Origin of the sequence: Glutamicibacter soli (assembly GCF_003309065.1) — a bacterium.
GTDB classification, from domain to species: domain Bacteria; phylum Actinomycetota; class Actinomycetes; order Actinomycetales; family Micrococcaceae; genus Glutamicibacter; species Glutamicibacter soli.
Genome location: NZ_POAF01000002.1, coordinates 230,687 through 287,192, shown reverse-complemented (window position 1 = coordinate 287,192; position 56,506 = coordinate 230,687). Strand labels below are relative to the sequence as shown.

The following is a 56,506-nucleotide window of genomic DNA, read 5'->3' as shown; positions in this document are numbered from 1 at the left end:
ACCTGGCCCGAGTTCCGCAAGCTCGAGGCCGAGGGCCTGATGATGTACGGCCAGATGACCGCCGGTTCCTGGATCTACATCGGCACCCAGGGCATCCTGCAAGGCACCTACGAGACCTTCGCCGCCATCGGTGTCAAGCGATTCAACGGCACCCTGGCCGGCACCTTGACCCTGACCGGCGGCTGCGGCGGCATGGGCGGCGCCCAGCCGCTGGCCGTCACCCTCAACGGCGGCGCCTGCCTGATCGTTGACGTCTCCGAGGACCGCCTGCGCCGCCGCATGGGCAAGCGCTACCTGGACGACGTGGAGCTGGACCTGGACGCGGCCGTCACCAAGGTCACCGCAGCCAAGAACGAAGGCCGCGCACTGTCCGTGGGCTACGTCGGCAACGCCGCCGAGGTCTTCCCTGAACTGCTGCGCCGCCAGAAGGCCGGCGAGATCTCCATCGACATCGTCACCGACCAGACCTCGGCCCACGACCCGCTGTCCTACCTTCCGGTGGAATACACCGTGGAGCAGTGGGACGCCGAGGCGAAGGCCGACGAAATCGGCTTCACCAAGAAGGCCCAGGCCGCCATGGCCGCCCACGTCGAAGCCATGGTCGGCTTCCAGGACATCGGCGCCGAGGTCTTCGACTACGGCAACTCGATCCGCGACGAGGCACGCAAGGGCGGCTACATGCGGGCCTTCGAATTCCCGGGCTTCGTTCCGGCTTACATCCGCCCGCTGTTCTGCGAGGGCCTTGGCCCGTTCCGCTGGGTGGCCCTGTCCGGCGATCCGGAGGATATCCGCGTCACCGACGAGGCGCTCAAGGAGCTCTTCCCCCAGAACGAGCACCTGCGCCGCTGGCTCGATGCGGCCGCCGAGCACGTTGAATTCGAGGGTCTTCCCGCCCGCATCTGCTGGCTGGGCTACGGCGAGCGCCACAAGGCCGGCCTGCTGTTCAACAAGCTGGTCGCCGAGGGCAAAATCTCCGCACCGATCGTGATCGGCCGCGACCATCTGGATTCCGGTTCGGTAGCCTCCCCGTACCGCGAAACCGAAGCCATGAAGGACGGCTCAGACGCGATTGCCGACTGGCCGCTGCTCAACGCCATGACCGCGGTGTCCTCCGGCGCCAGCTGGGTTTCGCTGCACCACGGCGGCGGAGTCGGCATTGGCCGCTCCATCCACGCCGGCCAGGTCTCGGTGGCCGATGGCACCGAGCTGGCAGCGGCCAAGCTCGAAGCGCTGCTGACCAACGACCCGGGCATGGGCGTCATCCGCCACGTGGATGCCGGCTATGAGCGCGCGGTAGAAGTTGCCAACGAGCGCGGCGTGCGCATCCCGATGGCGGAGTAGCGACATGTCGAACGACGGCGCCATTGGACGGCTTGTAGAACGCGAACGCGAGGACGGGGGCCCGCGCGGAGTCTGGCGATTCTTCGTCTACTCCCTGATCGGGATCTTCATGTTCTTCATCCCCGTGAATATCGGGGGCAAGGAGACCATTCCGCTGGACCACCTGGTGGGCTGGATTACCGGCCTGCTGGGTCCGGCCGTGAAGTACCTGATCCTGGGAGTGATCCTCGCAGGGACCATCTATCCCTTCGCGACCGGACGGTGGAAGGAATCACGGCTCAAGACGCTGTTCGCGTTCCTGAACGTGCTGGGACTGGCCACGGGCATCGCGTTGGTGTTCAACGTGGGCCCGGCCTGGCTCTTCGACCCGGACATGGGACCCTTCCTGTTCAACAAGCTGGTGATCCCGGTAGGGATGATCGTTCCAATCGGCGCCGTCTTCTTGGCCCTCTTGGTCGGCTACGGATTGATGGAGTTCGTCGGCGTGCTGGTGCAGCCGGTGATGCGCCCGGTGTGGCGCACCCCAGGCCGCTCGGCCATCGATGCGGTGGCCTCCTTCGTGGGCAGCTACTCGCTGGGTCTTTTGATCACCGACCGCATGTACCAGGCCGGCCGGTACACCGGGCGCGAGGCGGCCATCATCGCCACGGGCTTCTCCACCGTCTCGGTGACATTCATGGTGATCGTGGCCAAGACCCTGGACATCATGCACCTGTGGCTGCCGTACTTCTTCCTGGCCTTCGGAGTCACCTTCCTGGTGACCGCGATTGCCGTGCGCATCCCGCCGCTCAGCCGCATCCCGGATGAGTACTTCCCGGTATCCACGCCGCAGCCGGAAGCCAAGGTCACCAGCCGGCGCTTCGCCACGGCGTGGAAGGAAGCGATGGGCATGCTGGGCAACGCCCCGAAACTCGGGGCGAACGTCCGCGAGAATTTCAAGGACGGGTTGCTGATGGCCATGGCCATCCTTCCCTCCATCCTTTCGGTCGGGCTGATCGGCCTGGTGCTGGCCCGCTTCACCCCGCTGTTCGACTGGCTGGGCTACCTGTTCCTGCCGATCACCTGGGCGCTGGGCCTGCCCGACCCGCTGCTGGCGGCCAAGGCCTCCTCGGTGGGCATCGCGGAGATGTTCCTTCCGGCGACCATCGTCGCCGGACATGAGTCCGACGCGCTGCGCCTAGTCATTGCGGTAGTCTGCGTGTCGGCGATCATTTTCTTCTCCGCCCTGGTGCCCTGCATCCTCGCAACCCGCATTCCCATCAAGGTATGGCATCTGCTGGTCATCTGGGCGCAGCGTGTCGCTCTGACCCTGCTGATCACCACCCCGCTCGCCTACCTGATAGTGGGCAGATAGGACCATGACGATGCCTACACACGGCGTAAATTCCCTGCTAGCCGCGATCAGCGGCGAGGGCCGCGACGCCAAGCGCGGCGGCTACTCGCGCCCGGTCTACTCGGACGCTGAGATCACGCTGCGCGAGTGGTTCATTGCCGAAGCCTCCGTGCGCGGGCTGGAGGTGTCCACGGATGCCAACGGCATCATCTGGGCCTGGTGGGATCTTCCGGGGTCGCCCGGGGACGACGCCTCCCGCAAGGGTTCGCTGGTCACAGGCTCCCACCTGGACTCCGTGCCCGGCGGCGGCGCCTTCGACGGCCCGCTGGGCGTGGCCAGCGCGCTGGCCGCCTATGACGTGCTGGCCGCCCGGGAAGCCTCCGGCGAACTGGCGCGAAACCGCGCCCTGGCGCTGGCCGTCTTCCCGGAGGAGGAAGGCTCGCGCTTCGGGGTGGCCTGCCTGGGCTCCCGGCTGCTCAGCGGCGCCATCGACCCGGTGAAGGCGCTGAACTTGCGCGACGCGGAGGGCAACACCTTCGCTGACATCGCCGCCGCCAACGGGCTGGACCCGGCGCGCATGGGCCGCGACGAGAAGGCCCTGGCCCGGATCGGCGACTTCATCGAGCTGCATGTGGAGCAGGGCCGCGGGCTGAACACCGAACAATACACCGACGCCGCCGGCCGCGGGCCGGCCGTCGCGGTGGGCAGCTCCATCCTTGGCCACGGCCGCTGGCGGCTGAGCTTCAGCGGCCAGGGCAACCACGCCGGCACCACCTTGATGATCGACCGCGCCGATCCGATGGTGGCCGCAGCCCAGCTGGTGCTGAAGGTCCGTGAGATCGCCACGGCGCAGCCCGACGCCCGCGCCACGGTGGGCCGGCTGGAGCCGGTGCCCGGCGGCACCAACGTGATCGCCTCCCGCGTGGACATCTGGCTGGACGTGCGCCACCCGGAGGACGCGGTCACCGCCCTGCTGGTGGAGAAGATCCACGGCCAGGCGCAGAAGATCGCCGCCTTCGAGGGCTGCTCCGTGGTGCTGACCGAGGAATCGCTCTCCGGCACCGTGCACTTCGACGCCGCGCTGAGCGCCTCGCTGGAACGCTCCGTGCACCGACTGGTTCCCGACGCCCCGGCGCTGCCCACCGGCGCCGGCCACGACGCCGGCGTGCTGGCCGCCTACCTGCCCACCGGCATGCTGTACGTGCGCAACCCTTCGGGCATCAGCCACTCGCCGGAAGAATACGTGGAAGACGCCGATGCCGAGGCCGGCGTGCTGGCCCTGGCCGACGCCCTGGAGGACCTGCTGTGAGCGGAAAAACCACTACCGTTCCGGCGCCGGTCAACGCGCACTCGCACGCCTTCCACCGGATCCTGCGCGGCCGCACCCACCAGGGGGAAAACGGCGGAGCCGGGAACTTCTGGACCTGGCGCGAACAGATGTACGACGCCGCCGCCGGGCTCACCCCGGCCGGCTACGAGCAGCTGGCCACCGCGGTCTTCGCGGAAATGGTCGTCAACGGCTACAGCGCGGTGGGGGAGTTCCACTACCTGCACCACGACGCGACCGGTGCGCCTTACGCCGGGACAGATGAGCACGGCATGGAGCTCGCGCTGGGCCGCGCGGCGAAGGCCGCGGGCATCCGCCTGGTCCTGCTGGACACCTGCTACCTGCAGGGCGGGCTGGACGCCCTGGGCAACGCCATCGAGCTGAACGAAACCCAGCGGCGCTTCACCGACGGGGACGCCGCCGGCTGGCTGGCCCGCCACGCGCGGCTGCGCGAGGCCCTGGCCGAGCTGGACGCACGGGAAGGGCTGCTGAGCCTGGGAGCCGCCATCCACTCGGTGCGCGCGGTGCCGCCGGCGCAGCTGGAAGCCATCGCCGCCGGGCTGGACCCTGCCTTGCCGCTGCATGTGCACCTGTCCGAGCAGCTGGCCGAGAACGCGTCCTGCCAGGCGGCCTTCGGGCTGAGCCCGACCGGGCTGCTTGAACGCCACGGCCTGCTGGCCCCGCGGCTCTCGGCAGTGCACGCCACCCACCTGAGCGATGCGGACATCGCCGCGCTGGGCGCCGCCGGCGCGGGCATCGTCATGTGCCCCACCACCGAGGCGGACCTGGGCGACGGGATCGGACCGGCCCGGGAGCTGGCGGATGCCGGAGCGGTGATTTCGCTGGGCAGCGACCAGCACGCGGTCCTCGACCCCTACCTGGAGCAGCGCGCCCTTGAACACGGCGAACGGCTGCGCAGCGGGGAACGCGGACGCTTCTCCCCGGCGGAAATCTCCGCCGCCGCCCGCGAGGGCGGTCTGCGCTCGCTGGGCCTGGCGGAGAACGAGGACCACCTCGTGGTGCGCACCGACACCATGCGCACCTCCGGGTCGCGCACCGCCCAGCTGCCGCTGAGCGCCACCGCCGCAGATATCGCGCAGGTCCACGTCAATGGCAAGCTGGTAGCCAGCAATGGCCTGCACACCACGCTGGGAGACCCGGCGGATTTGTACGCAGCATTCTTCGACAAGTATCCGGAGTTTTCATGAGCAGCACACTGATCACCAACATCTCCGAGGCCTTCATCTCGGACGCGGCGCACACCCTGGTCGAGAACGCCGCCATCCTCATCGAGGGCCAAGACATCGCCTGGATTGGCGAAGCCGGGCAGGCCCCGGAAGCCGACACCGTCATCAACGCCGGTCAGCGCGCAGCGCTGCCGGGCTGGGTGGATTCGCACAGCCACCTGGTGTTCGCCGGGGACCGCAGCCGCGAGTTCGTGGCCCGCATGGCGGGGCAGGACTACGCCGCCGGCGGCATCGCGGTGACCACCAAGGCAACCCGCGCCACCACTGACTACGACCTGACCCGGCTGGTCATGGGACGGACCGCCGAAGCCCTGGCCGGAGGCACCACCTACCTGGAAACCAAAACCGGCTACGGGTTGAACGTCGAGGAGGAAGCGCGCCATGCGCGTATCGCCTCCACGGTGGTCGACCAGGTGACATTCCTTGGCGCCCACCTGGTTCCCGCGGACATGGATGCCCAGGAATATACGGACCTGGTCTGCGGAGAGATGCTGGAACGCGTGCTGCCCTTTGTGCAGTTCGCTGACGTGTTCTGCGAACGCGGCGCGTTCAACGAGGCCCAGTCGCGCCAGGTGCTCGCCGCCGGGAAGGACGCCGGGCTCGGCCTGCGCGTGCACGGCAACCAGCTGGGCCCGGGCCCCGGTACCAAGCTGGCCGTTGAATTCGGCGCGGCCAGCGTCGACCACGTGAACTTCCTGGACGAACAGGACGTCGCGGCGCTCGCCGGATCCTGGGCGGACTGGGATGCCCAGTCCCGTGCCGGTACCGCGGGAACCGTGGCCACCTGCCTGCCAGCCTGCGACCTGTCCACGCGTATGCCCTTCGCCCCGGGCCGCGAGTTGATCGACGCCGGGGTGCAGATCGCCTTGGCGTCGAACTGCAACCCGGGAACCTCCTACACCTCATCCATGGCCTTCTGCGTCAGCACCGCGGTGCTACAGATGCACCTGAGCATCGAGGAAGCCATCGTGGCAGCCACCTACGGCGGTGCGCTGGCGCTGGGCGTGCAGGACCGGGTGGGAAGCCTGGAGGTGGGCAAGCGGGCTGACATCCAGCTGCTGAACGCCCCGTCCGTGGCGCACCTGGCCTACCGCCCCGGCATGAACCTCTCCGGTCCGGTTTTCCGCGCCGGCGAGCTTGCCTCGGGCAGGTTCTAGCGCGCCAGCTAGTGATGCCGGGCACCTTCGTGGTAAACAAGGTGTATGGCTAACACTGCATTCAAAGGTACCCCTGTCCAGACCATTGGCGACCTGCCGGCCGTAGGCTCGCAGGCTCCCGCCTTCACCCTGACCGACACCGGCCTGGCCGACGTCACCAGCGAGTCGCTGGCCGGCCGCCGCGTGGTGCTGAACATCTTCCCATCGGTTGACACCGGTGTGTGCGCAGCCAGCGTCCGCCGCTTCAACGAACTGGCCGCCGGCCTGGAGAACACCACCGTGGTGTGCGTCTCCGCCGACCTGCCATTCGCCATGGCCCGCTTCTGCGGTGCCGAAGGCATCGAGAACGTCGTATCCGGCTCCGTGTTCCGCTCGGACTTCGGCTCCGACTACGGTGTCACCCAGATCGACGGCCCGCTGGCCGGCCTGCTGGCACGCTCGGTTGTCGTGCTGGACGAGTCGGGCAAGGTCATCTACACCCAGGTGGTCCCGGAGATCACCACCGAACCTGACTACGATGCAGCTATCGCAGTCCTGAACTAGCAATCAGCTGGCGGCCGTGCGCCGCTGAGGTGATTGCCCAATGGCGTCTTTGCCGACCTGTGGTCGGCGAAGACGCCATTTTTGTATGCGCCCGGCCCCGCTGTCCAAGATTCCCCAACGACTTTGCCCCGGGGGATTCTCAAGACGCACTTCTACCCCTATACTCTTTGTAGATTGCTTATGATTGTTATGAGCGAAAAAGAATCACAAAACATCAGGCACGTTTCACTGAGTAGTCAAACGGTTTCGCTGTGAATGAGCAAGGGAGATTATCGATGAGCGAGCAGTCAGTCCTGGGTGCGCACATGGAGCGGGAGCTGGTTTCCCAGCCAGAGATGTGGCGCCGCGCCATCGCCCAGCAGCAGTCCGAAGACCTGCTTCCGGCCAAGGGCGCCAAGGTCGCGGTCGTCGGCTGCGGCACTTCCTGGTTTATGGCCGAAGCCTACGCCGCCGCCCGCGAAGCCGCCGGCCACGGCATCACCGACTCCTTCGCCGCCTCCGAGGCGCGCATCGCCACCCGCGACTACGACGTGCTGGTGGCCATCACCCGCTCCGGCACCACCTCCGAGGTGCTGCAACTGCTGACCGAGCTGGACGGCAGCCTCCGCACCGTCGCCGTAATCGGCGACACCAGCTCGCCGATCGTGCAGCAGGTCGACGCAGTGGTGGAGCTGCCCTACGCGGACGAGCAGTCGGTGGTGCAGACCCGCTTCGCCACCACCGCGCTGGCCTACCTGCTTTCAAGCGTCGGCGAGGACCTGGAGCCGGCCATCGCGCAGGCGCAACAGCTGGTGAACTCCGCCACCCCGCAGGAACTGCTGGACGCCGAGCAGTTCACCTTCCTGGGCCGCGGGCTGTCCGTGGGACTGGCCCACGAGGCCGCGCTGAAGATGCGCGAAGCCGTGCAGGGCTGGACCGAGGCCTACCCGGCCATGGACTACCGCCACGGCCCGATCTCCATCGCCGCGCCAAACCGGGTAACGTGGATGCTTGGCGCCCAGCCCGAAGGCCTGGACGCCGACGTGACCCGCACCGGCGCGATCTACGTGAACGAGGACCGCCATCCGCTGGCCGACCTCGCATACATCCACCGGGTGACCCTGGACCGGGCTCGCGCGCGCAATCTCGATCCGGATAGCCCACGCAACCTGACCCGATCGGTCATCCTGGAAGGCTAAAGGCCATGAGTGAACATTTCCTGCTCTTTGACGTCGGAGGCACCGACATCAAGGCGGGGCTGGCCAACACCAACGGCGAAATCCTCCAGGTGCTGCGCGAACCAACCCGCAAAACAGCACCGGAGGAATCCGCCGCCGAACTGGTCACCCAGCTCGGCGAAATCTCGCGCCGCCTGACGGCCGACTCCGGCACCACCCCGGTTTCCGCGGGCCTGGCCGTCTGCGGCCTGGTCGACCCGGAGACCGGCACCGGCATCTTCTCCGCCAACCTGGGCTGGCGCGACGCGCCGCTGCAGGCGATGGCCTCCAAGGCGCTTGGCATCCCGGTCGGCTTTGGGCACGACGTGGCCATGGCCGCGCGCGCCGAGCTGGAACTGGGCAGCGGGGCCAAGGACGCGGCGCTGCGCCGCAACGCCGTGGTCATGGTCATCGGCACCGGCATCGCCACCGCGCTGATGGTCGACGGACGGCTGGTCAGCGCCGGGGGATACGCCGGGGAACTGGGCCACGCCCAGGTGCCCGGCGGGCTGCCGTGCGCCTGCGGCGCCACCGGCTGCCTGGAAACCCTGGGCTCCGCCGGCGCCATCGCCAAGCGCTACCTCGCCGCCACCGGCAAGCGCGGGGGAGCAAGGGAAGTGTTCGCCGCCCGGGCCGCCGGGGACGAGATCGCCGCCGGCATCATCCACGACGCCACCGAGGCGCTGACCTTCACCATGGCGCAGCTGTGCTCCTCGGTCGCCCCGGAGGGCATCGTGCTGGGCGGAGGCCTGGCCCAGGCCGGGCCGTCGTTCTTCGCCGAACTGCGCGAATCCCTGCACCGCAGGCTGTCCTTCCACCGCGAACCGCGGCTGATCCCCGCGCACCTGGGCGCCGACGCCGGCCTGCAGGGCGCGATGATCCTCGCCCGGGACGCGGCCGGACGCTCGACCCGCATCGCCCTATGATCCTCACGCTGACGCCGAACCCGGCCATCGATGAAACCTACAGCGCCCCCGGGGTCGCGGTGGACTCCAGCCACAAGGTGGTGCGCAGCCACAGCCAGGCCGGAGGCAAGGGCCTGAACGTCGCCAGGGTGCTGCACTCGCAGGACTTCGCCGTCCACGCGCTGTTCCCCGCCGGAGGCGCCTCGGGCCGGGAGCTCACCGCCGAGCTGTCCGCCGCCGGCATCGTATTCACCGCGGTCCCCGTGGCTGGGGCGACCCGGCGCTCCATGGCCTTCGTGGACCCGGAGGCCGACACCACCACCATCTTCAACGAGGCCGGATCCGCCCTGGATGCCGCCGAATGGGAGTCGCTGACGCAGGCCTACCAGGGGCTGCTGGAGCGCGCCCGGGCGGTGGCGATCTGCGGATCCTGGCCTCCGGGGACCGAACGCGAAACCATGCGCGCGCTGATCAAGGCCGCCGTGCAGCGGGAGGTCTACACCGTGGTGGACACCAGCGGCCCGCTGCTGCTGGACGCCGCGGCCTGCGGCGCGGTGCTCAAACCCAACCACCACGAACTGCTCGCCGCCACCGGCGCGAACTCGCTGGCCGAAGGGGCCGCGGACCTGCTGGAGCGGGGCGCGGCGGAAATCTATCTCAGCGCCGGCGAAAACGGGCTGTACCACTTCACCGGGGAGACCCCGCTGGTGGCCCATGCCAAGCTGCCGCGCAAGCTGACCGGCAACCCCACCGGAGCCGGGGACTCGGCAGTGGCCGCGTTGCTGTCCAGCAGCGTGGCGTCGCTGGATCGCGAGTCCACCTTGCGCCGGGCCGTGGCCTGGTCCGCCTCCACGGTGCTCATGCCCACCGCCGGCGCGCTGTCCCCGAAGCACGAAGCGCTGCTCGCCGACGTTACCTACCGCATCCTGCCCGAGGGCGAGGACATCTAAAGGAGAAAACTCCCATGCCGTTGGTTCCAACAAGTCAGATCATGCAGGCCGCCGTAGCCGGGGGCTACGGCCAGGGGGCGTTCAACGTCATCCACCTGGAGACCGCCCAGGCGCTGGTGTCCGGCGCCGAGCAAGCCGGATTGCCGGTGATCCTGCAGATCAGCGAGAACTGCGTGAAGTACCACGGGGGACTGCGCCCCCTCGCCGCCGCCTCGCTCGCGCTGGCCGAGGAAGCCAGCGTGCCGGTCTCGCTGCACCTGGACCACGCCGAGGACGAGGAACTGGTGTACCGGGCCCTCGACCTGGGTTTCGGCTCGGTCATGTACGACGGGGCCAAGCTGCCCTTCGGAGAGAACGTGGCCGCCACGCAGCGTGTGGTCGCCGCGGCACGGGCCGCATCAGCCACGGTGGAAGCCGAGCTGGGCGAAATCGGCGGCAAGGACGGAGCCCACGCCCCTGGCGTGCGCACGGACCCGGACGAGGCCGTGCAGTTCGTCGAGTCGACCGGCGTCGATTCGCTGGCCGTGGCAGTGGGCTCCTCGCATGCGATGCTGGAACGCGGCGCATCGCTGGACCTGGACCTGATTTCCCGGCTGCACCGGGCACTGGAGGTCCCGCTGGTGCTGCACGGCTCCTCGGGCGTTCCGGATGCGACCCTGGTCGCGGGCATCGAGGCGGGCATGCGCAAGATCAACGTCTCCACCCACCTGAACGGGTTCTTCACCCGCGCCGTGCGCCAGTGGCTGGCGGCCAACGAGCAGGCGGTGGACTCCCGCAAGTACCTGGGGGCGGGGCGCACGGCCATGGCCGCAGAGGCCGCCCGGATGCTTGAGTTGTTCGCCTCCGCCGGGCGGAGCCGCGCCTAGCAGGCCACGTGTGAGCGTTTCTGATTTCTTGGATTGTTTCCTGGTCGAAAAATATCAGTCACACCCTTGACGCTTGGTGTGGCGCACTTCATACTTGAGGTGAACATGATTTTTCTTGATTGAATGTTCCCGAAAAAATCATAAAAGAATCACTCGCTTTGGTGCTGCGGCATCCCGAACCCTGAGGAACACCATGAAACGAACCAAGCGCTCCGCGGTACTGGCTCTCTCGGCCGCAGCGGCACTGCTCCTGACCAGCTGCGGGTTCTCCGGCGGCAATGACAGCGGCGGATCGGCCGAGTCCGAAGGCGCACAGACGACCTTGGAAATGCTCGTCCCGACCTACTCCACCGGCACCAAGGCGCTGTGGGAAGGCGTCATCGACGACTTCGAGACCGAGCACCCGAACATCAAGGTGAACCTCGAAGTCCAGTCGTGGGAGAACATCGAGAACGTCCTGAAGACCAAGCTGCAGGGCAACCAGGCGCCGGACATCTACAATGGCGGCGCCTTCGCGGAATTCGCCGCGGAAGACCTGCTGGCCCCTGCCAGCGACGTCGCCTCGGCCGAGACCCTGGCCGACTTCCAGACCGCCTTCGCCGACGCGGAGAAGTACCAGGACACCCAGTACGGCCTGCCGCTGATCGCCTCCGCCCGCGCCCTGTTCTACAACAAGGACCTGATGGAGGAAGCCGGGGTCAAGAACGTCCCGACCACCTGGGACCAGCTGCATGACGCCTCCAAGGCCATCAGCGACAAGACCAAGGCCGACGGCTACGGCATGCCGCTGGGCAGCGAGGAAGCCCAGGGCGAGTCCCTGATCTGGTTCGCCGGCAACGGCGGCAACTTCGGCGATGCGCAGAAGATCGCGGTGAACACCCCGGCCAACCTCGAAGCCGCCGAATTCATGAAGAAGATGATCGACGACGGCGTCACCCAGAACGACCCGGGAGCCACCCAGCGCACCCCGATGCTGAACACCTTCATCCAGGGCAAGCTCGGCTTCGCCTACGCGCTGCCGCAGACCGTGGGCCAGATCAAGAAGGAAAACCCGGACCTGAACTACGGCATCGCCGCCGTGGCCACCAAGACCGGCTCGCCGGCCACGCTGGGTGTCGCCGACCGCCTGATGTCCTTCAAGAACGACGGCAGCAAGTCGGCCGCGGTCAAGGAGTTCTTCGACTACTTCTTCTCCGCCGACGTCTACACCGACTGGGTGTCCACCGAGGGCTTCCTGCCGACCACCAAGTCGGGTTCCGAGAAGCTGGCCGGGGACGAAACCCTCAAGCCGTTCCTGGACCTGCTGCCCAACGCGGTGTTCTACCCGACCACCAACCCGGCCTGGAACGCCACCGACGGCGCGTTCAAGTCGCTGATGGGTGAAATCGCCACCGGCAAGTCCGCCCAGGAAGTGCTGGACGCAATCCAGGCGAAGGCCGACGCCGCCAAGTAAACGGCAGGCGACCTAGTTCGCAGGGGAGGCCCGACGTCGCCACGCCGGGCCTTTCCTGCTGGATCGGCACATGATTTTCCGGTCCCCTCCCGAACAGCATGCAATGAAAGCGAGCCTTCCATGAGCTCCCCAGTGCCAGTCAAAGCACCGGCCGGACGCAAGCTCCGGCGCAGCACCGATACCCAGTCATTCATCTCCTCGCTGCCGTGGATCGGCCCGGCGCTGCTGCTGATCTTGGCCATCGTGGTGTTCCCCGCCGGCTACATGATCTACAACTCCACCCGGAAGATCTCCTCGGTCGGCACCGACCTGCACTCGGCGGGCCTGGCCAACTTCTCCACGATCTTCGCCGATCCGGCGCTGCCGCGGATCCTGGCCAACACCTTCTTCTGGGTGGTCTCGGTCGTGCTGATCACCGTCGTCATCTCCCTGGCGCTGGCGCAGTTCCTCTCCAAGCCATTCCCCGGACGCACCATCGTGCGCATGGCGGTGATCGTCCCCTGGGCCGCCTCCGTCGTCATGACCACCACCGTGTTCTACTATGGCCTGGACCCGAACTACGGCATCTTCAACCACTTCTTCGTGCAGATCGGCTTCATGGACGAAGGCTTCGGCTGGACCAAGAACGCGATCCCGGCCATGGCGGTCTCGGTGGTCGTGGCAATCTTCGTCTCGATCCCGTTCACGACCTACACGCTGCTCGCAGGCCTGCAGGCCGTGCCGGGCGACACCCTGGAAGCCGCCCGCATGGACGGGGCCGGCCGCTGGAAGACCTACCTGTTCGTGGTGCTGCCGCAGCTGCGCTCCGCGCTGGCGGTGGCGGTGCTGATCAACATCATCAACGTCTTCAACAACCTGCCGATCCTGAAGGTCATGACCGGATCCATCCCGGGCAACAGCGCCGACACGCTGATGACCTACATCTTCAAGGTCCTGCAGTTCGACCGCCGGCTGGATTTGTCCTCGGCCCTGTCGGTCGTGAACTTCGCGATTGTGCTGGTCATCGTCGCCATCTACGTCAAAACCGTCAAGCCGATGCAGGAGGTGTGATCGTGGCTTTCCTCGATACCGAAGACCGCGCCAGCCGCAAGACAGTAATCGGCCGCATGATCATCGGCCTGGTGGTCGTTATCGTCTTCCTGATCCCGTACGGCACCATGATGATCGGCTCGCTGAAGACCCAAGCCGAAATCCTGCAGATCCCGCCGAGCTTCATGCCGCAGGACGGGCTGCAGTGGTCCAACTACGTCAGCATGTGGGACACCCCGGAAACCCCGGTGCCCTACAACCTCATCTCCACCATCGTGATCTCCGTGTTCGCAACCCTGCTGGTGCTGCTGGTGGCCACCCCGGCCGCCTACTTCACCGCGCGCTTCAAGTTCCCGGGCAAGATGGTGTTCATGTTCCTGGTGATCGTCACCCAGATGCTGCAGCCGGCGGTGCTCACCGCCGGCCTGTTCAAGCAGATGCTGGCCTGGGACCTGAACGACACCTGGCTGGCCATGATTCTGATCAACGCGGCCTTCAACCTGGCCTTCGCGGTGTGGATCATGCACTCCTTCTTCGCCGGGGTGCCGCGCAGCATCGACGAGGCGGCGCAGATCGACGGCGCCGGCAAGCTGCGTGTGCTGTTCACCATCAACCTGCCGCTGGTCTGGCCGGGCATCGTCACCGCGGTGATCTTCACCTTCGTGTCCTGCTGGAATGAATTCGCCGCCTCGCTGGTGATCCTGTCCACCGCCGAGAACCAGCCGCTGAGCGTGGCGCTGACCAAGTTCGTCGGCCAGTACGCCACCGCCTGGCAGTACGTCTTCGGCGTCTCCATCGTGGCCATCGTCCCGGTCATCGTCCTCTTCGCGCTCATCGAGAAGCGCCTGATCGGCGGCCTGGCCGCCGGAGCGGTGAAGTAATGGAACCGAGCACGGCCCTGGAAATCGTCGCCACCAGCGGGCGGTGCTCCCGGACGGCCACGGCCGCCGGGGCTGACCGCATCGAGGCCTGCGAAGCCCTGGAACTGGGCGGCATCACCCCGGGACCCGAAGTCCTGGACGACATCCTGGAACACCGCCCGGCGCTGGGGGTGCACGCGCTGCTGCGCAGCCGGCCCGGCGACTTCCACTACGAGGACGCGGAGTTGCGGGTCATGGAACGGCAGGCGAGGCGGCTGGCCCGCTCCGGCGTGGACGGGCTGGTGCTCGGGGCGCTGGACGCCGGAGGCGCGGTGGACCTGGAAGCCGTGGCACGGATGGCCGCGGCCGGCCTGGAGGTGAATCCGGAGCTTGAAATCACCATGCACCGGGCCATCGACGCCAGCGCGGATCCGGTGGCCTCCGTGACACAGCTTTTGGCACTTGGCATCCACCGAGTGTTGACTAGTGGAGGGCGAGACGCCGCCGGCGAGGGCTTGGAGGTCATTGCCCGGATGGCGCAGGCGGCCGCCGGCAGGATCCAGATCATGGCCGGCGGCGGCATGAGGGCGCAGGACATCGGCCCGGCGCGCGGCGCCGGTGCGGCTGCCGTGCATTTCTCCGCCAAGACACACTATGCCGGCACCATCAGGGTGTCGGAGCAACAGGTGCGCCAGCTGCGCAGCACGCTGAACGCACTGACCAAGTAAGGGGCAGGATCCATGAAACGCGAGGAGCGGCTTAACCACATCCTCGACCTGCTGGCCAGCCGCGGCCAGATCGACGTCGATGAGATCGTGCAGCAGCTGGACACCAGCCCGGCAACCGCCCGCCGGGACCTGGATTCACTGGCCGCGGCCTCGCTGCTGACCCGCACCCACGGCGGAGCGGTCTCCAACTCCGTGGCCTACGAGCTGCCCTCGCGCTACCAGCGCGAGGAGCACGACGAAGAGAAGGCCCAGGTGGCCAAGGCCGCCGCCGCGCTGGTGCGCAAGGACATGGTGGTCGGCTTGTCCGGAGGCACCACCACCAAGGCCATCGCCACCGAGCTGGGCTTGCGCCAGGAACTGGTGGGGGAGCCGGGGCGGGTCACCCTGACAGTGGTCACCAACGCCGTGAACATCGCCTCGCTGCTGGCGGTGCGCCCGCACATCCGGGTCATGGTCACCGGCGGGGTGCTCAACGACCGCTCCTACGAGCTGGTCGGCCCCATGGCGCAGTCCTCGCTCGCGAAGATCACCCTCGACCTGTCCTTCGTGGGGGTCAATGGGCTGGATGCGGACACCGGCCCGATGGTCGGCGACGAGATGGAAGCGGCGGTCAACGAACAGCTGATCCGGCAGTCCGCGCGCAGCTTCGTGGTGGTGGATTCATCCAAGATCGGCCAACGCTCGTTCGTCATCCTGGATACCGAACACCTCACCGGGATCATCACCGACGCCAAAATCACCGCGGCCCAACGCAAGGCCCTGGCCGCCGGGGGCATGCCTGTCCTCGGCTAGCCGCACCCGCATGGCAGGACCCGACCGGAAGCCCGGCAGACTAACGCGGGCGGGAGCCCGCCGCCTCGGCCGCGGACAGGATGCGCGGGCCGATCTTGCGCATGAGCTTGTCCAGCCGGGGACTGTCGCTGCGCGTGAGCGTGTCGGAGAGCCGTTCAAGGCTCATCAGGCCCAGCCAGATCCTGGCTCTGCGGGCCTGCTCGGCATCCGGGGCAATCTGCTCGATCAGGTCCTGCCCATGCCACAAGGACAGGTAGGCCGTATTCAACGCAGGGTCCCAGGCGCAGGCAAGATCCCAGTCCAGGATTCCGACCAGCTTCCCGTCCACCCAGTGCATGTTGTGGCCAGCGAGATCGCCGTGGACCAAGCTGGTTGGGCTTTGCGCCAGGTAATCCAACTGATCCCACAGGAGCGCGGACGCCGAGCGGAGCTCTTCCGGAAGCGCATCGAAGCATTTCTGCTGGCGCGCCGGCGTCCACGGACCTCGAAATGCAAAGGGCTCGGCCAGTTCATCTTCCAGCGGCTGCAGGTGCACCTCGGCCAGCTCCCGAACCAAGCGGCGAAGTGGCGCAGGGTCTCCGCTATGCGGTTCGTGGGCGCTCCCCGGTACGAATACGGTGGCCACCGAAGATAGCCCGTCGATGGTCAGGATGTCGCTGCAGTCAGTGGGAAGCAGGTAATCCAGCTGCTCGGCAAGGAGCCGGTGGAGCCGGACGCTGCGCGGCATCTGGGCACTGGCTTGGGGTGTACGGGCCATGCGGATGACAGCTTGCTCGTTGGCCAGCAGCACGGTGTGGAACTGTCCGCCCTCGTTGACGACCCCTCCTTCCCAGGGCAGGTCCGGGCGCAGCATCGTGCCCAGGTTCATCTCGGCTTCGGTGGCGGGACGGGACACAGGCAACTCGCTTCGCGGATCAGGGAAAACAGCTTCTTCAGGCTATCGCATGGCGTCCCGATCGCTGGGTGTCCGCACAGCGTGCGCGGTCTATGATCAAAGACGTGAATGCACAGACCAGCACCCAAACCGTGGACCGGCGCACGCTGAAGATCGAGATCGCGCTGGTGATGGCCCTGTGCCTGGGACAGAGCGCGGTGTACTCGATCATCAGCTTCGCCGACAAGGTCACCAAGGCGCCGCTGTCCGAGCAGACGACCTCGATGAACAACCCGCTGAGCACCCGCGAGTACTTCGACCTGGCCTACCAGCTGCTGGACATCGTTTTCGCCCTGGTTCCCGTGCTGCTGGCGCTTTATCTCATGAAGCGCAGCACCGGCACCACCGTGTCGATGATCGGCTTCGACCTGCGCAAACCCGGGCGGGATACGCTGCTGGGCGCCGGCCTGTTCCTGGCCATGGGCCTGGGAACCCTCGGAGTCTACGCTGCGGGCAGGGCTTTGGGCATCACCACGGCGCTGTCCACCGCGAACCTCGGGGACTACTGGTGGAGCGTCCCGGTGCTCATGCTCTCGGCCGCACGCCACGCGGTGCTGGAGGAAGTGATCATGCTCGGCTTCCTGTTCACCTACGTCCGCAAGCTCAAGCTGGGACTGTGGACCACGATCCTAGCCTCGGCGCTGATCCGCGGCAGCTACCACCTCTACCAAGGCATCGGGCCGATGATCGGCAACGTGGTCATGGGTGTGGTGTTCGGCTGGGTCTACCACCGCTACGGCCGGGTCATGCCCTTGGTGATCGCGCACTTCCTGCTCGATGCCATCGGCTTCGTCGGCTACCTGCTGCTCGGACCGGCGATTGGCATCGGCGCGTAGCCTTCCCATAGCCTTCTGACATGGAATTAATCGAACTTTCCGAGGCCTGGGTCGAGCGGGCTGTCGCGCTGTGGGAACACACCGGGCTGACCCGACCGTGGAACGATCCGCACGCCGACGCCCGCAAGGCCCTCGCGGGCCCTGAGTCCACCATCCTGGCGCTCGTCCAGGGGGAGCGGCTGGCCGCCACCGCCATGGCCGGAGATGACGGGCATCGCGGCTGGCTTTACTACGTCGCCGTCGACCCCGACTTGCAGGACCAGGGCTGCGGGTGGCGCATCGTCGAAGCGGCAGCAGAATGGCTGCGCGCCCGGGGAACCGTCAAGGTCCAGCTGATGGTCCGCGCCGGCAATGACTCGGTTACGCAGTTCTACGAAAAACTCGGTTTCGAACGCCTGAACGTCGCAGTGCTGGGCAAACGGCTGGTTCCCTAACCAGCAGGGTATTTGAAGCGGACGTCCAGAAAAAGCGGATAAAGTTACTCCGGTACAAAATATCCGCCAATCTGATGAAAGACTTCCTGATGAGAGAGCATCCGTCAGGAACTCGAAGGGAAGACATGCAGTTCGCCGAACTCTGGAGCAAGTCGCGGGCCTGCCTCGCGCTGATGGCGATGCTGATCTTCACCGAGCTCTTGGCGCTGCTGGTTCCGGTGGAGACCGAACATACCAGCAGGGAAGGCCTGAGCGTCGCCTCCTCCTTCGGCATGCTCTTCTGCGGCGTCGTGCTGGGCACCTACGCCGCATGGGTGGGCGGCCGCTTCGGCATCGCGGCCCTGCGCCGGGTACGCGGACCGCACCGCATCGCGGCAACCGCCCTGCAGCTGCTGGCGCCCCCGCTGGTTGTCGGCGCCAGCGCCTACCTGCTGGGCTACGCGACGGTGATGTACCGGATGGGCGAAGTGTTCGTCCCCGACCCCGGACTATTCCTGCTCTCCATGCTCATGATGCTGGGCCTGTGCCTGGGCGGTTTGGGGCTGGGACTGCTGTTCGCCCCGAAGCTGGCCATCGGGCTGAGCATCGTGTTGTTCTCCGGACTGCAACTGCTTTCCCTGGTGGCCCCTGGCCCCATGCTGAGCAACATGGCAGGGCTTTCAGAGTGCTGCACCCGGGATTCGGCACCGAATCCCATAGTCATCCAGGCAGTCGCCCTGTGCTATCTGGGCTGGTCGATGTTGGGCGTGTTGGCCATCTGCGTCAAGGCGCAGAACATGAACCGAATGGCGCGTCGCGCGCTGGCCGTGGCCGGAGCATTGTCGCTGACAGTGCTCTGGGGCGGCGGGGCGCTGGCGGCGCAGGATGCGGGCGAAGAGCAGCAGCTCAGCCGCACCTCCGAGCTACGCTGCGAAGAACCCGGCGACGGGCACGAGTACTGTTTCTGGCCCGGGGAAGCGGAGCACTGGAACGACTGGAGGTCTAACATCACCGCGGGTGTCGGCCAGTTGGAACAGGCCACAGGAATCCAGCAGCCGCGCATCATCACCAGCAGCAAGGCCCATGCCGAGGCAACCGGCGGTCTGCTGCTGGGCTTCGAGGACCGCTATTCCCCGGAAACCGTCAAGTGGGATCTGGCCATGAAAATGTCGGTCAACCCCACCGAACAATGTTTGGGCAGCCTTGCGGCGAGCCACGGCATTGTTGGCACCTCGAGTGCCGCTACCGAAGCGCAGCGGCACATGTGGGCGCAGTCCAACCTGCTGTACCAATGGTGGACTACAAAGGCAGACCGGGAATTCGTCGACTCAGCCCAGTCTGAGCAGCTCGACGCGCTGAACGCGCTGGACGAGCAGTCCCAAATCAGCTGGGTGAAACGGGCGGCCGCGGGAGTCGAAAACTGCCAGCTGGTGCAGCTACCCGGATCCTAGGGCTGCACCAACCGTCCAATTAACAAGCAAAGGTAGGTGGGGACTCCATTGTCCCCGCCTATCTTGTGCTGTGGTCCCCGATGTTCCTAGAGAACGACCGTGCCCTTGGCGGTATTGAAAGTTACCGACAGGATGCCCGGCGTCCCGTTGGGAGCTTGGTACTTGGTGGTCACCGGTCCGAGATTCACGTTCTCCGGCTGCCCCAGCCATTCAAGCACGCGCTCGCGGGATCCTGCAATGTTGATCTCGCTGATTTCACCGGTAGGCTCCAGCGCGCGCGACGGATGCAGGTCCTCGGTGCCGTCGTCCCAGCGCAGCAGATAGGGCACCTGCGGATCCGCGATCAGGCCCTTGATGCCGATCTGCTGCCAGGTCAGTTCGCGGCCGTCGGGGAACTTGCGGTTCCCGGGAACTGCCTTGCGTTCCAGGCGTTCTTCCGCTCCGCTCAGGTCGTCCAATGACACGCACCAACCCATCCAGCCGCCGCCCAGCTCGGAGCGCGCGCGCACGGCCTGTCCGAAAGGTGCCTTGAGGCTGGCCGGATGGTTCAGTACCTCGACGACCTCAAGGTACTGGTTGTGCTTCAGCGGGAAAATTACATTGCGAGTTCCAAACCGTGGATGCACGCCTCCCTTGACGAATTCCAGGCCCAGGGACTCTGCAATTCTTTCAGCGGTTGGCATCAGCCCATCCGGGCCGCATGCGTACGTAACGTGATCTAGCCTCATCATGTGCCAATCATGACAACAATGTGATCCCAGTCTCTACTTAGGTGATCCTAAGATCTGGACTCTTGTCGAATTCTGTGCAATAAGACGTCGCTCGGACGTGAATATGACCGATTGAGACTCTGGATCCGGCCTCGGGTTGCCAAGATATTCGATTTTCGGGCACACTGGTGGCAGGTCATGAGTCCCAGTAACAAGCCCCGGCTTACTGGGCGGCAACCCTCCAACCGCGGTGGGGTGCCCCGGGTGAAGACCTGGCCCTTGAGCCGCTCGGCGTCAAGGACAAGCGCGGGTTACCCCTCTGGCAGCACCTCGTTGAGGTTCTTCCCGGTGGTGTGTGTTCAGTGGTGTACCCCCATAGTTACAGAACTTTTGGAGGCTGCCATGAGCAACAATTGGTCGTTTGAAACCCGTCAGATCCACGCAGGACAGAGCCCTGACCCGGTTACCGGTGCTCGCTCCCTGCCGATCTTCCAGACCACGTCCTTCGTCTTCCCGAGCGCCGAAAGCGCCGCAGCGCGCTTCGCCCTGCAGGAGCTGGAGCCGATCTACACCCGCATCGGCAACCCGACCACCGAGGCCGTGGAAACCCGCATCGCCGACCTCGAAGGCGGCGTGGGCGCACTGCTGCTGTCCTCCGGCCAGGCGGCAACCACCTTCGCGATCCTGAACATCGCCGAGGCCGGCGACCACCTGGTGGCCAGCCCGAGCCTCTACGGCGGAACCCAGAACCTGCTCAAGCACACGCTGAAGAAGCTGGGCGTCGAGGTCACTTTCGTTTCCGACCCGGACAACCTGCAGGAATGGCGCGACGCCGTCCAGCCGAACACCAAGGCGTTCTTCGGCGAGACCATCTCCAATCCGCGCCAGGATGTGCTGGACATCGAGGGCATTTCCGCGATCGCCCACGAGGTCGGCGTGCCGCTGCTGGTTGACAGCACCCTGGCTACCCCGTACCTGATCCGCCCCATCGAATGGGGTGCGGACATCGTGATCCATTCGGCCACCAAGTTCCTCGGCGGCCACGGCACCGCGATCGCCGGCGTGATCGTAGATTCGGGCAACTTCGACTTCTCCAAGGATCCCGAGCGTTTCCCGAGCTTCAACACCCCCGACGAGTCCTACAACGGCCTGGTCTACGCCCGCGACTTGGGCGTCAACGGCATCCTCGGCGCCAACCTGGCCTACATCCTCAAGGCCCGCGTGCAGCTGCTGCGCGACCTGGGTTCGGCCCCGGCGCCGTTCAACGCGTTCTTGATCGCCCAGGGTCTGGAGACCCTGTCCCTGCGCATCGAACGCCACGTGGAGAACGCCTCCGCTGTCGCGAACTGGCTCGAAGCCCGCGCCGATGTGGAAGCTGTGGCCTACGCCGGCTTGGAATCCTCGCCGTGGTTCGAGCGCGGACGCAAGTACAGCCCGAAGGGCGCCGGCTCGGTGCTGGCCTTCGACCTGCCCGGTGGAGTCGAAGCCGGCAAGGTTTTTGTGGACGCATTGCAGCTGCACTCCCATGTGGCGAACCTGGGTGACGTCCGCTCGCTGGTCATCCACCCGGCCTCCACCACCCATGCCCAGCTCTCCGACGCGGAGCGCCTGGCCGCCGGGGTGCGCCCGGGACTGGTGCGCCTGAGCGTCGGGCTGGAGAACATCAACGACATCCTGGCCGACCTCGAGCTTGGGTTCCAGGCGGTCGCAGCCCTTGAGGGCAAGGAACTGCAGGAAACCCGCTAGGCATGGCATCCATTGTGACTACCGAAGACACCATCGGCACCGAAGAGCTCGCCGAAGGGACCCACGGCATTTTGCGCCGTGCGTCCGTGGGCGAGTACTCCTTCGAGTTCGGCGGCTACCTGCCGCAGGTGGCCCTGGCCTACGAAACCTGGGGGGAGCTGAATTCCGAGCGCAGCAACGCAGTGCTGGTGATGCACGCCCTGACCGGAGACGCCCACGTCTCCCGGGGCGATTCGCAAACCGACGGCTGGTGGGAGGACTTCGTCGGCCCCGGCCTGACAGTGGACACCGACCGCTTCTACGTGGTCTCGGTGAACATGGTCGGCGGTTGCAATGGATCCACCGGCCCCGCATCGCTGGATGAGCAAGGTGTGCCGTGGGGTTCGCGTTTCCCGTTCGTCACCATCAAGGATTCGGTACGGCTGGAGCAAAGGTTGGCTACACAGCTGGGAATTGAGCGCTGGCATACCGTGCTCGGCGGGTCCATGGGCGGAGCCCGGGCCCTGGAATACGCGGTTGAATTCCCTGAGCAGGTCGCGAACCTGGTGGTCATGGCTTCCACCGGCCAAGCCAGCGCAGAACAGATAGCGTTCGCGCAGGTGCAGACCCAATCCATCCGGCTTGATCCGCATTTCGCCGGGGGAGACTACTACCAGAACCAGGCGCGCCCGGACGAGGGGCTGGGACTGGCCCGCCGGCTGGCCCACCTGACCTACCGTTCCGAGGCGGAGCTGGAGCACCGCTTCGGCCGCAAGGCGCAGGACGGCGAGGTCCCCGATGCTCCCTTCGAAGGGCACCGTGGACGCTACCAGGTGGAGAGCTACCTGGACCACCAGGCCAGCAAGCTGGTCAACCGCTTCGACGCGAACAGCTACCTGGTCCTCACCGAGGCCTTGATGAGCCACGACGTGGCCCGCGGGCATGAATCCTTCGAACACGCGCTGGCGCGGCTGGAACAGGTCAACGTGCTGGTGGCGGCAGTGAAGTCCGACCGCCTGTACTACCCGGAGCAGTCGGTGAAGCTCGCTGCTTCCCTGGCCACGCCCAAGCCGGTGCACTACATCGATTCGCCGATCGGCCACGACGGATTCCTGACAGACGCCGCCCAGCTGGACGGGGTGCTGCGCACACTGGTTTTCGACGAGGACTAATCGAGAGCGACATGGCATGGAACGAAGGCCGCACCACCAGTTATCGGTGATGCGGCCTTCGGCATGTTCGGGGCTAGGGAGCGCTGTCGCCGGCTCCCAGCGAGTCGTTCGGCGTGCTCTCGGCAAAAGGCGTCGGGGTGGGGCGCTTGGCCGTGATGCCGTCGCCTGAAGACTGGTGGCGCAGCCGGCGCAGTACCCACGGGGCCAGGTGCTCGCGGGCCCAGTGCAGGTCCTCGATCCGCGCTTCCTTCCAGCTGCGGGTGTCCTCGACTGCGTCGATGCGGGTGTCAAGCGTGTGCGGGACGTTCAAGGCATCCAGTGCCATCGCCGCAATGCGCTGGTGGCCCAGCGGCGAGAAGTGCAGGCGGTCCGCAGACCACATCACCGGCTGGTGCAGTTCGCGCAGCGCCCACATGTCTGCCACGATCGCGTCGTAGCGTGCGGCGACGGTGCGGACATTCTCGTTGTAGATGGCCACGCGGCCGCGGATGCTTCCGAGCACCGGAGTATCCCGGATATCCGGCCCGGTGAACAGCAGGATGGTGGCCCCCGTGGAATTCAGCCGGGAAATCGTGGAATCGAGCTGGTCGGCGATCTTGTCCGGATCCCCTCCCGGGCGCAGCACGTCGTTGCCTCCGGCGCAGATGGAAATCAAGTCGGGCTTCAGATCAATGGTCGGCTGGACCTGCTCCTCGATGATCTGGGCAATCAGCCGGCCGCGGATCGCGAGGTTGGCGTAGGCGAAGTCAGGCACGCCCCGACTGAGCTCCTGGGCCAGACGGTCGGCCCAGCCGCGGAAGGACTGCGGGGCCAGGGGATCGGGGTCTCCCACGCCCTCGGTGAAAGAATCGCCGACCGCTACATAGCGCCGCCAAGGGTGCACCGTGGAATTCTCGGAATCAGGAGTTTCGAAACTTGGGGAAATAGCCACAAGCTACATTGTTACTCGTTAGTAACGTTGTGTCAACGATTCGAGAAAACTATCCGAGCAGGACCTTGCTGCGGGCCTCGGCGTATTCCTCGGCGCTGATCAACTGCTTGGAACGCAGATCGTCCAGCTCACGCAGCCGGTCCTCCTTTGACTGGGCCGGGGCGAGCAGCGCGGACTTCGAGGCCTTTGCCGCGATGTCGGTCTGCACGGTGAAGATGTCAACCCCGGCGTTCTTCGCCGCCCGGTAGTTGCGTACCCAGACAACGATGATGAATACGACCACCAGCGTGAAAATGACAATGAAGAGTATGGACAAAATGCTGACGCCGGCAAAGGCGGATTCCATGGTGCCGGTCGGGTCGGAATCGAACAGTGTTTCCGGATCGTTGAGCTCTTCGATCAGTTCCGGCGGGGCGTCATCAAAATTCATCGCGGAGGCTGCTTTCGGTGGGTGGAGAAAACATCGTTCATCTATTTCCACAAGTCAACCACGATGGTTGAGCCAACGCCCCGAGTAAATCCAAACGTTACAGAATTGCAACGGGGCGATTGGTACTTTTGGCGTCGTCCGATGCGCTGGCGAGGGGCGGGGGTCGCTAGGCTTAGAGCACTATGACTAATCCTGAAGCATCCACGGTTGCGCTGATTTCCCGCAATGATGAATCCCGACTGGGCACGCCGCTGCTGGTGTTCCTGCACGGCTACGGCTCGAATGAAGAAGACCTGATGGGCCTGTCGCGCTATTTGCCGCAGGAATTCACCTATCTTTCGGTGCGGGCTCCGCTGCAGGCCGGACCGGGGTTCAGCTGGTTCCCGCTGTCGCAGGAGATCGACTACTCTGTCGACGCAGTGGCGCAAAGCGTGAAAGACCTCTGGGCCTTCCTGGAACCGATTGCGGCCCAGCACTCGTCCCTGACGCTGCTCGGCTTCTCACAGGGCATGGCCATGGCCACGTCACTGGCCCGCTACCAGCGCGAAGCGGTGTCCGCAGTGGTCGGCCTGTCCGGTTTCGCAGTAGAAGCCGCGGAACTGGAGATCTTCGATGACGCGAAGCTCAAGGCCAACCCGTTGCCGCTGTTCTGGGGTCGGGACCTCGCTGACCCGGTCATCACCCGTGACAAGATCGAATTCACCCTTGGCTGGGTTCCGTCCCACACCGAGCTGACCAGCGAGACCTACCCGCAGATTGCCCACTCTGTGAGTATGGAAGAAATCCACGATGTCGATGCCTTCCTCAAACGCGAAGTCTTGAAGCTGGAGTCCTAGATTCGACGCGCAGGGCCTGAGTACTTGGCTCAGACCCTGTGGACCACGATGAATGGTCTTCAGTCTGGACAACTTTTTACCGATGAGGCACCGAGTTTCGGGACGAGTAGCAACGTAGTTCTGGACTAGTGGCGCGACCTATCGCGGTTTCGGGGTAGGCATCAGAGGGGCCATAAAAATGATGGAGAATGGGAACGAGCTAGTTCGCTGGTCGTCGTGCTCTGGTTAATGCAACCATTCAAACAGTTCTTTCGGCGTTCCGAATAGGGTACCTTCTCCGGGCAATTTTGCGGGCGGGGTATACGGGACAGCCAGTTTTCAGCGGATTTCAGAATTGGTTGCATACCTAGTCAGCTGGTTTTTCGTCCCGTTTGGATACCGGCTTGCGCGACAATTTGAAAAAATCAGCACAGAGCAACACTGAACGAACCTATAACGCGAATCTGCTTGGCCGAAAGTAGTGCTGCAAGCAATTGCAAGTCTTGTGGGAACCGGGCTGCTCGCGCGGCCCAAACAACTTGCTGTCAGAGATCATCTACGTCGACAGGAATTCAACATGCAAACTATCGAAGCCGCGCAACGCTGGGCGACAACATGGGCCAACGCTTGGCCACTCAAGGACGTGGATGCAATTGTTGGCTTGCAAGCTGATGACGGCGTCCACTGGGCCTCGATGTTTAGACCATTGAGTGGGTCTAGCGGTCTGCGCACCTATTTGGAGGAATGCTTCGCGGAGGAAAGCAAACCGGCAGAAACTTGGTTCAGCGAACCAATCGTCTATGGAAGTTCGGCTTCCGTCGAGTACTGGGTGGTCATGTACATCAAGGACCAACCAATGACCGTTTCGGGATGCACAGTGCTTTCATTCGACGATTCAGGATTAGTAACAACGGCGCGAGACTACTCGCATGTCAAAGAAGGACACCACTTGCGACCTGAGCATCCATTCAACGCCTGACATCACACTCTGTCCCGTTCAAAGTTTCCTTTGTGGGAAGATATTGGCTTTGCGGGTAGCAGCTACGCGAGGGCCTATGCTCGAATCATGGATGAAGTCTTGCAAGTGCGACGGCACGTCGACGAGCCTGTCAAAGTTTTGCCTACGGACAGCCTGACCCTGTGCAGACCTGATCACAGGTTCGCGCACGGATAATAAGTTTCACCTATTTGGCCGAGGACCCTTCTTAAACCAACGCCAGATCGACTCCGTCAAGTCAAAAATTCCTTCAATCAGGGGATCAGCGCGTTCTGAAAGAAATTTAGTCTCTGCATAAAGTGCTCCGGCGACAGCAAGGATTAGACCGAGCACGCATTCAAGAACAGTGACCCAATGAGATGTGGTCCAACTTTGTGGCGAACCAACGACAACGACATGATCTGTCCTTTCTGGATCCTGAACCGCTTCTACGATTGTTCCTGGTTCAGGATTTTCAATGAACCAGCCGCCGTCAAGCGTGACTTCTTCACCACGGAACTGAGCGTAATACGTATCTTCAGACCGCCTGCTCGGGTGCACCGCCAATAATATTGCGATGTCTTTAGGTTGGCTCACAACCAATTGCGCGTTATGCCGAACTTCGGTTCTCGCTATAGTCGAGGGTACCGCCACGCATGAAATGGCCAGAACAACAAAAGCAATGGCAAGCACGTCCCTCGCGGGTAGTGGCCAAGAACGAATTCGCCGCCACATTTTTTCTTCTTTTGTGCCAAACCAACGATGCAATCTTTTATGCCAATTGGGCAATGCCGCACCTTTCTAGGAATTGGTTTAAACACGACAGCACGAGCATGATGCTGTGAGCAAAAGCAGTGTTGAGCCGCAAACAGGACAATATTGATACGGAAGAAGTCTAACTGTGCCACGGCTTTGAGAGGTTGTGTGCGCCTGTCGTCCTGTAGAGGGGTCCCTCAGTGGAACGATATGCACCTCCACCCTGGTGATTGTTGATGCGACATTTCGCATTATCGGACGCACGTCCGCCATCGGATACCTGGGTAGATTCATAATGGACGTATTCGATTCGAAGAGAGGCCGTGGATACGGATCCAACTTCATCCCCTTTTGACGATACCCGTCAGCCATATGGAAATACCTACATCGCGAGAGTCTCCAACGGCAAACAACTAGGCTTTGCTCTTGTCGTCACCGTGAGTGGGGAAAGACCTTGGTACCGGCGATCTAAGAATCTACCATTCCGTGGATTCCTTGCCGGATATCTTGACCTATGGGAAACAGGCAGAAAGGTGCCGAACGAAGAGTCAACTGTCGATGGTGTTTCCATGGACTCACAAGATGCACTGATTGATTTCATCGACGGCTGGAGATCGAATGGCTCGAAGGTGATTCGATGGCCTCTGCGATCAAGCTTTTCGAGGCCTATTAGCCGCGAATGGTTGTAGCGACCCGCGCTGCTCCGGAGTCGCGTATGGCGTTCGAATTATGGGACACCAAAAGCGATCGCTTTAGCCTGTAATCGTCAGATTGTCGCTTCGCGCTGCCACCAGGCACTTTGTAGCCAGAAGCTTTGACACAAAACGAGTCGTCTACCGTATATCGGTAGCAGAACAACGTCCTTCATATTTGATTATCTTCGTCCAGTCGTCACCAGAGAAAAACCGCTAGGCAAAGACCAAGACTTGCCCTTTGAACACCTTGATCTATTCCCAATCAGTCGGCAAGCGCCTCCGCAGCCCTCGGGACGAGTTGCCTTGGAGTGGGTCTCAGCGGTGTAGATCCGGGCGTTTCAAGAAGCGTGGCTTAGCGATTGTGTATGCCGCTCTAAATCACAAGGGCCTCCCAACCTTTTCGGCCGGGACACGGAACCAGTGCTGGTTCTCGCGATTGGCAAGCACCGGCGGGTGTTCAAGCTGGCGCAATTTTGAATGCTGGCCGTCCAGCGTCCATCGCAGAAGCCGAACTTCCTTGAACTAGGCGCGGCTGGAAACCTTCACGCATTCTCCGTTGACGCACACCACGTCGTCCTGGCGGATCTGTGCGCCGCGGCGGGTTTCCACCTGGCCGTTCACGGTCACTTCGCCCTCGGAAATCAGTTCCTTGGCGTGGATGCCGTCTTCGGCAAGATTGGCCAGCTTCAGCAGCTGTCCCAGCCGGATGGACTCGTCGCGGATTTCAAGTTCAAAAGCTTCGGAAGCACTCATGTGCTCCATTCTTCCCTATGCACGGGGTGTCCATGCGCTGCTGTGGCAAAAGAGCGGGGAAGTTCACCTGCCGATAACTTGGACCGACTTAGTTTCACAGGCCTTGAAACGATAGTCTTGGAGGGTATGTATTTTTCTACGGACCGCAACCAGCGGCCTCGTAATTTCCTATGGAGTTGATATGGCGCCACAGTCCAAGCTTGATCAGGTCATTTCCCTCGCAAAGCGTCGCGGGTTCGTCTTCCAGGCCGGTGAAATTTACGGCGGTTCCCGCTCCGCATGGGACTACGGGCCCCTGGGCACCGAACTGAAGGAAAACATCAAGCGCGAATGGTGGCAGAACTTCGTGCGCGGCCGCGAGGACATGGTGGGTCTTGACTCGTCCATCGTCCTGCCCAAGGCCGTCTGGGAGGCCTCCGGCCACGTCGCAACCTTCACCGACCCGCTGGTCGAGTGCACCCAGTGCCACAAGCGCCACCGCCAGGACCACCTGATCGAGGCCTTCGAGGCCAAGAAGGGCCGCGCCCCGCAGGACGGCATGAGCGAAATCGCCTGCCCCGACTGCGGCACCAAGGGCCAGTTCACCGAACCGCAGCAGTTCTCCGGCCTGATGAAGACCTTCCTCGGCCCGGTGGACTCCGAAGCCGGCCTGGCCTACATGCGCCCGGAGACCGCCCAGGGCATCTTCGTGAACTTCGCCAACGTGCTCACCGCCAGCCGCAAGAAGCCGCCGTTCGGCATCGGCCAGATCGGCAAGGCCTTCCGCAACGAGATCACCCCGGGCAACTTCATCTTCCGCACCCGTGAGTTCGAGCAGATGGAGATCGAATTCTTCACTGCTCCGGAAGACGCACCGAAGTTCTTCGATGCGTGGGTCAAGGACTGCTGGGACTGGTTCCTGGACTTGGGCATCAAGGAAGAGAACCTGCGCCAGTTCGACGTTCCCGAGGATGAGCGCGCCCACTACTCGGCCGGCACCATCGACTTCGAGTACCGCTTCGGCTTCCAGGGTTCGGAATGGGGCGAGCTCATGGGCGTCGCCAACCGCACCGACTACGACCTGTCCAGCCACGCCAAGGCCTCGGGCGCCGAGCTGAGCTACTTCAACCAGGCCACCGGCGAACGCTACACCCCGTACGTGATCGAGCCGTCCTTCGGCCTGACCCGTTCGATGATGGCATTCCTGGTCGACGCCTACACCGAGGACGAAGCCCCGAACACCAAGGGCGGCGTGGACAAGCGCACCGTGCTCAAGCTCGACCCGCGCCTGGCTCCGGTCAAGGCCGCGGTGCTGCCGCTCTCGCGCAACGAGAACCTCTCGCCGAAGGCCAAGGACCTGGCCGCCGAGCTGCGCAAGCGCTGGAACATCGACTTCGACGATGCCGGCGCCATCGGCCGCCGCTACCGCCGCCAGGACGAAATCGGCACTCCGTTCTGCATCACCGTGGACTTCGACACCCTCGAGGACCAGGCAGTGACCATCCGCGAGCGCGACACCATGGCCCAGGAGCGCGTCTCCCTGGACCAGGTGGCGACCTACCTCGCCGAGCGTCTGAACGGAGCCTAGGCGCCCGATGAATGAACTGGAATTCCGCCCCTGGCGTTCCGGGGACGACCTTGAGCTGCTGCAGATCTTCGGCGACCCGCGTTCCCCGCAGGCCCACCAGGATCGCACCATGCTGCGCGAGAACAGCGATGCGCCGTTCTCCCGCACGCTGGTGGCCACCGTCGACACGGTGGCCGTCGGCGCGGGCGTCGTCTTCGCCTCGTCGCTGCACCCGCAGCGGCTGTGGCTGTACGTCGAGGTCGCCCCGGACATGCGCCGCAACGGCGTGGGCACCGAACTGGTGGCGCGGCTGCGCGAGCAGATCCCGGCGGGGACCGCGAGCGAGCTCAAGGCCCGCTACACCGTGACCGCCGGCGACAGCGCGCAGGCCGCCGCGGCGTTCTGCGCCGCGCTGGGCCTGGGCGAAATCCAGGTCTCGCGAGACGTCATCATCGAACCCGGAGCCCTGGCGGAACCGGTGTTCGACACCAATGACCGCGTCATCGAGGAGCTGTCCACCGGCAGCGTGGAACTGACCCGCCTGGTCATGGACTTCTACAATGCGGTGCACGCGGACTGGGACCCGGCGGCCATGACCGTGGGCTCGGCCCAGCGCATGCTGCTGGACGAGAACACCGGGGCGCAGGCCGCGCTGGTGCTGCGCGACAAGCCGAAGTCCGAGGGCGGGGTGCCGCTGGCCTTCGCCGTCAGCTACATCCCTGCCCGCGAGAACGCCCCCTCCGACGTGCTGGTGGGACACAACCCGGCTTTCAGCGACGACGAGGTGGCCGAGGCGGTGCGCGACATGGTCGCCATGCTGGTCTACCAGTACCCGGTGAAGCTCGAAGTCGACTCGTCGATGTTCGTTCTCTCCTCGCTGGTCGATGCGCTGGCCAGCGTGGAGCAGGCCACCGTCATCTCCACAACCCACATCATGGCGAGCGACGCAGCTCGCTAGCCATGGCACACTGCAACGGGACCTGCATTGCAGGTCCCGTTGCAGTTTGTGAACCGGACATCTACCGCACGAAAGCCAGCTCTTGACCTCCCGCACCACCACGCCGGGCTCCCGCACCGGCGGCACCCTGCTTTTCATCCTGCTCAGCGTCGGTTCCGGGCTGCTGCTGTCCATCCAGTCGCGCATCAACGGTGCGCTGGCCACGGCGCTGGGCGACCCGATCGCCGCGGCCACGTTCAGCTTCGGGGTGGGCATGCTGGCCCTGGTGCTCACCGCGCTGGTGGCACCCACGGCCCGTCGGGGCGTGCGGCGGATCCCCGCGGTGCTGCGCGCGCGCCGGTTCCCCTGGTGGTACCTGGCCGCCGGCGCGGTCGGAGCGATGATCGTGTTCAGCCAGTCCGCCACGGTCCCGCTGATCGGGGTGGCCCTGTTCACCGTCTGCCTGGTCACCGGGCAGTCCATCGGCTCCATGGTGATGGACCGCGTGGGCTTCGGCGGGGCGGTGCCGCGCAAGATCAACGCGCTGCGCGTGACCGGCGTGGTGCTGACCATTGCGGGTGTGGTGTGGGCGGTGAACCCCGGCGCGGCCGGAACCGAGCTGGCCAGCCAGCTGCTGCCCATGGGCTTCGCCTTGCTGGTGGGCATGCTGATGGGCTTCCAGGGCGCGGCCAACGGGGCGCAGTCAGCGGCCTACGGCAGTGCGATCGCCGCCACCATGGTGAATTTCGTGGTGGGCTTCGCGGTGCTGGCCACCGTGCTGCTCGCGCGCTTGGCCGGCGGGGTGGAGCTTGCGCCGCTGCCCACCGAGCCCTGGTACTACATCGGCGGGCTGCTGGGCTGCATCTTCGTGGGCCTGACCGCCACCGTGATCAAGCGGCTGGGGGTGCTGGTCACCAGCCTGGCCGCGGTGGGCGGGCAGCTGGTCGGTTCGCTGGTGCTGGACATCGTGGTGCCGGCCGCCGGCAGCCACGTGAGCACCGCGACGGTGCTGGGCACCTTGCTGACCCTGCTGGCGGTGGCGCTGGCTTCGGTATCGGGGGCTCGCGGGACCACCGCAGCGGTGGAAACCCGGCAGAAAATCCACCGCTAGTTCTGGACGAAACGCCGTTTACCTGGTGTTTTCCTTGCCCGAGTAGGCTGATTCCATGAACAGCGAGCAGCACACCCCAAGGGGATCGGCGTGGGAAGTGTTCCGGGTCTTCCTGAAGCTAGGATTAACCTCTTTCGGCGGGCCGATAGCGCACCTGGGCTACTTCCGGACCGAGCTGAGCGAACGCCGCCGCTGGGTCACCGACACGCAGTATGCGCAGCTGGTGGCCCTGTGCCAGTTCCTTCCCGGGCCTGCCTCAAGCCAGGTGGGTTTCGCCCTGGGCCTGCATCGCGCCGGGATGCGCGGGGCGCTGGCCGCCTTTGCCGCCTTCACGCTGCCCTCCGCGGTGCTGCTGGCGCTGTTCGCCTACGGCGCCTCGCTCTTCTCCGGGACGATAGGTCAGGGGGTGCTCTCCGGGCTGAAGATCGTGGCGGTGGCCATCATCGCCCAGGCGGTGCTGGGCATGGCCAAGACGCTGACCCCGGATGCCACCCGCGCCACGATTGCGGTGGCCGCCGCGCTGGCCGCCCTGCTGCTGGGCGGCAGCCTGGGACAGGTGCTGGCGATCGTGCTGGGTCTGGCGGCCGGCTACTTCTTTTGCCGCACGCCTGAGCTTACACAGGCAGGGAGCTCGGAGGCGCCGCTGCGTTTCACTGTCAGCCGCCGTGCCGGCGCTGTCAGCCTGGGCACTTTGGCCCTGCTGCTGGTGGGTGCCCCGATTGCGGCGGCGGCCACGGGGTGGGGAGCGCTGTCGCTGTTTGACGCGTTCTACCGTTCGGGCGCGCTGGTCTTCGGCGGCGGGCATGTGGTGCTGCCGCTGCTGCAGGGCGCGGTGGTGGACACCGGCTGGGTCTCGAACCAGGATTTCCTGGCCGGATACGGAGCGGCGCAGGCAGTGCCAGGGCCGCTGTTCACCTTCGCCGCCTATCTGGGAACCATCTCCACGGTGGGTCCTGGCGGCGTGCTCGGTGCAGCGATCGCCTTGGCGGCCATCTTCCTTCCCGGCTTCCTGCTGCTAGTGGGGGTGCTGCCGTTCTGGAACAAAGTGTCAGCGCATCCGCGGGCGCAGGCCCTCATGCGCGGAGCCAACGCGGCGGTGGTGGGTATCCTGGCCGCCGCGCTATACAGCCCGGTGTTCACCAGCGCGGTCACGGGAGCAGGACAGTTCGCCCTGGGCCTGCTGTGTTTCGTGCTGCTGGTGTCGTGGAAGCTTCCGCCGTGGAGCGTGGTGGTTATCGGCGCTCTGGGAGGAGTTCTGCTGGCGCTGGCCGGAGCCTGAGGACCTTGGTGCCGGCCGCTTGGTCATGCGGGCCGCGGCCCTCGCGCTGTACCTCGGGCATCAGCAGATAAATCGCCGGCAGCACGTTGGCGACAACCGCCGCCGTGTAGAGCCAGACCGGAAACATGCTGCTGGCGGTGGAAGCGATGGCCGCGAAATTCCAGACGGAGAAAGGCGCGATCTTCTACGGCAGCAGCTTGCCCGCGATGCGCAGCAGGATCTGCGGTAAGGAAGCCCGTTCACCGGTGCGCCCGTCGACGACCTGGAGCTGCAGCCGGCGTTGGCCCAGTGTCGCCCGGGCGGCGGAGGACTCGGTGGGAAACAGGGAGCTGCCCACGGGCAGCGCCAGGACCGCGAACCCAGCAGCTGTGCGCCGGTCGGGCTCAGCTCAAGCCAGTTATAGATCTTGCCGGTGCTTAACCAGAGCAGAGCGACGGTGGCCGCGAGCGCCAGCATCCACCCGAGGATCACCAGGTAATCCACGAGCGAAGCCAGAACCCGACCCCAAAAAGCGGGTCTGGTCGACTCCTGCGCGCCCGCCACGGCTGTACGCTAACACGGCTCCGGAGGCCTGCCATGGCTTGCGGCGTTATCAGCCCAGCCCGCTGATCGTGTAGTCGCGGGTGATTGCGCTGGTCATTCGTCCCCACAAGCTCGAAGCCCCGCGTTCTTGGTGGGTCCTGAACGCCTCTGGATCGGTGAAACGTTCCTCGACCAACCAGATCAGCGGATCCTGCGTCGGTGCGACCTCGAAAAGGATGCAGCCTGGCTCCTTGCGGGTGAGCTCGATATGCCCGGGGAGATAAGCCGTCACCAGTTCGGCTTCCGTCGTGTTTTTGCACAGCAGCTGGCCGCTCAAGCGCACGTGGTCCATTCGTCAATTCTCCGTTTCGGTTGAGTCCCGGTCGGATTCCTTCGCCCGTTGATGCCTAAGGGTTCAATACCGATCGACCCCTGCAGGCTTCGAGCCCGAAGGCAAGAGGCGAAGGCGCCCTGGCCTGTCGTTGTCCGCCGTGGGATCACGCGTCGTCTCCGGCCAGGAGCGCGCCTTCCTTGCCGCACCCCTCGCGGCGGTGCCCGGGATCAGTCCGCCAGTTCCGTGAAACTCACCTGTCCGTCGGGTCCGGCCACGGCCAACAGCGAGCCGGGCAGGGTGGCCAGGGCCTCGGTGATCCGGTTGGCCAGCTGCTGGGTGATTTCCTCGGGCAGCCGGGGGCCGCTGGACGCGATCCAGCGCACCGCCAGGCCTTCGGTGAGCTGCAGCGTGGACAGCAGGTGGTCGCTGCCGTGCGGCGCCACCACGATGAGCGTCCGTGCTGCTGCCGGGGCCGGCTCGGTCGGAACCGGGGAGCCTGCGGACGGGGCCGACGGGGCTTGGGGCCGTCCGGCGGCCAGCCGTTCCCGATCCGACTTCCACAGCGCGAAATGGTAGGCCGATACGCCCGCGGTGGCGAGCAGCCATCCCAGCGGGCCGCGGATGTAGTCCAACAGGTTCAGCGCAGCAGACGTGCCGGCCACCAGGATCTCGAAGACGCGGTAACCGACAATCAACAGCGCAACCAGGGCGACCACGGCGCTGACCCCGAAGAAGAGCACCAGGTACACGCGCCGGGACTCTGGATCTGCCGGGACCCCCGGACGGAAGTACAACGCCCAGAACACCACACCGACTACTGCCAGCGCGATGCCGGTGCGCAGCACCGACGGCGCGGTGTCGGAATTCAGCGGCGAGGAGACCGAAGCGAGCAGCGCGTTAACGACCATGCCCAAGCCGCTGGCCAACAGCGCGAGTGAAATGCCGCTGATGATCTGCCGCGACACCGTTACCACCAGCAGGCCGCGGCCGACGAGCTGCCAGTGGTGGTAGATCCAGAAAATGGCTCCGGACAGCAGCGCGGAGATCGCCAACGGCCCCGAGTCCGCGAAACGTAGGCCCATCTCGGTGAAATCCCACGGCAGCGGCATGACGATGTTCAACGTCGCCGTGGCCGCCAGCAGCGTGGCCAGCGCGGCCAGGCAGACGCCGACCAGCATCACCACGAAGGAGTTGAAGTTATCGCGCAGGGCCTGGACTCGTTGCAGCTTCCAATGCCAGAACCACAATGCGGCGGCGCCCAACACCCAGATCACCGAGCCCAGCAGGCGCGGCAGCGGACTGTGGCCCACCAGAGTGACGGAGGGAACGAACAGCAGATCCAGTGCGGTGCGCAGTGCCACGGCCAAGGAGAATGCGGTCAGGCCCAGCGCATAGGCGTTGCCCAGGCAGGCCGCAAGGTGCGGCAGTTCGCGCGGCGCGTACTTCACTGAATTCAGCATCCGGAATTGCCAGAAGGCCACCAAGCCCCAGCCCACGACGGTGCCGGTCAACTCCTGCCAGGAATTCGAGGCAATGCCGTCGACCTGGCCGGACAGCAGCCGCAGCAGCGCGACCGAGGACATCACCAGCGCGATCAGGTAGACGGCAGCCCCCTGCAGGGACCAGATGGCCGAATCGGTGGGGTGCGCGTCGATTAGCTTCTTGCGGATCCACACCCACAGCAGCCAAGCCAACGGCCCGGGGATGACGGTGAAGGCCAAGGCGGTGGCCAGGACCAGCTGCCGGTCGTCGTCGACGACCAGGCCACGCAGGGCCATGCCGACGAGCAACGACAGCCCCGTGCCCAGCAGGATCAGCAAGACCAGCAGCAGGCCGTGCAGGATCAGGCCGCGCAGGGCATTGACGGTCTGCCCGGTGGCGTATTTCGACGGTGAGCTCATGGCTAGAGCCCCATTTCTTCGGCGGTGCACAGGCCCATCTGCCACGGTGTAGCGGTGATCAGCCAGGTGCCGTTGACCTTCTTCAGTTCGAAGACGTCCTGCGATTCGTAGGATTCGAAGAACAACCCGCCTTCGCTCCCATAGGCCATGGACACGGTAATGGTCGACGTCTGTTCGGTGGTGGCCTCGCGAACCAGGCTGACCTGCGCGGTCTCACCGCCGCTCGAGTAGGGGTCGCAGACCTGCTTGTCGCCGCCGTCCTCGACAAGCTTCTGCGCCGCGGACAGGTCCGAGGACTGGAACGCGAGCACGTAGCGCTGGACCACCCCGGCAGGGGTGTCCGCATCGCGCAGCGGAGGAGCAGGGCGCAGGGAAACAACAATCAGGGCGGCTATAATCAAGCCCACACTGATTGTTGCCAGGGCGATCAAGGCACCCTTCGCGGGCACAGAAATACTTGTCATAGCCTAATTTTCTACTACCGCGGATTGATAAACCAGTACAGTGACATTGCGGTTTGATCAAGATCTCACCACGGGATTTGCCCCCATGGGCGATAATGGAGTGGTGACGACCCTGACTGATGTGCAAAGCGAAACGCCGACCCTCAAGCTGCCCCCGCTGCAGCTGGGCAAACTCACCATCGAGACCCCGGTGGTGCTGGCCCCGATGGCCGGCGTGACAAACCGCGCCTTCCGCCGGCTGTGCCGCGAATACGGCGGCGGGCTGTATGTCACCGAGATGGTCACCGCCCGCGCGCTGGTCGAGCGCAACCCGGAATCCATGCGCATCATCTCCCATGACGACGACGAAGACATCCGCTCCATCCAGATCTACGGCGTGGATCCGGCCACCGTCGGCGCCGCCGTGCGCCTGGTGGTGGAAGAAGACCGCGCAGACCACATCGACTTGAACTTCGGCTGCCCGGTGCCCAAGGTAACCCGCAAGGGCGGCGGCTCGGCTCTGCCGTGGAAGACCGACCTGTTCACCTCGATCATCGAGGCGGCCACCCGCGAGGCGGCCAAGGGAGATGTCCCGCTGACCGTGAAGATTCGCACCGGCATCGACAACGACCACCAGACCTACCTGGAATCCGCCAAGATCGCCCGCGACCACGGCGCCGCCGCGGTGACCCTGCACGCGCGCACCGCGGGCCAGTACTACGCCGGCCACTCCGACTGGTCGGCCATCACCACCCTGCGCGAGGCCATGGACGACATGCCGGTGCTGGGCAACGGCGACATCTTCAGCGCCGAGGACGCCATCGAGATGGTGGAGCAGACCGGCGCCGCCGGCGTCATGGTCGGCCGCGGCTGCCAGGGCCGCCCGTGGATCTTCGGCGACCTGCAGGCGGCCTTCGAGGGCCGTGCCGACCGCATCCGCCCCGGCGTGCGCAAGGTCGCGGACACCGTGTACCGCCATGGCGAGCTGCTGGCCGAGTTCTTCGAGGACGAGGGCAAGGGCATGCGCGACATCCGCAAGCACATCGCCTGGTACTTCAAGGGCTACCCGGTGGGCGGGGAGATCCGCTCCCAGCTGGCCCAGGTCCCGTCCCTTGCGCGCCTGCGCGAACTGCTGGACCAGCTGGATTTGGACCTGCCGTACCCGGGCGAGGCCGCCGAAGGCACCCGTGGACGCGCCGGCCACCCCAAGAAGACCCACGTCCCTGACGGCTGGCTGGACACCCGCACCATGACCGATGCGCACCGCGAAATGATCAAGGCCGCCGAGCTGGACATCTCCGGCGGCTAGGCCGGCTTCTACGCCGACGGTGGATAACCCCGGCGGCCCGCCAATTAGTCACTAGACTTGGAGCTATGACTCAGATCCCCGGATACACCGATGCCGATGCGGAACGCTGGGTGCCCGAGCCGGCCAAGAAGTCCTACCGCACCGCCTTCGAACGCGACCGCGCCCGCGTGCTGCACTCCTCGGCGCTGCGCCGGCTGAGCGCCAAGACCCAGGTGGTCGCCCCGACCCAGGACGACTTCGTGCGCAACCGGCTGACCCATTCCCTGGAGGTGGCCCAGGTGGGCCGCGAGCTGGGCGCCGCGCTGGGCTGCGATCCGGACGTGGTGGACACCGCCTGCCTGGCCCACGACCTGGGCCACCCGCCCTTCGGGCACAACGGCGAGAAGGCGCTGGACAAGCTGGCCGCTGGCATCGGCGGCTTCGAGGGCAATGCCCAGACCCTGCGGCTGCTGACCCGGCTGGAAACCAAGACCTTCAGGCACAACGGCCACTCGGCCGGGCTGAACCTCTCGCGCGCCTCGCTGGACGCTGCCTGCAAGTACCCGTGGCTGCGCGCCGACGCTCCGCAGGTCGACGGGAAACGCACCCGCAAGTTCGGGGTCTACGCGGACGACGCACCGGTCTTCGACTGGCTGCGCTCGGTGCCCGAGGCCCAAACCGGCGTGGTGTGCATGGAGGGCCAGGTCATGGACCTGGCCGATGACATCTCCTATTCGGTGCATGATGTGGAGGATGCCATCGTCGGCGGCAACCTGCAGCTGCGCTGGCTGAAGCAGGACGCCGCCCGTGCGCGGGCGCTGCAGGTCACCAAGGACTGGTACCTGCCCACCACTGCGGAAGAGGACATCGAGGCGGCGCTGCGCCGCCTGGAGCAGAGCCAGGAATGGGTGGCGCACTTCGACGGATCGCGCCGCTCCATGGCAGGGCTGAAGGACATGACCAGCCAGTTCATCGGGCGCTTCGCCGCGGCCGCGATGGACGCCACCCGCGCCCGCTACGGCACCGGGCACCTGACCCGCTACAACGCGAGCCTGATCGTCCCGGAAGCCACCGCGCACGAGATCGCGGTGATGAAGGGCATCGCCGCCAGCTACGTGATGACCTCTGAGGGGCGCCAGCCGCTCTACGAGGACCAGCGCACGCTGCTCTCGGAACTGGTCCAGCTGCTGATGGAGACCGGCCGGGACAACCTTGAGCCCATCTTCGCCGCGGACTGGGAGGACGCGGCGGATACGGACGCGCAGCTGCGCGTGGTGATCGACCAGGTTGCCTCGCTCACCGACGTGTCGGCCACCCAGTGGCACTCCTACCTGGTCAAGGGCGAGGCCCCGGACGCAACGCTGTTTTAGAAGGGAATCATGGCAGGGCTGATCAAGCGCGAAGACATCGACGAGGTGCGCAACCGCACCGACCTGCGCGAGGTCGTCGAATCCTATGTCACGCTCAAATCCGCGGGCATCGGCTCCTTCAAGGGGCTGTGCCCGTTCCACGACGAGCGCAGCCCCTCCTTCCACATCCGCCCGCAGCTGGGCACCTTCCACTGCTTCGGCTGCGGGGAGTCGGGCGACGTCATCGCCTTCATCCAGAAGATGGACCACTCCTCGTTCACCGAGACCGTGGAGCTGCTGGCCGCCCGCATCAACTACGAGCTGCACTACGAGGACGGCGGCCCGGGCCCGCGCCGCGAGGACTACGGCAAGCGCCAGCGCCTGGTCGACGCGCACAAGGTCGCCGAGGAGTTCTTCCGCGCCCAGCTGGAAACCCAAGAGGGGGCCGCGGCGCGCGAGTTCCTCACCGGCCGCGGCTTCGACGAGCAGGCGGTGGCGCACTTCTCGGTGGGCTACGCGCCCAAGGGCTGGGACGGGCTGCTCAAGCACCTGCGCAGCCGCGGCTTCGTGGACGAGGAGCTGAAGCTCACCGGCATGTTCTCCGAGGGCAACCGCGGCATCTACGACCGCTTCCGCGGCCGGGTCATGTGGCCGATCCGCGACCTGTCGGGGGCGACCATCGGCTTCGGCGCGCGCAAGCTCTACGAGGACGACCAGGGCCCGAAGTACCTGAACACCCCGGAGACCCAGCTCTACAAGAAGTCCCAGGTGCTCTACGGGCTGGACCTGGCCAAGAAGCAGATCTCCAAGGGACGCCAGATCGTGGTGGTCGAGGGCTACACGGACGTCATGGCCTGCCACCTGGCCGGCATCACCACCGCGGTGGCCACCTGCGGCACCGCCTTCGGCACCGACCACATCAAGATCTCCCGCCGGCTGCTGCAGGACGACGGCACTGGCGGCGAGGTGATCTTCACCTTCGACGGCGACGCGGCCGGTCAGAAGGCGGCGCTGCGCGCCTTCGAGGAGGACCAGCGCTTCATCGCCCAGACCTACGTGTGCGTGGAGCCAACCGGCGCCGACCCCTGCGACCTGCGCCTGCACCGCGGGGACGAGGCGGTGCGCGAGCTCATCGAGAACAAGCGCCCGCTGTTCGAGTTCGCCATCCGCGCGGAGCTGAAGAAGTTCAACCTCGACACCGTGGAGGGGCGCGTCCAGGCGCTGCGCCAGACCGCGCCGATCGTCGCGGCGATCCGCGACTCGGCGATCCGCCCGGCCTACGCCCGCGAGCTGGCCGGCTGGCTGGGCATGAACAACGAGGACGTCAACCGGTCGGTGGCAGCGTCCATCAAACGGGCCAAGCTGCCGCGCAACGCCGCCGCGGCACAGCCCCCGGCACACGCCCAGGACCACGCGCCGGGAGCCCAGGCGGCGCCCGCCTTCGAGCGCCCGGACAGCCGCGACCCGGTGATGCGCCTTGAACGCCAGGCCCTGGAAGTTGTCATCCAGCAGCCGCAGCGCCTGGCGGATGAGCAGTGGCAGGCCTTCTACGAGGCGCGCTTCATGGCCCCTGCCCACGCCGCGGTGCATGACGGGATCGTGGCGGCCTCCACCGCGGGCGCCTCCGCCGCTTCCTGGGTGGAGGTCATCCGCGAGGAGGTGCCCGAGCAGCTGCGCAGTTTCGTCTCCGAGCTTGCGGTGACCATCATTCCGGCGCTGGACGAGCACAACCTGAATCGGTACTGCTCGGATATCATCAACGGATTGATTGAGCTTCAAATCACACATCGCAAGGCGGAGCTGATCGGCAAGCTGCAGCGCGCCGAGGTGGATCCGGACGGCAACGAATATTCCCAGATCAACAAGGAATTGATGGAGCTGGAGATGCGCCGGAGGATCCTTCGCGGAACCTAGCGCACCGATTTTGCATTCGGGAATACCTCGGGTAAAGTTATATCTCGTTGCAATCCTCCATAGCTCAATTGGCAGAGCATTCGACTGTTAATCGAAGGGTTACTGGTTCAAGTCCAGTTGGAGGAGCCAAGGAAAATCTCCCTGCCGTATCACACGGCTGGGAGATTTTTGTTTCCCCGGAAATCAGTGCTCCCAGAGCCTGCGCGATTCCAGGTACCAGAAGTAGGCGAACAGCCCGATCTGGAACCATTCAACGATGAACACCGCCTGCCGCACCCCCAGCCAGACGAGGACCGGCCAAGCGGCAAGGCCCGCTCCCATCAGCCAGAGGATCGCCGCGTAGTGGGTCCGCCGTCCACCGCTGGTGTCGCCGTCGCACAGGCCCCCGGTTCCCAGATGGCTGGCGATGGCCACAGCCATCGAGCACACCAGCAGGAACGCCGCGGTGATATGGACGCCGGCGAAGTGCGTTCCCTCGATAACCCGCCAGATGACCAGCAGCAAGAATGCTGCCAGCAGCAGCCCGCACAAAATCATCAAAAAGCGCCGCCGCGGCGTGCCCAGCAGGTCGGGGCTCGGCCAGCGCCGGGTCCGCCGGCCCAGATAGGCAAAGACCGCGGTGACGATGAGCACCGCGATGATGGCCACGCGCACGGACAGGACGGCGCGCGAACGCCCCGCCTCATCGAGCAGGGCCAGCGAGGCTTCGAAGCGGGTGGGAACCAGCGCGACGAACATGGCGTAGAACCCCGCCAGGTTCAGGGCCAGATCCTCCATCGGCGCGCCGGAATACACGACCAGCAGGATGCCGGTGGCGACCACCATGGCGACGAACAGGTCCCGGGCCGGTCCGAGGTAGTAGGAGCTGATCGAGTCCTCGATCCGGTGGTTCACCACCGCGTAGATGAGAATCGCGACGATCAGCAGCAACGGCACGACCAGCAGCATCAGCCGCACGTAGCGCAGGGTCTCCAGTCCGTGGGGACGATCCGTCATGTTGCCCATAACCGCATTCTGCACCGGGGCGGCAGGCTCTGGCTAGGGGAAAGGGAGGGAATATCGAGTGGGGCCATTCTGTAGGTTGCCCTTGGAATGATGAATTCCAGGTCGTTCAAGACCTCGGCAGGCAGGAGGGCTGCACCTTCTGCCGCTGCTGAAACCCGGTGCGCCGAGCGCGCCATCATCACTCGAGGAATCATTCATGTCTGTTGGAAATCAGCTGGACCCCGGCCCCCAGATGCCGGCACCGGCACCCGCCCCTGTTGCGAAGTCGTCCGCCGGAAAGGGCCTGGGCGTCGCGGCCTTGGTCATCGGCATCGTTGCACTGTGCCTGTGCTGGGTGCCGATCGTCAACAACTTCGCCGCGGTGCTGGGCTTCATCTCCCTGGTCCTCAGCGTCATCTCGCTGATCATCGCGTCCAAGAAGAACGGCGGCAAGGGACTGGGCATCGCCTCGACCGTCATCGCCGTCGTGTCCATCGTGCTGGTTTTCGCCACCCAGGCCGCCTACGTGAAGGCGCTGGACGAGCTGTCGGCCACCATCGAGGATGCCAGTGACGGCGAAGTCGCCGCGTCCGAGGAAGTGCTGGAACAGGCGCAGGATCCGGCCCAGGCTCTGGGCCTGGGGCAGTCTGCCGGCATCGGCGAATACACGGTCAGCGTGGATGCGGTGAACCTGGAAGCCGACAAGGAAATCGCCGCCGCGAATCCGTTCAACGAGAAGCCTGAGGGCCAGTACGTGCTGGTCGACCTCACCACCGAATTCAACGGTGCCGAGGAGGGCGACCCGTGGATCGACCTGACGGTCGAGCTGGTCGGCTCCGATTCGCGCATCTACAGCACCACGAGCAGCATGGCGGTGACTGAGCACCCGGCAACGGATGTGCCGACCCTGACCGCCGGGGGCGAAGGCTCCTACCAGCTGGCATTCGACGTGCCTGCCGCGGCGGTCGAGGACGCCAAGATCCGCGTGACCGAAACGCTGTCCTTCAAGGACGAGTCCGGCCTCTGGGCCACCAAGTAGATCCAGGTCGCACGAACAGCCGCAGGATTGAATCCTGCGGCTGTTTGTTTTTGGCCGTATCGTCCGCTCGTGGCCTCAGCCGCGGGTCTTGCTCCTGAATACGAACAGGGAGACGACCCATGCCGCTGCGAGCAGGCCCAGCAGCCAGGCCACGGAGACCCAGATCGACGCATCCAGAGCGGCCCCGGTGAGCAGCGAACGCAGCGAATCAACGATGGCGGTGATCGGCTGGTTCTCGGCGAACCAGGCTACTGCGCTCGGCATGGAATCGGTGGGAACGAACGCCGAGCTGATGAACGGCAGCAGGATCAGCGGGTAGCTGAACGCGCTGGCCCCGTCCACGGTCTTGGCGCTGAGCCCGGCGATAACCGCGATCCACGTCAAGGCCAGGGTTGTCAGCAGCAGCAGGGCCGCGGCGGCCAGCCAGTCCAGGACGGTGGCCCGGGGCCGGAAGCCGGCCAGGAAGGCCACGCCGATGACCAGCAGCAAGGAGACGGCGTTGGCCGCCAGCGAGGTCAGCACATGGCCCCACAGCATGCTCGAGCGGGAGATGGGCAGCGAGCGGAGCCTGAGCATCATGCCCTCGGACATGTCCAGGAACAGCCGGTAGGAGGTGTACGCGACGCCCGAGGCGATGGTGATGGCCAGGATTCCGGGCAGCATGTATTTCACGTAGGATTCGCTGCTTCCGGTGTTGATCGCCCCGCCGAAGACGAAAACGAACAGCAGCATCATGGCAATCGGGGTGATCGCGGTGGTGATGATGGTGTCGGGGCTGCGCAGGATGTGGCGCAGCGAGCGTCCGGTGAGAATGCGGGTGTCGTGCAGCGCGGCGATGCTCATGATCAGGCTCCTTCCGGGGCGCCGGCGGAGCCGACGAAGGTCAGGAAGATGTCTTCCAGCGTCGGTTCCTTGAGAACGTGTTCGATCGTGGCCGGCGGCAGCAGCTTGCGCAGATCGGCCAGGGTGCCTTCCTGGATGATGGTGCCGTCGTGCAGGATGGCGATCCGGTCCGCCAGCTGTTCGGCCTCGTCCAGGTATTGGGTGGTCAGCAGCACGGTGGTCCCGGAAGCCGCCAGCTCGCGGATGATGTTCCACATCTGGATCCGGGACTGCGGGTCAAGGCCGGTGGTCGGCTCATCCAGCAGCACCAGCGGGGCGCCTCCGACCAAGCCCATGGCCAGGTCAAGCCGCCGGCGCATGCCGCCTGAGTAGGTCGAGGGCCGGCGGGCGCCGGCTTCGGTGAGGTCGAAGCGTTCGAGCAGCGCGTCGGCTGCCCGCTCCGGGTCCGGATCCCGGCGCAGCCTGGCAAGCAGGATCAGATTTTCCCGGCCGGTGTGCACGCCATCGATGGCGGCGAACTGTCCGGTCAGGCTCAACGACTCGCGCACCTGGCGGGGCTGGGCCGCGGTGTCGAAGCCGTTGACCCGCACCTGCCCGGCGTCGGCGGACAACAGCGTGCTGATGATCTGGACCAGCGTGGTCTTGCCGGCTCCATTGGACCCCAGCAGCGCATAGATGCTTCCGGCGGGCACTGCCAGGTCCACCCCGCGCAGCACGTGCAGGTCCTTGTAGGACTTGCGCAGCCCGTGGACCTCGATTGCCTGCATGGCTACTGCCCTTCTTCCTTCCGTTCGGCCTGGTCGATTGCCTCGATCAGCCGGGTGCGTTCCTTGTCGATCCAGCGCTGGCCTCCGTAGGCCGCGGTGAATTCCTCGGCGAATTCCACCGGGTTCTCACCGACGATGTCGCGTACCGGAGTGCCGGCCGCGGCGGCATCCTCGAAGAGCTCGGCCAGGTCTCCGAGCATGGCGACCAGGATGTCTCCGTCGGTGACTCCGCCCTGGTAGAGGAAGTAGCGCTGCAGCGCGGCGGCAGTTTCCTTGTACGGGGAGGCCAGTGCCTCCAGCCGCGCGACGTTGCGCTTGTACTGCTTTTTCTGTTCCAGGGAACCGGTCATCATTTCGATCCATTTGGCTGCCATGATTCAGTGTCCTTTGCTTTCGTGGGGGAGGTTGTCGATGCGGCTGACCAGCTCGTTCCAGGTGGACCAGAAGTCCCTGAGCTGGGCCCTGCCTGCATCGTTGAGGGTGAAGACCTTGCGCGGCGGCCCCTTGGCGGAGGGGACCTTGTCCACCGCGACGAGCTTCTTGGTTTCGATGCGGATCAGCAGTGCGTAGATGGTGCCTTCGGCGATGTCGGTGAAGCCGCGTTCGCGCAGTTCAGCGGTGATCTCGTAACCGTACGCGGGGCGTTCAGCGAGGATCGAGAGGACAATGCCTTCAAGGGTGCCTTTCAGCATTTCGGTCATCTGTGTTCCCATGGCATCTCCTGTCTACTTAGCGATGTTGAGTACAGGTAGATAGTAGAACTCAGTAGTGGTAATTAGCAACACTTAGTAGTGAAGTTTTTTCCAGTTCAGGGCAATCGCGGTTCCCACATGGAATTGGGCGCGCACAAATTTTCCGGTCGGAAGACCCCGACAACTAACTAGGCTGGGAACCATGGACGATGCAGCAAGATGGCGGTTGATTGATGAGGAACGCCAGCGCCTGGACAACGTGCTGGCGGCGCTTCAGCCCGGGCAATGGGAGCTGCCGACGCTGTGCGAGGACTGGGACGTGCAGCACGTGGTCGCGCACCTCAGCGCGGCGGGGTCCACCGCGACCCCGGGGTGGCTGGTGAACATGGCACGCTCGGGGTTCAACACCGACCGGCACAACACGCGGCTGCTGGCCGGCCAGCTGGGGCGGGACTTCTCCGAAACCTTGGCGCGCTATCGCCTGGCCCGCACCCGCCGCATCGCCCCGTTGGGCTCCAGCCAGGGTTTGCTCGGCGAGGTGCTGGTGCACGGGCAGGACATTGCCCGGCCCAACAACCTGGCTTTGGAGCCATCGGCCCCGGCGGTGCGGGAGGTCGCAGAGTTTTTCGCAGCCAAGGATTGCGCGGTGAACAGCAAGGGCCTGGTCAAGGGGCTGGCCCTGGTTGCGCTGGACAATGATTTCGCCACCGGGGCCGGCCCTGAAGTGCGCGGAAGCCTGCTGGATCTGGTGATGGCAATGGCCGGGCGGCGCGAAGCCTGCCCCCGGCTCGAGGGCGACGGAGCCGCCGCCCTCGCCGCCCGCATCGGGTAGGGCGCCGCAGCGGAACATAGCATGGTCCCGGCGTGGCGCCCGTAGAGAAGAGAAGGCTACTTCATGGCAACGAGCGCCGAAGCCAGCGGGTTCTCCAACTCTCCTGCATACAGCAGCCCGCCGGACTGGTCCGCAAGATCCAGCATCTGCTGGTTGTTGCGCAGCTGGAGGCGGTTCAGGCAGGAGAGCGGGAAGGCTTGAGCGAACAGCCCCAACCGGTCGAAGTCCTCGGCGAATAACGGGTACGCGCTGCGGTAGCCCAGCAGGCGCTGGGAGACAATGCGCCAGAAGTCGTCCTCGCCCAGCACCTCTTCGGCATCCAGCAGCGGCGCGAGGAAGCGGAAGAACGAATCGAAGACATCGGTGAAGATCGACAGCACCGGGTCGCCGCCGGTGCGTACCCGGCGGATCTCATCGGGCAGTTCAACCCTGTCCGAGAGCACCGCAATCTCCTCGCCCAGGTCCTTGAGCAGCACCCGCTGCACCGCCCCGTCCTTGAGCACCAGGATGACGTTCTCGCCATGCGGCATGAACACCAGGTCATAGGCGGCCAGGCAGTGGACCAGGGGAACCAGATACGCGTCAAGGTAGGCGGCCAACCACTGCTCGGGGTCCAGGCCGCTGCTGCGGATCAAGGCCGCGGCGAAAGACCGGCCCTGGTCATCGACGTGCAGCAGGCTTGCCATGGTAGCCAGGCGCTCGCCGTCGGCCAGCGCGCCGATAGGGGATTCCCGCCACAGGGCTGCAAGCATCTTGCGCTGCGCCGCCGAAGCGTCGGTGGCTGCCTCGAACTGGGGGTTGCGGTATCCCACCGCGGCGACTTCGCGCAGCAGCGCCACCGGCTGGGTGGAAAGCACCGCGTCCTTCTCGAAAAGCTCGCCCAGCCATTGGTTGATCGCCGGGGTGGCCTTCATGTATTCGGCGCTCAGGCCCCGCATGAAGCCCATGTTGAGGATCGACATGGCTGTCTTCACGTAGTGCCGTTGCGGGGCATCGACGTTGAAGAAGGTGCGGATGGACTGCTGCGGCTGGTAGTGATCCGCGCTGGCGCCCAGCCAGATCAGCTTCCGGGCGGCGATGTCGTTCGCAAAGGTGATGGACAGCCTGTTCTCCCACTGCCATGGGTGCACCGGCATCAGGATGTAGTCCGCTGCGGTGCCTCCGGTGTCGCGGAGTGCGCGCTCCAGCACCCCCTCCAGCCGTGCGCGTTCGCCCGGGTCCAGTTCATCGGCCAGCAGGCCATCGTAGTCCAAGGTGTCGATCGAGCTGAAATGCGCCCGCGAACGGTGGGCCGCGACCCAGCCCAAGGGCAGTGCCGTTCCCGTCTCCGGGGCGTAGCGCAGGTAGTCTGCGCGGCCCAATCCCATGCGCCCGTTGTTGGCGACGAAGCATGGATGTCCTTCGGTCATAGCCGCTTCGATCCGCTGGAACGACTGCGCTGCAGTGCCGGCGAACTGTGCCAGCTGCGCGCTGGAGTGCGAGGCCTGCAACTGCTTGTAGCAGTGGCTGCTGAGCGTCGAGGAGAGCTCTTCCAGGTAGGTGGGCAGCTGCGCTTCGCTCAGGGTGAGCTCCTGGCGGTAGAGCGTGACGAAATCGAGCACGTCGACCCCGGCCGGCTGCCAGGAACCGTCAGCGAAGCGTTCGTGGATGATCGAGGACGGCTGCACCAGCCAGTGGTTCATCCGGTACCGCCCGGCGGTGAACCGGTAGCGGTGCCCGTCCTTGTGCAGGCTGTACCACTGCTCGCCGTGCTCTGCTGGTTCCAGCAGCCGTTCATGGCTGAATTCGCCCAGCGCCTTGGCCAGCACATGGCGGTTGGCGCGTTCCCAGCGCTCGGGGGACAGCACGGTACCGGTCAGTACCGCACCGGTGGCCTGTTCGAATTCAGCGCGGGTGATGATCGACAACAGCGCATGCTTGGTGCCGCCGTCCGCCTCGGCCAGCCGCACCGGGCCAACGGGCCTGAAGCCCACCCTGGCATTGAGCGCATGGATCGACTTGTTGCGCAGGTCCGGTTCGACGATGATCCGCTGCACCCGCGGATCGTCGAAGCCCTGCTGCACGGCGGCGGCCAGGGCACGGTAGGTGAACCCCGCTTCGGGTGCGGTGGCGGCCGGGGCCAGGAAATGCAGACCGAGATCGCCGGGAATGTGGCGGTAGGCACCGGCCAGCGGGGACTCCAGCGGATCGTAGAGTTCCACCAGGAAGCGGGGATCCTGGTGCTCCAGTCCCAGCAGCACTTGGTAGCGCGGCGTGTCCAGCAGCTGCGCGTAGGCCGACTCCACCTGTGCAGCGGTGGCGTGGCGCATTCCCCAGAACGCCGCGTGCTCGGTGGCGATCCAGGAATGCAGCAGCTGCGTGTCGTGCGGCAGGCTGACGGTTCGGAATTTAAAAGTCATGGGTGCTCCTAGGCGTGGGTGGCCGTTGCGGTGGGCAGGGTGTCGAGGGACGCGGCGCCGAAGCGCTGGAAGGCGATGCGTTCTTCCACCGGGTAGGCGGTGCTCCTGGTGATCCGGTTGAGCAGCACCGAATTGCGGTAGGCGCCCATCCCCAGATCGGGGGCGGTGAACCCGTGGGTGTGCAGCTCGGCGTTCTGCACGAAAATGTCTTCACCGATCCCGTACTCCCGGTCAACGTCCAGCCGCCCGTCGGGCAGGGTGTTGATCCGAGAGCTGATTCCGGTCAGGAAATCGGGCAGCTGGCTCTTGTAGCCGGTGGCCATCACCAGCTCGTCGGTGACGAAAGACAAATCCTGCGCCGTGCGTTCGTGGCGCAGCTTCACGGCCAGGCCTTCGGGCCGCAGCTGGATGTCGGTGGCGGCGCACCCGGTGCGCAAATGGACGTCGGGGCGGCCGGCCACGCTGCGTTCGTAGATCTCGTCGTAGATCTCGTTAACCAGGTCCGCGTTGATGCCCTTGTAGAGCCCCTTTTGTTCGGCGGCCAGCTGGTCGCGCGACTCCTGGGGCAGCGCATGGAAATGGTCGATGTATTCCGGCGAAGTCATCTCCAAGGTCAGCTTGGTGTATTCCAGCGGGAAGTAGCGTTCCGAACGGGTCGCCCAGATGAGGTGGTCTTCGTCCGGCAGGTTGCGCAGCAGGTCCAGGAAGATCTCGGCCGCGCTCTGCCCGCTGCCCAGCACGGTGGTCACGTGCGGGCGTGCCGTGCGCGGCTGCAGCAGGCGGTCGCGATGGCTCAGGTAATCGCTCGAATGGACGGCGCGGGCCGCGGCGCCCTCGCCGAGCACCGGCGGGAGGTAGGGCTGGGAACCGGTGCCGAGCACCAGCTTGTCGCAGCTGAATTCGTCAACGCCCCCGGCGCTGAGCACGGAGAGGCGGTAGCTGCCCGCGGAGTGCTCGACCGCCAGCACCCGGTGGCCCAGGTGGACGCTGGCCAGTTCCCCGGCGGCCCAGGCGAGGTAGGCGCTGTACTCGGAGCGCAGGGCATAGAAGTCTTCGCGGATGTAGAACGGGTAGATGCGGCCCTGCTGCTTGAGGTAGTTCAGGAACGAGAACCGGCTGGTGGGATCCGCCATGGTAACCAGATCGGCCATGAAGGGGACCTGGAGGTGGGTCCCGGGCAGCATCATGCCCGGGTGCCAGCTGATAGTTTCCCGGGCTTCGAAAACGGCCAGGCTCAGCTGGTCCAGCGGTTCGGCCAGCGCTGCCAGACCGAGGTTGAAGGGGCCGGCCCCGATGGCAATGACGTCAAAATGCTTCACAGTGATACTCCAGCTTCGAAATCGGAAAGTACTTCGCGTCCTGCCTTGCAGATGGCATCGAGGATGGCGCTGATATCGGACAGGGACGTGTTCGGGTTCAACAAGGTGAGCTTTAGCAGGCGCTCGCCGTGGTGGGTGGTGGCGGCGATCATGGCTTCGCCGGAGGCATAGAGCCGGTGGCGGATCTGGTCGGCGAGCTGGTTCTTCTGCGCCTGCGGCAAGGAAAGATGCGGTTGGTTGAAGGCGAAGACCAGCGTGCTCAGCTGCACCGGGGCGGCCAGCCGCAGCTCGTCGCGCAGGGCCACCTCGCGCTCGGCCATCTCCGCCAGCTCGATCACCTGGTCGAACATGGATCCCAGCCGGTCTGCGCCCAGCGTGCGCAGCGTCGTCCATAGCTTCAGGGCATCGAAGCGGCGCGTGGTCTGCAGGGACTTGTCCACTTGGTTGGCGCTGCCAGCGGCTTCGGAGCGCGGATTGAGGTACTCGGCGTAATGGGCGATGGAACCGAAATCCCGGCCGCGGGCCAAAATGAGCGCGCTGGATCCGATGGGCTGGAAGAACGACTTGTGGTAGTCCACCGTCACGGAGTCCGCGGATTCGATGCCGGCTAGACGGCTGCGGTGGTGCCGGGAGATCAGCAAGCCGCACCCGTAGGCGGCGTCGACATGCAGCCAGGTTCCGTGCTCCGAGGCGATGCGCCGCAGTTCGAGCAGTGGATCGATGGCGCCGAAGTCGGTGGTGCCGGCCGTTGCGCTGATGCTCATCGGCTGCAGCCCTGCCTGCAGATCCGCATCGATCTGCCGGCGCAGGGCGGCTGGATCCATGCGGTGCAGGGAGTCGGTGGGAATCGCTACGGCTGCCTCGCTGCCCAGGCCGAGCAGCATGGCGGCATCGCGGATGGAGAAATGGGCATCGGCAGAGCAGTAGATCCGGAGCCTCGACAGGCGGTGGGGCAGCGGACCGCCCAGCTTGGAGGCCGCGATGTTCCGGGCGATCAGCATGGCTTGGAGGTTGGATTGGGTGCCGCCGGAGGTGAAGATCCCATCCGCGCCCTGGACATCGAAGCCGATGAGGCCTGCGGTCCAGTCCACGAGCTTGCGTTCGATCAGGGTTGCCCCGGCGCTTTGATCGAAGGTGTCCATCGACGTATTCACGCTGGTGACCACTGCCTCGATGGCTGCCGCGGGGATGGCCACGGGGCAGTTCAGATGGGCGGCGTAACGGGTGTCGTGGAAGTAGATCGCATCGCGCAAGTAGAGATGCTGGATTTCCTCCAAGGCCTCGGTGAGATTGCCCAGCGGGCTGTTCAGGTCCACCGCCTCGATGGCCGGCCGGAGTTGATCTGGGGTTGCGCCGGTGGCGGGAGAGGCCACGGTGGATAGCTGCGCGGCCACATGGCTCACTACGCGGGCGGTCTCGGTTTCGAATTGCGCCGCGGTCTGCGCGCATAACAGCGAGCTGTCGCCGGGCGGCGAATCGACGGTGACTCTTTGCATGGAAGGCATTGGCGTACCCATGTGTATGCTCCTCAGCTTGGCGGATATGTATGGTCAGGCTTACCTAACGAAAACTATTAACAGCATAGGATAATTAGTTAATGCAAACCGGGTAACTCGAATAGAAAGTTTCGTGACGCAGGGGTCGTCGGCCAGCATTCTGTGGTATGGGAGCAGGTTTCTCACCCGTTTGACTTGGTGGTTTCAGTGCTCCGTGCGCCCGACTCGGCGCCGGTAACGGAGTGTTTTCCGCCGAATCGGTCAACTTGAAACTTTGAGCTAATCGATCGACTTGCATGAGGGGCAAAAATGGCACCTTGATTGGTAAGTTTCAGTAACCAAAGGAGGGTCCGCATGCCTGATCTGCACAAGTCGCAACGAATGTTGCTGCGCTCGAATGCTGCGGACGCCGCCGGCAGAAATCTTGGTGATTTCACCGTGGAACTGCTCTTCATTTCTACGTTGGCAGCCGACGCCTTCGACATGGGTCTGCTCAACGCCCTGGGAACGCTGGCGTTCGTGGCGGCCACGCTCCCAGCTGGATATTTGGTCGATCGGCTCGGGCCATTGCAGGTTCTGCGGCTTGGTCTCGGAGCCAAAGTCGCGCTCATGGGGTGCCTGTTGATCCTCAGCGCCGCCGGGGCGCTGAGCGTCGCGCTGGTGCTGGTCTTGGCGACACTTCTGGGCTTCTGCAACGTTTTCAGCGAAACATCGCAAGCGGCCGCCGCCCCGGCGCTGGCCGATGAGCGGACATCGATGGCCAGGCTCATTGCGCGGCTGGCCGCCGCCGACCAGGCCTTGAGCATCATCATTCCTGCAGCTGCGGGAACGCTGTTCGCGCTTTTGGGCGCTCCGCCGTTGCTGGCTGCCGCCGCGGCCCTACTGCTCGCGGCCTTCGGCACCTCGTGCGCGGTCCGGGGGAAGACAGCTACGCGTCCAACCGAGACTGAAGCCGTGGGAAGCGCTTCGCGACAGGGGGCCTTCGCCGCCGGTTTGCGATACGTGTGGGACAGCCCGGTACTCAAGGCGCTGACCTTGAGCGTCGCGTTCTCCAATTTTGGACTGGCGATCGGCTCCGCCGTCGAAGGACTTTTTATCATCAATGAGCTGGGGCTGGGCGCTGCAGGGTTCGGCCTGTATGCGGCGCTGGGCGGGCTCTCCGGGCTGGCAGGTGCCCTGCTGGCACCGCGGTTGGCCGAAAAGTTTACGCCACGCGAGCTCGCCTTGCCGACCATCGCTGGACAAATTGTCTTATCGGGGGTGGTGCTTGCCGCCGGATTCGCTGCGCCGCCGCTGGCCATCATTCTGCTCGTGGTACATGCCGCAGGATGGGGCGTGCTCATCTTGGTGTTCAATGTGTCAATGGCAACGTGGGTGGCTGAGATTACCCCGGAACAGCTGCTGGGGCGCGTGACCAGCGCACGTCGTTTGTTCACCTTCGGCGTCGTGCCGCTCGGAGGCCTGCTGGGTGGAGGGATCGGCGCGGTCTTCGGAATTCGCGCGGCCTTGGGCGCCTGGGTACTGGCGAACGTCCTGGGATTGGTTTGCTACCTGTCGCTCGCCATGGCGGGCCGGCGTGCGCAGGATCCGTCTGTCGATGAAGAAGTCCCCGAACCGTAGCGGATAGGCTTAACTTCCCATACGCTGCCAACGACAAAGGCGACTCACCTCGTGAAACTCGTGATCGATGCCCGATATACCCGCATTACCCACCACGATGGGATCAGCCGTTTCACGGCAGGGCTGATCGCGGCGGCCTCCGAGCTGGCCGAGGTCACGATGCTGGTCAACGATCCAAGGCAACTGCCGATGCTGCCGGAGGTGCCCTACTTGAAGGTGTCATCCCCAACCAGCGCACTGGAGCCGCTGGTGGCGTTGCAGGTCAACAAGCTGAACCCCGACGTCGTGTTCTCGCCGATGCAGACCATGGGAACCTTCGGTCGCAAATACCCGGTAATCCTGACCCTGCATGACCTGATCTATTATTCGCATCCCCATGCCCCGAAATTCCTGCCGGCTCCGATCCGGCTCGGCTGGTTCCTCTTCCACCAGGTGTATTGGCCGCAGCGCTGGCTCCTGAATCGGGCAGATGCGGTGGCCACGGTCTCCAATACGACAGCCTCCCTGATGCGCAAGCACAACCTGACGCGCAAGCACATTGGATTGGTCTCGAATGCGCCCAGTGGAACCTTCGCTCGGCGCTCGGAAACTGCCGAGCCCAAGAAGACCCTGCTGTACATGGGTTCATTCATGGAATACAAAAACGTCGAGACGCTGCTTGCCGGCATGGCATTCTTGCCCGACTTCGAACTGCACCTGCTGAGCGGAATCGCCGAGCAGCGCCGCAGCGAACTTGAGCAACAGATGCCCGAGGGGGCAAAGGTCATCTTCCATGACGGCGTCAGCGACCAGGAATACGAAAAACTCTTGGGAGAATGCACCGCCTTGGTGACCTTGTCGCGTGAAGAGGGCTATGGGCTGCCGCTGGTTGAAGCCATGAGCATGGGAACTCCGGTGGTCGCCACCGACATGCCGATCTTCCGGGAGGTCGCGGATGATGCAGCCCTCTTTGCCGCACCAGACGACCCCCGAGGTTTTGCGGAGCAAGTGCGCCGGTTGGCGGATCATGAGACTTGGAGCCGGTATTCGCGACTCGCGGTGCTGCGCGCAGAAAATTATTCCTGGGAGCGCTCTGCCCGCCAGTTGATCGAGCTCGCGGAATATGCTTCAAATCACAGGGCAAAGTTGAGGGGGAACGCGGGAAAAGCTTTCCGATCCAAGCGGTGAAACCCGGAAATTCAAGGCGAAAATACCCCTCGGGCGCGGGGGCGCCGCCGATTTGAAAACCCGGCTTGGCCAGTGATAAAGTATATCTCGTTGCAATCCTCCATAGCTCAATTGGCAGAGCATTCGACTGTTAATCGAAGGGTTACTGGTTCAAGTCCAGTTGGAGGAGCGAAATAGACCTCCCAATCGCCTGTGGTGATTGGGAGGTTTCTCTTTTTCGTAGACAGAAGTGCTCAGGTACTGGTCAGGGCACGCACAAATTTTTGCATCGCTTATAGTCAGCCGGTTTCAGGCGATAGACTTTCGAACGAGAACAGATACACCCGTGGCATGAGATCGAGCCATGAGTATTACGCCTGAAGACTGAGTCGCCCGCGACAACTGGAGTGCTAGCGTGAGTACTACCGGTTATCCGGCGATCAAGAATATGGAGAAACCATGTCTGAAGCTGAATCGACGCAGACTGATGAAAGTCTGAAGTCGAGCGTCAAGAGTGCCAAAGCGCAAGTTGAAGGCCTCAAGGAACTTGTTCCGCAGCAGATCTCGGACGAACTCAAGCTCGCGACAACCTTGCTCAAAAGCAAGGGCATCAGCCTGGGCATGGCCGGCGCCATGGCAGGCGCGGCCTTGGTCCTCGTCCTGCTTTTCGGCATTGCCGCCGTGGTCACGTTGATCAACGTACTGGCAATTTGGCTCCCCGGCTGGGCAGCAGCGCTGATCTTGGCCGGATTCTTCCTGATCCTTGCCGCAATTCTGGGACTCGTCGGATACCGCAAGATCAAGAAGGCCATGCCGCTCAAGCCTGAAGCAGCGATCCGCGGCATCCGCCACGATATCGGTGTTCTCAAGGACGGCAGCAACTTCGACGTCAGCACCTTGGACGAACCGCTGAAGAAGAAGTCCGAAGACGCCGAAGGCAAGGACTCCAAGCCCAGCGAGCCGAAGCCTCCGGCACCAAGCGCCGACGAGCTCATCCTGCGCACGAAGCGGCGCCGCCGCCAGATCCAGGCCCTGCGCGACAACCTCGGCGAAAGCATCCAGGTTCCGTTGGCCAAGGTCGACAAGGTGCGCCACTTCGCTGAGAGCACCGGTGAGCGCGTCAGCAATGCCGCCGCCAAGGCACGCAGCTTCGTTCGCCCGTCATCCACTGCCGGTGAAGACCTATCGGAGTCCGACAGAGCCGCTGCAGAACGCATGGAAAAAGCCAAACCTCTCGTCGTAGCAGCAGGATCGGCAACCGCCTTGGCGGTTGTGATCCGCAAGCTCTTCAAGCGCTCCTAGGCTTTGATGCCCAGGGCGGACACGCAACGCCTCGCGGCATGAAAACAACAAGGCCAGAAAGGCACTGACATGGTTTGGATCGCTATTACAGCGGCTCTATGCAGTGCCTTTTGCCTTGCCTTCGGTGCGCATTTCCAGGCCATGGCCGTGCGCAATTCAGTGGGCGGGCTCGACCTGAAGATCGGGAACATCAGCAAGCTCGTGTCCAACGGACGCTGGATGAGCGGATTGCTCCTGATGGTCCTGGGCATGGCGCTGAATGTCTTCGCACTGGCGAACGCTCCGCTGACGGTCGTGCAGCCGATCGGCGCCATCGCCTTGGTCATCACCGCCTTGGTCAATGCCAGGGAATCCGACCTGACGATGAACCGGCCCACGGTACTGGCAATCGCCAGTTGCATGGTCGGCTCGGTGGGCTTCGTGCTCATGGCCATCATGGTGACGAATACCAACCAGAGCATGACGCAGGCCGAAGCCCACCTGATCGAATTCATCCTCGCCTGCGTGGTGGTTGCGGTGGCCCTGTGCACCGTGCTGTTCCACAAAAAGCTCGGGGCCTTCTTCTACATCGCCGGCGCTGGAATCCTGTTCGGGTTCGTCGCCGTGCTGGTACGCATGATTGCCGTGGCAGTCCTGGATCTGGGGGACTCCAGCCTGTCCAAGCTGCCGTGGCTCGCCGGACTCTCCGTGGTCGTCGCAGGCTTGATCGGCTCGTATTTCGTGCAGAAGGCCTACTCCAAGGGGCCTCCTGATCTGGTCATCGCGGGACTGACCGTCATCGACCCGATCATCGGCATTGCCATCGGCGTGATCATCCTCGGAGAGCTCCGGCCGGATGTTCCGGTATTGATCTCGCTGGCCATGCTGGTTGCCGGCATTTTGGCAATCATCGGCGTGGTGGCCCTGTCCAGGCACCATCCCGACGTCATCGAACGGCGGGCCAAGCATGCAGCGCAGGGCAGGAAGAGCCCGCAGGGCGAACAAGAATAGCAGTGCTTCGCAGCACGCAATGGAATCTGTACATGTTGAACGACAAAGGATGCTTGTGGCCGAGGATAAACCGCTGACCATCGTCATCGCCGCCGATACCTACCCGCCGGATGTCAACGGCGCCGCCAT

Annotated in this window: 54 protein-coding genes, 2 tRNA genes and 1 riboswitch (2 of these 57 cut by a window edge); of the genes, 38 read left to right on the top strand and 18 right to left on the bottom strand. The window is 64.9% G+C overall.

Annotation, left to right across the window (positions count from 1 at the left end; all coding sequences use genetic code 11):
- The 15 genes from hutU to C1H84_RS04830 form a co-directional block, all read left to right on the top strand.
- Nucleotides 1–1,341, top strand: partial view of a urocanate hydratase gene (gene hutU, locus C1H84_RS04900; RefSeq protein WP_113606715.1) — the 3' portion only. It extends 339 nt beyond the left edge of the window; only the last 1,341 of its 1,680 coding nucleotides appear in the window; its start codon lies off the left edge, out of view; it ends in the stop codon at nt 1,339–1,341.
- 4 nt (nt 1,342–1,345) lie between these two features.
- Nucleotides 1,346–2,695, top strand: coding sequence for a YjiH family protein (locus C1H84_RS04895; protein WP_113606714.1), 1,350 nt, complete (start codon nt 1,346–1,348; stop codon nt 2,693–2,695).
- Nucleotides 2,696–2,699: 4 nt separating this feature from the next.
- Nucleotides 2,700–3,983 (top strand): allantoate amidohydrolase, encoded by a 1,284-nt coding sequence (locus C1H84_RS04890; RefSeq protein ID WP_425323557.1) that lies wholly within the window; start codon nt 2,700–2,702, stop codon nt 3,981–3,983.
- Entirely contained in the window at nt 3,980–5,209 is a 1,230-nt protein-coding gene (locus tag C1H84_RS04885; protein ID WP_113606712.1) for a formimidoylglutamate deiminase, read from the top strand. Before C1H84_RS04890 ends, C1H84_RS04885 begins: the two co-directional genes overlap by 4 nt.
- A complete protein-coding gene (gene hutI / locus C1H84_RS04880) occupies nt 5,206–6,405 on the top strand; it encodes an imidazolonepropionase (protein ID WP_113606711.1) in 1,200 nt (399 codons plus the stop codon). Before C1H84_RS04885 ends, hutI begins: the two co-directional genes overlap by 4 nt.
- Before the next feature lie 45 nt (nt 6,406–6,450).
- Complete coding sequence (gene tpx / locus C1H84_RS04875; RefSeq protein WP_047118554.1) at nt 6,451–6,948, top strand: thiol peroxidase; 498 nt, start codon at nt 6,451–6,453, stop codon at nt 6,946–6,948.
- Nucleotides 6,949–7,223: 275 nt separating this feature from the next.
- Nucleotides 7,224–8,126, top strand: a complete 903-nt coding sequence (locus tag C1H84_RS04870) for an SIS domain-containing protein (RefSeq protein ID WP_113606710.1) — start codon at nt 7,224–7,226, stop codon at nt 8,124–8,126.
- A 5-nt stretch (nt 8,127–8,131) separates the two neighbouring features.
- A complete protein-coding gene (locus tag C1H84_RS04865) occupies nt 8,132–9,070 on the top strand; it encodes an ROK family protein (RefSeq protein WP_113606709.1) in 939 nt (312 codons plus the stop codon).
- Nucleotides 9,067–9,999, top strand: coding sequence for a 1-phosphofructokinase family hexose kinase (locus C1H84_RS04860; RefSeq protein ID WP_113606708.1), 933 nt, complete (start codon nt 9,067–9,069; stop codon nt 9,997–9,999). Before C1H84_RS04865 ends, C1H84_RS04860 begins: the two co-directional genes overlap by 4 nt.
- Nucleotides 10,000–10,013: 14 nt before the next feature.
- Nucleotides 10,014–10,865: a class II fructose-bisphosphate aldolase gene (locus C1H84_RS04855; RefSeq protein ID WP_113606707.1), complete on the top strand. Its 852-nt coding sequence runs from the start codon at nt 10,014–10,016 to the stop codon at nt 10,863–10,865.
- A 193-nt stretch (nt 10,866–11,058) separates the two neighbouring features.
- Nucleotides 11,059–12,318 (top strand): extracellular solute-binding protein, encoded by a 1,260-nt coding sequence (locus C1H84_RS04850; RefSeq protein ID WP_113606706.1) that lies wholly within the window; start codon nt 11,059–11,061, stop codon nt 12,316–12,318.
- A 132-nt stretch (nt 12,319–12,450) separates the two neighbouring features.
- On the top strand, nt 12,451–13,368 hold the full coding sequence (locus C1H84_RS04845) for a carbohydrate ABC transporter permease (RefSeq protein ID WP_231735984.1): 918 nt from the start codon (nt 12,451–12,453) through the stop codon (nt 13,366–13,368).
- Between the two features lie 2 nt (nt 13,369–13,370).
- Complete coding sequence (locus tag C1H84_RS04840; protein ID WP_231735983.1) at nt 13,371–14,228, top strand: carbohydrate ABC transporter permease; 858 nt, start codon at nt 13,371–13,373, stop codon at nt 14,226–14,228.
- Nucleotides 14,228–14,935, top strand: a complete 708-nt coding sequence (locus tag C1H84_RS04835; protein ID WP_052772284.1) for a copper homeostasis protein CutC — start codon at nt 14,228–14,230, stop codon at nt 14,933–14,935. The genes C1H84_RS04840 and C1H84_RS04835 overlap by 1 nt, the downstream gene beginning before the upstream one ends.
- A gap of 12 nt (nt 14,936–14,947) precedes the next feature.
- Entirely contained in the window at nt 14,948–15,727 is a 780-nt protein-coding gene (locus C1H84_RS04830) for a DeoR/GlpR family DNA-binding transcription regulator (protein ID WP_047118560.1), read from the top strand.
- Nucleotides 15,728–15,767: 40 nt separating this feature from the next.
- Here the strand turns inward: C1H84_RS04830 and C1H84_RS04825 are convergent, their stop codons facing one another.
- On the bottom strand, nt 15,768–16,622 hold the full coding sequence (locus tag C1H84_RS04825) for a phosphotransferase family protein (RefSeq protein ID WP_060617033.1): 855 nt from the start codon (nt 16,620–16,622) through the stop codon (nt 15,768–15,770).
- 92 nt (nt 16,623–16,714) lie between these two features.
- On the opposite strand from C1H84_RS04825, the gene C1H84_RS04820 reads away from it, so the two are divergent.
- The 3 genes from C1H84_RS04820 (at nt 16,715) to C1H84_RS04810 (ending at nt 19,361) form a co-directional block, all read left to right on the top strand.
- Nucleotides 16,715–17,497, top strand: coding sequence for a CPBP family intramembrane glutamic endopeptidase (locus C1H84_RS04820; RefSeq protein ID WP_113606705.1), 783 nt, complete (start codon nt 16,715–16,717; stop codon nt 17,495–17,497).
- Between the two features lie 20 nt (nt 17,498–17,517).
- Nucleotides 17,518–17,931: a GNAT family acetyltransferase gene (locus C1H84_RS04815; protein WP_047118562.1), complete on the top strand. Its 414-nt coding sequence runs from the start codon at nt 17,518–17,520 to the stop codon at nt 17,929–17,931.
- 125 nt (nt 17,932–18,056) lie between these two features.
- Nucleotides 18,057–19,361 carry a hypothetical protein gene (locus C1H84_RS04810; RefSeq protein WP_047118563.1) on the top strand — a complete coding sequence of 435 codons (1,305 nt, stop codon included), beginning with the start codon at nt 18,057–18,059 and terminating at the stop codon, nt 19,359–19,361.
- Nucleotides 19,362–19,447: 86 nt separating this feature from the next.
- Here the strand turns inward: C1H84_RS04810 and C1H84_RS04805 are convergent, their stop codons facing one another.
- A complete protein-coding gene (locus tag C1H84_RS04805) occupies nt 19,448–20,092 on the bottom strand; it encodes a VOC family protein (RefSeq protein ID WP_047118564.1) in 645 nt (214 codons plus the stop codon).
- A 173-nt stretch (nt 20,093–20,265) separates the two neighbouring features.
- Nucleotides 20,266–20,384, top strand: a riboswitch (SAM riboswitch).
- 89 nt (nt 20,385–20,473) lie between these two features.
- On the opposite strand from C1H84_RS04805, the gene C1H84_RS04800 reads away from it, so the two are divergent.
- Nucleotides 20,474–21,817 carry a bifunctional o-acetylhomoserine/o-acetylserine sulfhydrylase gene (locus C1H84_RS04800; RefSeq protein WP_113606704.1) on the top strand — a complete coding sequence of 448 codons (1,344 nt, stop codon included), beginning with the start codon at nt 20,474–20,476 and terminating at the stop codon, nt 21,815–21,817.
- A 2-nt stretch (nt 21,818–21,819) separates the two neighbouring features.
- Nucleotides 21,820–22,968: a homoserine O-acetyltransferase MetX gene (gene metX, locus C1H84_RS04795; protein WP_113606703.1), complete on the top strand. Its 1,149-nt coding sequence runs from the start codon at nt 21,820–21,822 to the stop codon at nt 22,966–22,968.
- 73 nt (nt 22,969–23,041) lie between these two features.
- On the opposite strand, the gene C1H84_RS04790 is transcribed toward metX, so the two are convergent.
- Both C1H84_RS04790 and C1H84_RS04785 read right to left on the bottom strand, forming a co-directional pair.
- Complete coding sequence (locus tag C1H84_RS04790; RefSeq protein WP_181728056.1) at nt 23,042–23,893, bottom strand: SGNH/GDSL hydrolase family protein; 852 nt, start codon at nt 23,891–23,893, stop codon at nt 23,042–23,044.
- A 55-nt stretch (nt 23,894–23,948) separates the two neighbouring features.
- Nucleotides 23,949–24,329 carry a hypothetical protein gene (locus C1H84_RS04785; RefSeq protein ID WP_053797598.1) on the bottom strand — a complete coding sequence of 127 codons (381 nt, stop codon included), beginning with the start codon at nt 24,327–24,329 and terminating at the stop codon, nt 23,949–23,951.
- Between the two features lie 182 nt (nt 24,330–24,511).
- On the opposite strand from C1H84_RS04785, the gene C1H84_RS04780 reads away from it, so the two are divergent.
- The gene (locus C1H84_RS04780) at nt 24,512–25,165 is read left to right on the top strand and encodes an alpha/beta hydrolase (RefSeq protein WP_113606701.1); all 654 of its coding nucleotides are present in this window, start codon (nt 24,512–24,514) and stop codon (nt 25,163–25,165) included.
- Between the two features lie 556 nt (nt 25,166–25,721).
- A complete protein-coding gene (locus C1H84_RS04775; protein WP_113606700.1) occupies nt 25,722–26,123 on the top strand; it encodes a nuclear transport factor 2 family protein in 402 nt (133 codons plus the stop codon).
- 201 nt (nt 26,124–26,324) lie between these two features.
- On the opposite strand, the gene C1H84_RS17920 is transcribed toward C1H84_RS04775, so the two are convergent.
- Nucleotides 26,325–26,909 carry a hypothetical protein gene (locus tag C1H84_RS17920; protein ID WP_146955871.1) on the bottom strand — a complete coding sequence of 195 codons (585 nt, stop codon included), beginning with the start codon at nt 26,907–26,909 and terminating at the stop codon, nt 26,325–26,327.
- Nucleotides 26,910–28,093: 1,184 nt separating this feature from the next.
- Nucleotides 28,094–28,324, bottom strand: coding sequence for an RNA-binding S4 domain-containing protein (locus C1H84_RS04770; protein ID WP_047118645.1), 231 nt, complete (start codon nt 28,322–28,324; stop codon nt 28,094–28,096).
- 181 nt (nt 28,325–28,505) lie between these two features.
- Between C1H84_RS04770 and C1H84_RS04765 the strand changes: the two genes are divergently transcribed.
- The 4 genes from C1H84_RS04765 to chrA all read left to right on the top strand — a co-directional run bounded on the left by C1H84_RS04765 (nt 28,506) and on the right by chrA (nt 33,197).
- Nucleotides 28,506–29,891, top strand: a complete 1,386-nt coding sequence (locus C1H84_RS04765) for a glycine--tRNA ligase (RefSeq protein ID WP_047118567.1) — start codon at nt 28,506–28,508, stop codon at nt 29,889–29,891.
- Nucleotides 29,892–29,898: 7 nt separating this feature from the next.
- Nucleotides 29,899–30,828, top strand: a complete 930-nt coding sequence (locus C1H84_RS04760; RefSeq protein WP_047118568.1) for a GNAT family N-acetyltransferase — start codon at nt 29,899–29,901, stop codon at nt 30,826–30,828.
- An 82-nt stretch (nt 30,829–30,910) separates the two neighbouring features.
- Nucleotides 30,911–31,918 carry a DMT family transporter gene (locus C1H84_RS04755; RefSeq protein WP_113606699.1) on the top strand — a complete coding sequence of 336 codons (1,008 nt, stop codon included), beginning with the start codon at nt 30,911–30,913 and terminating at the stop codon, nt 31,916–31,918.
- Between the two features lie 55 nt (nt 31,919–31,973).
- Complete coding sequence (chrA, locus tag C1H84_RS04750) at nt 31,974–33,197, top strand: chromate efflux transporter (protein WP_113606698.1); 1,224 nt, start codon at nt 31,974–31,976, stop codon at nt 33,195–33,197.
- 184 nt (nt 33,198–33,381) lie between these two features.
- Here chrA and C1H84_RS18185 read toward each other — a convergent pair whose 3' ends face one another.
- From C1H84_RS18185 to C1H84_RS04735, 4 genes are all read right to left on the bottom strand, one after another.
- Nucleotides 33,382–33,534 carry a hypothetical protein gene (locus C1H84_RS18185; RefSeq protein ID WP_181728039.1) on the bottom strand — a complete coding sequence of 51 codons (153 nt, stop codon included), beginning with the start codon at nt 33,532–33,534 and terminating at the stop codon, nt 33,382–33,384.
- A 255-nt stretch (nt 33,535–33,789) separates the two neighbouring features.
- A complete protein-coding gene (locus tag C1H84_RS04745) occupies nt 33,790–34,071 on the bottom strand; it encodes a putative quinol monooxygenase (protein WP_053797604.1) in 282 nt (93 codons plus the stop codon).
- Between the two features lie 209 nt (nt 34,072–34,280).
- Nucleotides 34,281–35,954, bottom strand: coding sequence for a DUF5671 domain-containing protein (locus C1H84_RS04740; protein ID WP_113606697.1), 1,674 nt, complete (start codon nt 35,952–35,954; stop codon nt 34,281–34,283).
- Between the two features lie 2 nt (nt 35,955–35,956).
- Nucleotides 35,957–36,418 carry a hypothetical protein gene (locus C1H84_RS04735; RefSeq protein WP_146955869.1) on the bottom strand — a complete coding sequence of 154 codons (462 nt, stop codon included), beginning with the start codon at nt 36,416–36,418 and terminating at the stop codon, nt 35,957–35,959.
- Between the two features lie 103 nt (nt 36,419–36,521).
- Here C1H84_RS04735 and dusB point away from each other — a divergent pair, with 103 nt between their 5' ends.
- The 4 genes from dusB to C1H84_RS04715 all read left to right on the top strand — a co-directional run bounded on the left by dusB (nt 36,522) and on the right by C1H84_RS04715 (nt 41,077).
- The gene (gene dusB / locus C1H84_RS04730) at nt 36,522–37,706 is read left to right on the top strand and encodes a tRNA dihydrouridine synthase DusB (protein WP_113606695.1); all 1,185 of its coding nucleotides are present in this window, start codon (nt 36,522–36,524) and stop codon (nt 37,704–37,706) included.
- A 65-nt stretch (nt 37,707–37,771) separates the two neighbouring features.
- Nucleotides 37,772–39,055 (top strand): deoxyguanosinetriphosphate triphosphohydrolase, encoded by a 1,284-nt coding sequence (locus C1H84_RS04725; protein WP_113606694.1) that lies wholly within the window; start codon nt 37,772–37,774, stop codon nt 39,053–39,055.
- A gap of 9 nt (nt 39,056–39,064) precedes the next feature.
- Nucleotides 39,065–40,948, top strand: a complete 1,884-nt coding sequence (gene dnaG, locus C1H84_RS04720; protein ID WP_047118575.1) for a DNA primase — start codon at nt 39,065–39,067, stop codon at nt 40,946–40,948.
- Between the two features lie 53 nt (nt 40,949–41,001).
- Nucleotides 41,002–41,077, top strand: a tRNA-Asn gene (locus tag C1H84_RS04715).
- A 54-nt stretch (nt 41,078–41,131) separates the two neighbouring features.
- Here the strand turns inward: C1H84_RS04715 and C1H84_RS04710 are convergent.
- On the bottom strand, nt 41,132–41,953 hold the full coding sequence (locus C1H84_RS04710) for a hypothetical protein (protein WP_047118253.1): 822 nt from the start codon (nt 41,951–41,953) through the stop codon (nt 41,132–41,134).
- 196 nt (nt 41,954–42,149) lie between these two features.
- Here C1H84_RS04710 and C1H84_RS04705 point away from each other — a divergent pair, with 196 nt between their 5' ends.
- The gene (locus C1H84_RS04705; protein WP_113606693.1) at nt 42,150–42,971 is read left to right on the top strand and encodes a DUF4190 domain-containing protein; all 822 of its coding nucleotides are present in this window, start codon (nt 42,150–42,152) and stop codon (nt 42,969–42,971) included.
- A gap of 75 nt (nt 42,972–43,046) precedes the next feature.
- On the opposite strand, the gene C1H84_RS04700 is transcribed toward C1H84_RS04705, so the two are convergent.
- From C1H84_RS04700 to C1H84_RS04685, 4 genes are read right to left on the bottom strand one after another with little or no spacing between them, the layout of a single operon-like run.
- Nucleotides 43,047–43,814, bottom strand: coding sequence for an ABC transporter permease (locus C1H84_RS04700; protein ID WP_113606692.1), 768 nt, complete (start codon nt 43,812–43,814; stop codon nt 43,047–43,049).
- 2 nt (nt 43,815–43,816) lie between these two features.
- A complete protein-coding gene (locus tag C1H84_RS04695; RefSeq protein ID WP_113606691.1) occupies nt 43,817–44,581 on the bottom strand; it encodes an ABC transporter ATP-binding protein in 765 nt (254 codons plus the stop codon).
- A 2-nt stretch (nt 44,582–44,583) separates the two neighbouring features.
- Nucleotides 44,584–44,955 (bottom strand): DUF1048 domain-containing protein, encoded by a 372-nt coding sequence (locus C1H84_RS04690; RefSeq protein ID WP_047118256.1) that lies wholly within the window; start codon nt 44,953–44,955, stop codon nt 44,584–44,586.
- A gap of 3 nt (nt 44,956–44,958) precedes the next feature.
- Nucleotides 44,959–45,294: a PadR family transcriptional regulator gene (locus tag C1H84_RS04685; protein ID WP_047118257.1), complete on the bottom strand. Its 336-nt coding sequence runs from the start codon at nt 45,292–45,294 to the stop codon at nt 44,959–44,961.
- 181 nt (nt 45,295–45,475) lie between these two features.
- Here C1H84_RS04685 and C1H84_RS04680 point away from each other — a divergent pair, with 181 nt between their 5' ends.
- Nucleotides 45,476–46,105 (top strand): maleylpyruvate isomerase family mycothiol-dependent enzyme, encoded by a 630-nt coding sequence (locus tag C1H84_RS04680; RefSeq protein WP_113606690.1) that lies wholly within the window; start codon nt 45,476–45,478, stop codon nt 46,103–46,105.
- Nucleotides 46,106–46,161: 56 nt separating this feature from the next.
- Here C1H84_RS04680 and C1H84_RS04675 read toward each other — a convergent pair whose 3' ends face one another.
- The 3 genes from C1H84_RS04675 to C1H84_RS04665 are packed head-to-tail and all read right to left on the bottom strand — an operon-like array spanning nt 46,162 to nt 51,340.
- Complete coding sequence (locus tag C1H84_RS04675; protein WP_113606689.1) at nt 46,162–48,504, bottom strand: GNAT family N-acetyltransferase; 2,343 nt, start codon at nt 48,502–48,504, stop codon at nt 46,162–46,164.
- A gap of 8 nt (nt 48,505–48,512) precedes the next feature.
- Nucleotides 48,513–49,823 (bottom strand): lysine N(6)-hydroxylase/L-ornithine N(5)-oxygenase family protein, encoded by a 1,311-nt coding sequence (locus C1H84_RS04670; RefSeq protein ID WP_244910808.1) that lies wholly within the window; start codon nt 49,821–49,823, stop codon nt 48,513–48,515.
- Nucleotides 49,820–51,340 (bottom strand): pyridoxal phosphate-dependent decarboxylase family protein, encoded by a 1,521-nt coding sequence (locus C1H84_RS04665; RefSeq protein ID WP_113606688.1) that lies wholly within the window; start codon nt 51,338–51,340, stop codon nt 49,820–49,822. Before C1H84_RS04665 ends, C1H84_RS04670 begins: the two co-directional genes overlap by 4 nt.
- Before the next feature lie 333 nt (nt 51,341–51,673).
- On the opposite strand from C1H84_RS04665, the gene C1H84_RS04660 reads away from it, so the two are divergent.
- From C1H84_RS04660 to C1H84_RS04635, 6 genes are all read left to right on the top strand, one after another.
- Nucleotides 51,674–52,939 carry an MFS transporter gene (locus C1H84_RS04660; RefSeq protein ID WP_113606687.1) on the top strand — a complete coding sequence of 422 codons (1,266 nt, stop codon included), beginning with the start codon at nt 51,674–51,676 and terminating at the stop codon, nt 52,937–52,939.
- Between the two features lie 51 nt (nt 52,940–52,990).
- On the top strand, nt 52,991–54,106 hold the full coding sequence (locus C1H84_RS04655; RefSeq protein WP_113606686.1) for a glycosyltransferase family 4 protein: 1,116 nt from the start codon (nt 52,991–52,993) through the stop codon (nt 54,104–54,106).
- Between the two features lie 96 nt (nt 54,107–54,202).
- Nucleotides 54,203–54,275: transfer RNA gene (locus C1H84_RS04650), tRNA-Asn, on the top strand.
- A 269-nt stretch (nt 54,276–54,544) separates the two neighbouring features.
- A complete protein-coding gene (locus C1H84_RS04645; RefSeq protein ID WP_052772603.1) occupies nt 54,545–55,387 on the top strand; it encodes a phage holin family protein in 843 nt (280 codons plus the stop codon).
- A gap of 69 nt (nt 55,388–55,456) precedes the next feature.
- On the top strand, nt 55,457–56,377 hold the full coding sequence (locus tag C1H84_RS04640; RefSeq protein ID WP_047121033.1) for a DMT family transporter: 921 nt from the start codon (nt 55,457–55,459) through the stop codon (nt 56,375–56,377).
- Between the two features lie 49 nt (nt 56,378–56,426).
- Nucleotides 56,427–56,506: the 5' end (the start) of a glycosyltransferase gene (locus C1H84_RS04635; RefSeq protein ID WP_047121034.1), read on the top strand. It continues 1,108 nt past the right edge of the window; only the first 80 of its 1,188 coding nucleotides appear in the window; the start codon lies at nt 56,427–56,429; its stop codon lies off the right edge, out of view.

Coding starts and splice junctions, on each gene's coding strand:
- C1H84_RS04640 (WP_047121033.1), top strand. CDS start 55,457: ATGGTTTGGATCGCTATTACAGCGGCTCTATGCAGTGCCTTTTGCCTT.
- C1H84_RS04860 (WP_113606708.1), top strand. CDS start 9,067: ATGATCCTCACGCTGACGCCGAACCCGGCCATCGATGAAACCTACAGC.
- C1H84_RS04735 (WP_146955869.1), bottom strand. CDS start 36,418: ATGACAAGTATTTCTGTGCCCGCGAAGGGTGCCTTGATCGCCCTGGCA.
- dnaG (WP_047118575.1), top strand. CDS start 39,065: ATGGCAGGGCTGATCAAGCGCGAAGACATCGACGAGGTGCGCAACCGC.
- C1H84_RS04665 (WP_113606688.1), bottom strand. CDS start 51,340: ATGGGTACGCCAATGCCTTCCATGCAAAGAGTCACCGTCGATTCGCCG.
- C1H84_RS04815 (WP_047118562.1), top strand. CDS start 17,518: ATGGAATTAATCGAACTTTCCGAGGCCTGGGTCGAGCGGGCTGTCGCG.
- C1H84_RS04810 (WP_047118563.1), top strand. CDS start 18,057: ATGCAGTTCGCCGAACTCTGGAGCAAGTCGCGGGCCTGCCTCGCGCTG.
- C1H84_RS04820 (WP_113606705.1), top strand. CDS start 16,715: ATGATCAAAGACGTGAATGCACAGACCAGCACCCAAACCGTGGACCGG.
- C1H84_RS04740 (WP_113606697.1), bottom strand. CDS start 35,954: ATGAGCTCACCGTCGAAATACGCCACCGGGCAGACCGTCAATGCCCTG.
- C1H84_RS04870 (WP_113606710.1), top strand. CDS start 7,224: ATGAGCGAGCAGTCAGTCCTGGGTGCGCACATGGAGCGGGAGCTGGTT.
- C1H84_RS04855 (WP_113606707.1), top strand. CDS start 10,014: ATGCCGTTGGTTCCAACAAGTCAGATCATGCAGGCCGCCGTAGCCGGG.
- C1H84_RS04770 (WP_047118645.1), bottom strand. CDS start 28,324: ATGAGTGCTTCCGAAGCTTTTGAACTTGAAATCCGCGACGAGTCCATC.
- C1H84_RS04675 (WP_113606689.1), bottom strand. CDS start 48,504: ATGACTTTTAAATTCCGAACCGTCAGCCTGCCGCACGACACGCAGCTG.
- C1H84_RS04645 (WP_052772603.1), top strand. CDS start 54,545: ATGTCTGAAGCTGAATCGACGCAGACTGATGAAAGTCTGAAGTCGAGC.
- C1H84_RS04700 (WP_113606692.1), bottom strand. CDS start 43,814: ATGAGCATCGCCGCGCTGCACGACACCCGCATTCTCACCGGACGCTCG.
- C1H84_RS04865 (WP_113606709.1), top strand. CDS start 8,132: ATGAGTGAACATTTCCTGCTCTTTGACGTCGGAGGCACCGACATCAAG.
- C1H84_RS04835 (WP_052772284.1), top strand. CDS start 14,228: ATGGAACCGAGCACGGCCCTGGAAATCGTCGCCACCAGCGGGCGGTGC.
- C1H84_RS04775 (WP_113606700.1), top strand. CDS start 25,722: ATGCAAACTATCGAAGCCGCGCAACGCTGGGCGACAACATGGGCCAAC.
- C1H84_RS04895 (WP_113606714.1), top strand. CDS start 1,346: ATGTCGAACGACGGCGCCATTGGACGGCTTGTAGAACGCGAACGCGAG.
- C1H84_RS04800 (WP_113606704.1), top strand. CDS start 20,474: ATGAGCAACAATTGGTCGTTTGAAACCCGTCAGATCCACGCAGGACAG.
- C1H84_RS04710 (WP_047118253.1), bottom strand. CDS start 41,953: ATGGGCAACATGACGGATCGTCCCCACGGACTGGAGACCCTGCGCTAC.
- C1H84_RS04890 (WP_425323557.1), top strand. CDS start 2,700: ATGACGATGCCTACACACGGCGTAAATTCCCTGCTAGCCGCGATCAGC.
- C1H84_RS04765 (WP_047118567.1), top strand. CDS start 28,506: ATGGCGCCACAGTCCAAGCTTGATCAGGTCATTTCCCTCGCAAAGCGT.
- C1H84_RS04725 (WP_113606694.1), top strand. CDS start 37,772: ATGACTCAGATCCCCGGATACACCGATGCCGATGCGGAACGCTGGGTG.
- C1H84_RS04685 (WP_047118257.1), bottom strand. CDS start 45,294: ATGGGAACACAGATGACCGAAATGCTGAAAGGCACCCTTGAAGGCATT.
- hutI (WP_113606711.1), top strand. CDS start 5,206: ATGAGCAGCACACTGATCACCAACATCTCCGAGGCCTTCATCTCGGAC.
- C1H84_RS04760 (WP_047118568.1), top strand. CDS start 29,899: ATGAATGAACTGGAATTCCGCCCCTGGCGTTCCGGGGACGACCTTGAG.
- C1H84_RS04680 (WP_113606690.1), top strand. CDS start 45,476: ATGGACGATGCAGCAAGATGGCGGTTGATTGATGAGGAACGCCAGCGC.
- C1H84_RS04745 (WP_053797604.1), bottom strand. CDS start 34,071: ATGGACCACGTGCGCTTGAGCGGCCAGCTGCTGTGCAAAAACACGACG.
- C1H84_RS04705 (WP_113606693.1), top strand. CDS start 42,150: ATGTCTGTTGGAAATCAGCTGGACCCCGGCCCCCAGATGCCGGCACCG.
- C1H84_RS04690 (WP_047118256.1), bottom strand. CDS start 44,955: ATGGCAGCCAAATGGATCGAAATGATGACCGGTTCCCTGGAACAGAAA.
- C1H84_RS04850 (WP_113606706.1), top strand. CDS start 11,059: ATGAAACGAACCAAGCGCTCCGCGGTACTGGCTCTCTCGGCCGCAGCG.
- metX (WP_113606703.1), top strand. CDS start 21,820: ATGGCATCCATTGTGACTACCGAAGACACCATCGGCACCGAAGAGCTC.
- C1H84_RS04780 (WP_113606701.1), top strand. CDS start 24,512: ATGACTAATCCTGAAGCATCCACGGTTGCGCTGATTTCCCGCAATGAT.
- C1H84_RS04660 (WP_113606687.1), top strand. CDS start 51,674: ATGCCTGATCTGCACAAGTCGCAACGAATGTTGCTGCGCTCGAATGCT.
- C1H84_RS04785 (WP_053797598.1), bottom strand. CDS start 24,329: ATGAATTTTGATGACGCCCCGCCGGAACTGATCGAAGAGCTCAACGAT.
- C1H84_RS04695 (WP_113606691.1), bottom strand. CDS start 44,581: ATGCAGGCAATCGAGGTCCACGGGCTGCGCAAGTCCTACAAGGACCTG.
- C1H84_RS04805 (WP_047118564.1), bottom strand. CDS start 20,092: ATGATGAGGCTAGATCACGTTACGTACGCATGCGGCCCGGATGGGCTG.
- tpx (WP_047118554.1), top strand. CDS start 6,451: ATGGCTAACACTGCATTCAAAGGTACCCCTGTCCAGACCATTGGCGAC.
- C1H84_RS04830 (WP_047118560.1), top strand. CDS start 14,948: ATGAAACGCGAGGAGCGGCTTAACCACATCCTCGACCTGCTGGCCAGC.
- chrA (WP_113606698.1), top strand. CDS start 31,974: ATGAACAGCGAGCAGCACACCCCAAGGGGATCGGCGTGGGAAGTGTTC.